We start from the raw sequence: 57,671 nt of genomic DNA, 5'->3' as shown, positions 1-57,671 counted from the left end.
GTGCGCGAGGTCTTGATGCTCTTTCCCCAAACAAAAGTATAGCGATTGGCATTGGCCTCGATCTTGGTGCCATCAACAAAGATGTCCTTTAAGCTCAGGTAGCCCTGTTCTGCCAGCAGAATGACAACTTGGTTAAAGATCTTTTTGAACTTTCCCTTGAGTTTTCCCGATCGAAAATTACTGATGGTATTATGGTCAGGCTGGATACAGCCGCCGAGCCACATAAAATGGACGTTCTCACCCAAGGCCTGTTCGATCTTACGGGATGAATATAAGTTGCGAAGATAAGCATAGACCAAAATTTTGAGCAGATCCCTGGGATGATAGCTCGAGGTGCCACCGCCTTTATAGGTCCTTTCTATGGAACTGATATCTATTTGATCAAGAATGCTGTTGACGATACGCACGGGATGATGCTCTGGAACAAAATCATTATAACTGGGTGGGAGAAGACTCAATTGTGACTGGCTATTGGTCTTCCATATAACGTTGCTTTTCATAACATTAAGATACGAAAATCAAAGCTTTTTTCTAAATCTAAAGCATAAAAAAAGAGACTGCCTTTTTAGACAGCCTCTTGTTTGCTCCTCTTCTTGGGCTCGAACCAAGGAGTAGTACCCATTGATTTACAACCAATTAAGCCGTTAACTTTTCTATTGGTACCCGAATTGTATGCCTTTTAATATAATAATTTTTATTTCTACAGTAAATATAATGGACTTATTTGCAATATCTAAAAGTTCAAAATTTAATTTAACTGGTCTTAATGAAACAGTCATTTTTCCTAACCTATAAATCTAATAAATTTTAGTTTTAAGTCACCCTAATACACTACACGCCATTTTTTAAATATAATTCCTATATTGTCCTGTCCTTATATAAATATAATATTTGGACACAATATATAATTGCTATGGCTGTTGACAAGTTAGAATATAAGAATCATCAGAATGAAGATCCTCTCACTGAAATTTCTGAAAGCACACTTACTAATAGTAATGTGGCAAATGGCGGTTCATTATCATATAGTAAAAAAACAATAGATCAACCATTTGAATTTAGGAAATCCTTTAATGCTTTGGAATTGTTCGACCTTAAAACCTTAGACCTTCCAAGACTACTAAATCCATTTTTACAAAAAAGTGGACTTGCTTCATTAGTTGGAACTTCTGACACTGGGAAGTCAACTTTTCTAAGACAATTAGGACTTTCAATAGTTTTGAAAAGAAAAGATTTTTTAGGGTTCACGTTGAATTCTGAGCATCACAAAGTCATTTATGTTACTACTGAAGATGATTATAATTCAGTAAGCTTTTCTCTAAGGAAGCAGATTAAAGAATTACAGAAAGACAATGATGGTATTGAACTTGATAATTTAAAAAATCTTGAATTCATTTTTGATAGTGAAAATTTACTGGAAACTCTAACTGAAAAAATTGAAGAGAATCCTGTAGACTTAATTATTATAGATGCATTTGCCGATGTATTCTCCAAAGAAATTAATGCCAATACACAGGTAAGAACATTTTTAAACTCTTATAGTACCTTAGCAAGTAAAAACAATTGCCTAATTTTATTTTTGCACCATATTGGGAAAAGGACTCAAACAAAATCCCCGAGTAAAGACAGTATCATAGGTAGCCAAGCTTTTGAAGCTAAAATGAGGGTAGTTCTTGAATTAAGACCTAATCTCCACAAACCCAATTTGATAGATTTATGGATATTGAAAGCCAATTTTTTAGAATCTAAATACAAGCAAAGCAGCTATGTATTAGAACTAAATGAAAACATGTATTTCAAAAACTCTGGAATGACCAACACAAGAGCTTCAGATTCTAAAATTAATAATCCCGCAATAATAGAGCGAGTATTATCTTTACACCGTGAAGGTTTATCACTAAGAAAAATTGAATCTGCGTTAAAGAACACGGAGCATGTAGTGGGCAAATCTACCGTAGATACCATTATAAAAAATAATACTGACCAGCTAAAAGGCTCCTAATGACCAAGAAATATGTTTGTTAATTCTAAAAACTATCTTAACTTTTGAATAGCAGGCTGTAACGCCAATTCAAATTTTGGCAAGTGTTTAATTAAAAATTCATTCATTTTCTCCCAATCTGACTTATCAAATAAGTTAACATCTGTAAGCTCATATTTGATGCGGCTCATCTTGTTATCAGGTAGCTCTTCCCATTCTAACGGATTTCCAAAAAGAGTCTCTATGGCATCTCTTTGATTGTATAGAGTTCTAAAGTACTTTTTGTTGGTCTCTTTACTGGAAGTGGTAATACTTAATTCAATTCTTGCATAATTGCCGGTTATAGAAAACGTATAGTTAACTCCTGAAACACCTGCCCCAGCACTTAACCAAGAATCCTTTGAAGGGTTTACATTACTAAACAACTCAGTATTCTTTAATAGTGGTAGAAGTTGTTTCCAAAATTCCTTACGCACACTAAAACGAGGTGCAGATCCACCAACGTTATGACTATCCCCATATTTAATGATTAATTCATCTTCAAGTTCGAATAATGTGAGTAGTTTTTTAAGTATACTAAATTTGGCATCACTTCCAATATTAGATTCTACAAAATAACCATTTTGCAATCCTTGAGCAACTCTAAAGTCGGAGACATCTCTTGTGATTTTTAAGACATCCTTTGCTTCTAATAATAATTGAGGGTTTTTTTCATATAATTTTTCAATAACATAAAAATACATTCGTGCTATAATCTCTTCATCTATCCTTGTATTCTCAAATATAAAATATTCTAATTTTTTGAATGTGGGAGCTTCGGCACTAAACAAGGTCTCTTCTGTATTTTCTGAAACTGGTGCAACAACATCAGGATATTTCCATATGCTTAAAAACCGATTATAAATTAAATCAAACCTTTCATTATAGGTCTCAATTGTCCATTTGTCTATAGATCTCAGGTAATCATTTAACCACAGACGGCTAAAGTTATATCCTTGTTCTTCACCTTGCCTGTTCATATATTTCTTCTCTACGAAACTTCTATTGCCCAGCGCTCCATTATTGCCAGAAAGAGTCAGATTAGCTATGGTATTTAAATACTTCTCCTTGAACATGAAAAAATCATCTGGTTGTAAGTCATTATTCCAATCCTGATGAGGAGTTTGAGGAAAAATGTGCTCTATTGTAATATGTTCATTTGAAGTATCCACATGTTCTCTATTATTGAAATTCTCCAACATCTCAAACATGTAGTTCCTATTTTTAGACTGAATATTATACAAGTCTTTATCCTTTAGAGCACTCTTTAAGTCCTCATCTGTTGGAAACTTAGCACTTCCACGCTTTGTAACTAAGGCTAAGGCAATAGAATTGTAATAATCTTCCGTATCCACTTCCGAATAGAGGGTCATGAAGATCTTATTCAGTGCATTAGTAGGCAAGCCCACCACAAATCTTCTCCATGTGTAAGTCTGGATTAATTTTAATATTTTTATGAGATCATCATTAGCTATTATGCCATTTTCTGCATCTTCAAAAACCTGTAGTAGAAAAGGAAATGCCACGTTGATTTCCAGGCGTGAAATATACTCTAACTCTCTGCGAAGATTATGATCCTGAACTGATGATGGATTTATAAACTTCTTATAATGCACCGACAAAGATTTAATATTCTCTAACTCCTGCATGTAGTTTTCATCCTTATCAGCATAAAGCTTTTTAAACTCCAGATACACTTTATTTTTATTAGGAATCTTTTTGTTGCGTAGGGTGAGATAATCTCTAATGTATTCTGACACCAATGACTTTTGCTTAATAAGGTCTCTTGCATTTTCTTCAATAGGATTCCAGATTTGCTCAAAAATCTTATTTTGACTCTTAGGATCTAAATCCATTAGAATAAAATTTCTAATTAAATCTGATTGTGATAAATCTAAACCTGTGGAATTTAAACTTTCAAAAATTCTCTGCGGATCATCCTTGCCTCTTTCCAATGAAATCTCAACAAAAATCAATCGTTTTAATCCATTTAAAATGGTGTGAAAAGTCTCCTTTGTAATAATACTTTTAAAGAAATTGAAGTTTTCAATAACATTAGAGTAATGATTAAATTCATTTTCTGTACCATTCATAATAGCTTTAAAGGCTAAAGAATTGGTATCAGTTTGTTTTAATTTAAGCTTATTGGATTCTTGCTGAACATATTGATTGGTTAAGAACATGTTTAACAACATCTCTGCATCATTCTGCATGTCATTTACTTTAGCAAAACGGTAGAGAGCTACATAGATAATATTGATGGTGGTAAGGCGCTGTTGACCGTCTATAATCACTAATTCCTTTACTTCATTGGTGCTGTAGGTTCCTTCATGGATGAATACAATACTTCCAATAAAATGTGTACCTCTATCATGTTGTTCAACTGCAATAATATCATTTATTAATTCCTTACATTCATTATTAGTCCAGTCGTAATTACGTTGATATACAGGTATTACAAACTGTACATTAGGGGCTTGTAAAAAATTAGTAATGGGCAGTTCGTTGGCTTTCATTGGTGATATAGATTAATTCTGTATTTTAAATATTCCTTATATTTCTCAGATAGATTCAGATAGATATTGGTTATAAACATCCAAGGATTTCTAATTCCCTATCTCTATTCCTTATTAATGTTTTTCGCTGCTCATGGTCATCTGCAGCCAATTCTATTAATTTATTAGATTTATCTCTTACTTCCTGGCATTTTTTTTCATTTGCGTCATCACTTGAGCATGACATCATCAACAAGGTTGTTATTACTATCAATTTAATTGTTTTCATATTTAATTCTGCGTTTTGATTATTTGTTCACTTCAGCTATTCTCTACAATGGCTATTTCTTCTTGGGTTAAACCATAAAGTTCGTATACCATTTGATCGACTTCACGTTCTAAGGATTCGGTTTCAGCTTGTGGGTCTTCATTTTTAAGAGAAATAATTTCAACAACTTTTTCTTTAAACCTCACTTGATGATTTTCAGGTAAAACTATTATAGGTAAACTCTTTAATTCATTAACCTTGATTTTTGGAAATAAAGCATCGTCCTCTGAGAAGTAATTTCTGAAATAAAACCCATATAAACGACTATTTAATATTGATAAATAGTATTCTAATGAACCGATAGTCTCTTCTTTTTTAATTAAAATATATAAGGATTGATCCGCATACTGCTTATCATAATCTATGGACGAAATTAATGTCTTTCCAATAATTTGTCTCATTAAGATTTTATCATTTTCAAAATACCTAATACCTTTTGGAGACATTAACCATTTACCCCATTTAATATACATATCACCTTTTAGAGTTTGAAAGTTTTTAATGTGCTTACCTTTTATCTCCCGCTTATATACTTCATTTAGTTTCGTCTTTGAATGGTAAATTTTGTTTTTCACATCTTCATCATTTAGTTTTTCACCATTCAAATTAAGTCCATATCCTTTTTGATACGGCTTTATTCCATTAGACACATCTAAAACATCATCTATTTTATAAGGTGCATTATTAACTTTATCAATTAAAGTATTAATGATTGGATTTTCAGCGAAAAAAATTAAATTATTATTCCCACTCCATCTATCAACGTCAAATTCATATTGTGATTCTTCGGTTACATCTGTCCCAACTTTAACTAAATAATTATCTACAACGAAGGATTTTTTGATAGATATAATACAAGTTTCCACAGAAGCTTCTTCAAAAACATTTTTATTGTTCAGGTTTATAAGGTTTAAGATTTTATAGTTATCTAAAATTGACTGACGATATTTTCTTGCGTATTTATTAGAAAACCATGCATTTGGTATGATGTAAGTAAGTTCTCTATCCTTGAATAAAATACGCTTTAATGCTAATTCAGTAAATAAATAATAAATCTCTACATGACCAATTATAAAGTCGTATGAATTACGGTAGTAATCTATTTCCTTTAAATCTAATTTTACACCATACGGTGGATTCCCAATAACAGCATCAAATCCAATATAACTTCCATCTTCAGCCAATACCTCTGGAAATTCAAAACGCCATTCAAAGGCATTGTGGTAAATTGCATTATTAACAATTTCTTCTTTTTCTAAATAGGTCGCTTCCGCCTTTTCCTTTAACCTTTTCAGTTCGTCCTTTTCAGATTTTTTAATTTTCTCTCCAAAAGCCTTAAGATTTTTCAACCGTTCTTCTTCATTTATATAAGCACCCTGAGCTTTTTGGAATTTACTGATAAAGGTATTATCTAAGCTACTTGTGAAATTATGTTTTACCTCATTGATAATTTCTAACACTTCACGTTTCCTCTCTTTATTATTGGTCTCTTTATATTCAGCAACGGCATTCCTGTAATCTTTAAAAGAGTAGTTGACTTCTTTACCCTTGAATGCATCCTTAAGATCATCATCTAAATTAAAACGGCTTATTAAAGAGTTTCCAGTTTTAATGTTAATATCTATGTTAGGCAAGGTTTGAAGTCTGTTCTCATTGGTATAATAAGCGTTTTTAAGTAGCTCAATCCATAAGCGAAGGCGGCATATTTTTACTGAATTTGGATTGATGTCCACACCAAATAAACAGTTTTCAATAAGGGTCTGCTTTTCGTGGAATAAAGTGTGCTGTGTACGTGTACTTTCCTTATCAGTTGGTATATATTCAAATAGTAATCCATTATCATCTATAACATAAAGCTCATCATTTACGATTTCAATATCACAACGTAATGGCAAACCTTTGGCGTCTACCAAAATACCAAGTTCATTTTTTATGACTATCAACTCATTTAAGGCACTAACCAAGAAGTGACCAGAACCCACTGCGGGATCACAAACTCTCAGACTGTTTACAATGCCATTAAAACGCTTCAAATCATCGGTTTTGAAGTATCTGTGACAATATGATTTAAGGTCGTCAAAGGCCTCTATTTGGTCGTTCTCCTGTTCTTTGAACTTCTGGACTACTGTACGTCTTAAAGTCTCTCTACACATGTACATGGTGATGTAGGCAGGTGTGTAGAATGAACCCTCCTTGTAACCATTTATTTTCTCAAAAATTAAACCTAATACAGAGGCGTTAATTAAGGATTTGGCTTCTTGTGCATCTTCTATACCCTCATTACCATCGGTCGCAAAATCATAAGCATCCAGAAATCTGAATAGATATTCTAAAGTAGGTAGTTTACCTTTCTCACGTTTCCCACTGGCATCCTTTAAAATGGTATTGCTGTAAACCTTACATTGATCATTGCTTAAAGCAGATATTTCAAAAGCTTCAGATTCTAAGGTGTTACGTTCAAAAAGCGAGCTGTTGAGATAGGGAATATCCTTGTACTTATCTTTATATTTCGGATGCCTTTCATCTTCTTGCTTGGCTAATGCTGAAAAGAACAAATCATTTAACTCATCATAATCCTTGACAAATTTTGAATTTAAAAACTTGTACTTGGGGTCGTTTTTATGATAGGCTAAAAGTTGGGATTCCAATAACTTTAAAAATAAGATGCGATTAATCCAACCTAAGCAAAGTTCCAAACCTACATTGAATGCTTTTTCAGGCGAATTCTCAACACTTTTGACTCGTGGTAGATAGTCTCTGTCCTCTAAATGATATATGGCATTTTCTAATAGAGATGCATAGTCTCTCTCCTTTTCAGGTTTCCGACTGATTACTTTTTTGCCTTTATCTTTTACTTCTTCTAATCCGATGATGTGCAACAATTCATTATAGAAGGATTTGTTGAGCTGATTCCCATCATTACCAAAGGAATGCCCTAATAAATGAACATTGGAGAATATTTTATACAAGGTATTAAGGTGTGCATCACTTAATTTTTCAAAATTGGTTTTGGAGAAATCCAAATGCACAAAAGGTAAAACTTCCTCAATCTCTGCAATATATTTTTTAGCTATCTCATTATAAAAAAGTTCGTTTTTAGAAGTGTCTTTTAAACCATCCCTGAACAACTTATATTCTTTTATCAGCTCCTTATTCTTATAGAATATATTATAGAAATCCTCAGCTTTAAATAAAAACCATTCGTAACCATTGGTAGCAATCAGGTGCTTAATATTGTTATTTCCATTATCAACACGCTCCCTCAGATAATAAAGCAACAACTCTTGAAGTGCCTTTCTATTGAGATCATGCTCAGTTAGAAACTCTGATTTATTACTTGGTTTTTTGGCTTCAATGATAACGCCTATATCTGATTTTACGGTACTATCAAGATAAATGGCTAAATCAATTCTATCCTTTGTATTAATATAATTCTCAGAATAAAATGTAGAGGTAAAAAAGTCTTTAAAATGAGATTTAATGTGTTCCTCACTTTCAGCTCTATCATCACTTAGTTTCACGGCATCAATGCACCATTTTAATTGAGTGATAAAATTGGTTACATCTTTACGTAATGGTTTATGTTTTCTGTAAGCGGGATTTAAAGCTTTTCTTGTATTTGTTTTATTCATGGCTGGTTGACCTTTATAGGCTTAAAAATAGAAATCTTTTTATGGAAATGCCTTACATTCAGGAAATAAAAAAAGGACAACATTTCTGTCGTCCTTTCTGTAATCTCTTTAGTTCTTAATTATACCTCCAAATATAGCCACCCGATTGCTCCCGTTCTCCTCTACATACCCTACTAATACAGGTTTTAGAAACTCCAGTTTGCCTTGAAGCTTCTGCAGCTGATTCATATTTTTTTATTAGAACACTATTCAAATCTAATTGACAGACCATCTTTTTGCGATGATCTATTTGCCCTTCAAAGGACTCATCCTTATTGTATGACCAATAAAAACCTTTACAAGTTTTGTTGACTCCTAAACACACATTATTGATACTTTTTCTACTTGCATTTACTGCATTTCCAGCATCCTTAAGTGTTTCAAAAGTATTCATGATTTCTCCAGTATCCACATCATACTGGTACACTGTTTTTTTGAAACCACCACCAGAATCTGAATTATAGCCATTTTGCTGTGCATAGTATTCTATAATAAAATATTTTTCTTTTTGTGCCAATTCGTCCATGGTTGTAGCTGAATCAATCTGCTCCCAAGAAAAAGCCTCGGGACCATAAGTCCCGATTGCTTCATAAAATTTTCCTTGCTCTTGTCTTGTAGCTCTTTCAGTATGGTCAAGCCTTCTTTGATGAAGACTCGTTGTTGTTGCTCCGATATACACTTCATTAGTGAATAAGTTTTGAGCTTTATATATGATGTAATTATTCAATATTTTTATTTTATTATTTTTATAATTCCTTTTAGGAAGATCTTCTTGAACACCAGTGATAACAAGGGTTTCAATGAGTAATGACCACCACAAAAGCGATCATTCATTTTAACACAGGATTGTTTTGGAATTTTCTATAGACTGATTCTCCATATTAAAAAGAAACTTTCCATCAAGCCAATCCACTAACAACTGACGCATCCTGTTAGATGGGATAAACAAATTCATTTCCTTACTTCTTCGAATACATCCTCTCCACACCCATTGTATCAATTCAGATAATGCCCATAAATCTTCATTTAAAATAACATCTCTTTCTCTAAAGAAGTTTATAGTCTGAGGATCAAAATATCGATTAGCCAAATATGCCATTGATTCTTTATAACTATACTCATTTGAAGCTCGAGCATTAACTGGTATAAATCCTTTAGTATATCCTTTACCAGCAAGTTTGGATTTTGAGGATTTAAACGTTGTGTAAGCGTTTTGTTCAGATCCCGTTTTAAATACTCTTTTAAAAATATTTGATGTACTATCGCTAATACTTTTTTGTTTTTCTTTACTCAGATTCTCAATCCAAGTCTTACTAAAGGCATTTGATCGTGAAAAACTATTTGCACTTCCTTGATAAATATTTAATAGTTCTCTAATATTTAATAAATTTTCAAGTGATTCAGTTTTGTAGATGTTGAAGCCAATACCATACATCTTAAAATATGCCCTCAATAAACTACCCTCAAAGAGATATGTTAATATCTGAACTTCCTTAAACTCTGTGAAGATTTCAATAGGAAAAACCCAGACAAAAAAGTACTTATCCATATAAAAAACAGTACTATTATTACAGAGTTTTTTAACATGAGTAAAACCGGGATCATTATAATTATCATTAATAAAATTCACTTCATTGGTCTCATCATTAATGATAATTAACTCCTGATTCCTCAACATATTTATATCTACAGCTCCTATTTTAGTTATCTGTAATGGAGTCACAACTTCATCAAGAATTAAAATATAATCACTAAAAAAACTGAAATCACATTTTTTAAGACTCATAAATAATGAATGGGTAGAAATAATATTCTTTCCATCTGATGCCAATTTTAAAAATTGCGCTCTTTTATTTAGAGGCTTAAAAGATTTTTGAGCATTAAGATCTATTTCTCCATTTTCTTTAATAAGGTTGTAATCACAGTGATACTTTCCTGAACCTTGTTCACTTGAATCTAAGGGAACAAAGACATTATCGCTTCCAATGGCTTTCTGTACTCTTGATATCTCTGATAAAAAAGGAGTTATATAAATGTATTTTTTATCTTCCTTTTGGTATTGTAGCATTCTTTCAATTGCATCATAGGTTTTACCACTTCCCATAATCTGGTCATAAACTTTTACTTTTTTCATAAATTATATTATTAATTGTTTATAGTCATTCCACAATTAATATGATATGTTAATAAAAAAAAAGCAAAGCCAACTATCTCAAAATGTTCCATTGAAAAAACACCTTAATGTAGGGTGTCTCCTAATAAAACAAATGGTGTTGAAAATTTTTGAATCCGTTATTGCAAACGAAGTAAAAATATGCGCAATAACTTATTGTAGGTGGTTTTTGAATTCATCCATCATCATCGTCTCCTTCATCTTTATTCGAATCCTATGCAAAGGTACAACAAATATATGACATTTCCTAATTTTAATTCAATTATTATTACAATAAATGTTAATTTATTGATTTAATTGTAATAATTTGACCCTTTGGATTAAAAACATAGAGAATTCTCTAAAGTCTTCTCTATGTTTAAGAGCTCAATTCCTTTTTCAGGGGTTTTTTGATAAAGCTGAAACCGACTCAAAAGGTTTGATATCCAAAATACAGCATAACAGCTTACTTATTTTCATTCACTTAAAATATCAAAATGGTAATAGTAATACGCGACACCTTTAATGATGTACACCGTTTTCAGATCATTCGTTATCTTGACCTCTTCCACAAGCACGATCTGTCCTTTCTTTAGTTGCCCTACCTTGTTTAGCACAGTAACTTTGAAAGGACAGAAAAGCACTTTTAGAAGGTTGTTCCAAGTAACAATGTAAAGCTCCCTTGGAGAACTATACTTCAGCAAACTTGATAGTTCCTTGTCATTCATTCGCTATTTTTTTATAGATGATTAATGAATGGTTATTACAGCCGTTTTCTCCGAAACAGCTATGTAATAATTATGAGAGGTAAAAATTTGGTATGCCGTTGTGCGTTGAAACACCCAGATTATTCATCAGCTCGTACACATTGACATTACGTTCGTAGTTATTATCAATGTAAGAGGACTTGTTGGCGTGGGTCATCATATTGTAGATGTTCCATAGCGTAATATCCCCATTTGAATCTCTTCCAAAATCTGGACATCCATAATAATCTTTTACTATGCTATTGATTTGTCCATCATTTAAGGTCAATGGAAACACGTGTTTTTGCTCCGACTTGTCCATGTGCTGATACATCCTGAATTTCCCAATTAAGTGTGCAAACTGCCGTTCAGATAGCTTAAATCTACCCATCAGCTCCATCATATTTATATGCTCCTTTCTATTGTAACTCGAAAAGAGCTGTTCCATCTGTAACTCTAAATCCAGAATTGACCCAATACGAATATCATTTGAAAAACCATCTGTACTAATACACAGATTGGTACACACCTTATTCTGAAAACCTATAAAAACTTTGAATTTCTCCAATGATTTTCTGCTATATAAATTCTCTTGATTATAGGCACGTACACCTCCAATACATAATGCCAATTCACTTCCATGAACAAACTGCTTAACACTTGGAATTTCAATTATAAATGCACAGCGCTCATAATAAATGGTTTTTTCATGGTCCAGTAATTCTTTTGCTGGCTTACCAATGGCGCTCGGAATTCTTCCTTTTACCACATGGCTTACCCTTACTTCGGGATCTTGAACATGTAGGTCAGGAAATAGGTTTCTTGTAACTTCATATGCTTTATTGATAAATTCATAATGCGATATGGTAGATTCATTGTCCTTTGAAAATACAGGAATGATACAATCTTCTTTTAGATGATTCAACGTGACACTTTCTGTATTTCCCACAATAAAACTTGTAGATGGATTTGATTTTACTTCCACAGGATCATGGATCATATGTTGTGGATTAGGATTTGCTATTAGTTGCATTGCTTTGTGATTTAAATGGTTCTACGATTTGAGATTTATCAATAACTTGGTTCATATTGCTTTCAATCTCTTCTTTTCTTTTTATGATGATGGGTTGGATTTGTTTCTGCATTCCAGAATATTTAGAATACAACTGACGCAAACCTTCAATAGTAGTACACTCTTCTACCTCCTGTATTGCCTGATCTATTGACAAACCCATGTTACACCACTGCATAAGTTTTCTGCCTGTAGATTGATTAATTATGAATTCTGGTTTATCCATGAAAAGACCTGTTCTATCTTTAGATGCTTTTGCTAAATGCTTGTCATTAATCATTTCAAAATTTACCGTTAATTCATATTCATAGCCCTCACGAGTCACTTCTTTTAGACCATGTTTAGTGACCTTAGTTTTACCACTACTATCTTTATCCAACGCATAATCAATTTTACTCCTGACTGTAGTGATGACATGACATTTTGATTGGAGAATAGCGTCAATAAAAGCTTGATGTCTTGGTGAAACTTTTGCCCAGTCCTGGAATCTTCCTCCCAACTGTTCATGGATTTGAAGACAACCCCCCTTACCCTGCCATTCATGGGTTATAGAGTCCACAATAATGACTTCCATAGATGCGTTTTCACAGGTTTTAAGAGCCTCAATATAGCGCTCTGGTGTATATGGCTCATTCAATGACAGTACGTTAAAATCCCCCAAATGGGCGTATAGGTTCGCACTATTATTTTCAGTATCAATGATGGCTATTCTTGACCAGTCATTAGTAATACCATGGGCTAACAATAATGCGGAATAGGTCTTACCAAAACCAGATGCACCACTTAACCCTAACCTAAGCTTTACTTGGTGTCTTTTTGCTTGATGTAATTTCATAATATGATTTATTAGTTGATATAATTAAATTTGTTATAGATGCTATTCACAGAAAAATTGACAAAAAAATGACATAAAAAAAGGGTCTCCATTTCTGAAAACCCTTAATCTATTATCTTTTATATGATTAATTTACTTCCTCACTTATTACGTAGTGGTCTTGAATTACAGCTTCTTCCTCACTAACAAAACAGTAGTTGTGGGATAATGAAACAATCTCTCCTGTTTCAGGAATTGCATATTCATAAGGAGCAACTGCCACTTTTTTGATTGCACCTGGAAGTTGACTTCCAATTAGTGACTTACAGGTGGCTTCATTAAAAGTACAGGATACTCTCGCAGTTCGCGCAGTTAAATAAGTATTGTTAGTTTGTCTGCTCTTAACAGCTTCTAATCCACCTTGTACAATAAGTACGTGGAAATCTGACCCATCCTCTTCTCTTTGATAGGTTTTGTAATCTACAATTGTTACCATAGTTTTTTAATTTTTAAGATTATACAATATGCACGGGGGTATCCCGCAAACCTAAATAAGAGTGGGGGTTGATATTAGATTAACGCGCTCTCACGTTTTTAAAAGTGATTTAAAATTTGGTTCAAAAAAAATTTTTTAGTCCCAGAATATACTGCCATGAAAAAACTGAAGTGTCATCCTTTGGCATTTTGGGCATTTGTAATATCCTTTGGTGAGATCGTCTTTGAAGTATTTAATGAAGGTGTTTTTCCAAGTTTTAGCCCTGAGCTTTGGATTTGTGTAGGGAATTATCTCATCTGATTTACAGGTGGGGCATTTAGGAGAGGTGTCTTTTAAATTAGCTTGCACTACTTCACGACAATGACCACAGTAGCATGGAAAGAAATCCACAGTTAAATGATTGGCCATATTACCACCAGTTAAAATTTCAGCCCTTAAACCGCATTGACATTTTACCTTTACCTGTGCACCCATATTTGATTAGATTTATTAGAATGGCATTCCGCTCTCTACTTTAGGAAGAGGTAGATTACGGCATTCTTGAACTCGAAAGCTACGCTGACTTACTTGATCAATTACATATCTTATTATTAACAGATTTGTCACGGGATGATGGAAGCTATAAGTATTTGCATTAGGGTAGCAGAATTTACAGGTTGAAGTTTGTACAAGCAAAGCATTTATACCGTTTGATTTTATTTGATTGAAAACCTTATTGAGTTCTTCAATAAATTCGTCTTTATTATTATGTGAATAATCTGAGAATTCATCCACATGACTGAGTGGTGCGGTACTTAAACTGCAAAAAGCTTCAATCACTACTTCTTCCAATACTTTTAATTTCATTAGCAAACTAACAATACTCGTTAGTAACCATATTCTATGCTATCAAAACCTGACTCGTCCAGACCATAGCCGTTGATAGATTGATATTCCTCTAAAGCTCTATGAGCCATATCAACATAACTACTTGGAATATTAGTTGACTCTGTACTATTAAAAGCATGCCAGGATTTCTTGAAAAAACCCGCGGCATCATTTCTTTTTCTGTTGTTTAAGCATTCAACCCCTTTTTCGTAGTAGAATGCAATTAGTGCTACATCGCTCATATGTTATAATTTAAATTTGTTAATATCATCGTTGAAATACTCGTTTTTTTTATATCGAAGCTATCAATTTAAAAATCAAACTTCATCAATACCCCTAAACTTTTCTATTGTTTGTATTGAAGCTTTTAAAAAAATTGATCTTACTTCATAATCACTAATTCCATTGTCAAAAAAACTCTTAATATCCACATTAGCAATTTCCTCATACCCATTAATTGTATCCATTAAAAGAATATATCCAAATGGACTGTTTTTTAAACTTGAGGTGTTTTCAATATTAATTAACACATGGTTATTTATATTATTAGAAATTATACTGATAATTTTTTCGTTTATTAGTTCAAATGGCGAATCCTCTTGAATTAGGTCTTTATTTTGTACTCCAGAATCTTTTAATTTTGTGTTTACTCTATTTACAAAGGATTTTTTCATTTCTGCAATCAATTTATTAGTCGGACAATCAGCATCCTGTAAAATCTCATCTACACGCTTACTGAAAGAATTTTCGGAAGCTCTCATTAAAAGATTAGTGTCATAATTTACTTCGTTATTACCAGAACTAAATATGAATTTAAGAAGAAAATACAGAAACAATACACTACCTGCTACAACAATAAAATACATAAAAGTGTCCATATCTTCAACCTGCTATTTTTATATAACTGACTGTAAATAGTAAAATCCCGAAGAAAAAAGTTAAAAGAACTGTACTAAAACATCCACCTCCCTTTTTAACATATCCTCGACTTAAAGCCCTATATTCTTCTCTCAAAAAATGAGTAGTTGTAATTTCCCCTATAACTTGTGCCCATTCCCGCTCTGAAATGTCATTTTGAAACAGTCTTGATTCTGTTGTTAATATAGTTCTAAAACCAATCATGGTAGCCAAACTAAAATACACACCTCCACTCTTGTGAGGTTTTAGCTCATAATAATCAAAGCCTTTCTTAAAATTTGCAAGAGGGATAAAGTAAGCATATAATATAGAATCGTTAGAACACAAAACTGGGTTCTTATCTCTTATATAAAACATCAAGGATGGCGTGTAATTTGGAAACTTGTCTTTTATCTTCATTCAATAGCTTTTTTATTAATTACTGATAATACTTCGATGGCACTAATTGAAGTGAAGCTATAGCTGCTTAGCTCTTGAGCTGTTCGCAAATTATTATAAGTATTCTGAATTAGACTAAACACTATAGACATATTAGGAATTGCCAACTTTATCAAGTCAGGATCATCTTCAATTCCCAATAAATACACACATAAGATTAACATAGGAATATTGTCACAGTACTCATTTACAATCCTTTCTATCTGATCATTACTTATTGCTACACCAGAGTAATGCATGCAGTAAAATTCCTCTATTAATTCTGTAGCGCCATATTCTAAATCGTAGGATGTATAATAATCATCAAAATAGGCTCGGGTCATTATGTTTGTTAGCAACACGGGATTATTATCAACACTTGAGAATAATCTAATTAAGTCGTGGTTATTCATTTTTTTGGTTAGTTTAAATTGCAAAGCTTACTTAATATATTATCCTCTTGGTTATTCATTTGACCATCTGAAAGTCCAACTATCATATGAAAATTGACAATAGATTTCCGTTGATTTTTGGTTAATTTTTGAAAAAGTGTTGTTTCCATTTTATTATATTTATTATTACTTTATTCAATAAACTGAGTTGTTTATAATCACTTAGAGATAATGTTACGCTTGATAGTTCTATTTAACAAAAAGGTCGTGATCATTCTCAAATTAATATTTGTTTGTCCATTTACGCTCCGATATTATCCAATTCTAAATCTCCTCATAATGGATTCAAGATGTTAAATATAGTAATTATTAGATTAAGTGCAAATTTAATCGATGAAATGCATATTGGAGTTTGAAAGTAACTTTAAACTTAAATCACGATATTATTATAGAAGAATAAGCACTGCAAAACTATCGCAATACCTATTCTTCATCTTAATCCTATTTTAACTTTTTACTCACTTTCATCATTTCAAGGCTTATCTTTTTCTGCACAACTTTACCATAGCTCTCCTGAGTAATTTTCATGTTGGAATGCCCCAAAAGCTCACTCACAATCTCCATTGGCACATCATTATAAAGCAAGACTGTTGATGCAAAAGTTCTACGAGCTGTGTGGGTTGTGAGATTCTTGTCAATCCCCGTGAGGGCTGAAATCTCCTTAAGAAAGGTGTTATAACGCTGATTACTGATATTAGGAAACACCCTTCCTCTATCTTTCTGGTACACCCTAAGCACCTCTAAAGCCTTTGGTAAAAGTGGTACAGAGAATGGTTTTGAGGTCTTTTCTCTATTCATTTGAATCCATAACTCACCATCGAAGCCCTTAATAATGTGTTTACTTTCAAGATTAGAGATTTCATAATATGCCAGACCTGTATAGCATGAGAAAACAAAGAGATCCTTGACCAGTCTTAATTTTGGATGATCTAATTGTGCTTCTTCAAGAGTTTTTAATTCATCAGTATCTAAAAACACAACAACGGGCTTTACTGTTTTTGTCTTGTATAATAAAAAGGGATCTACATCCAAATATCCTTCAGCCACAGCTGATTTAATAGATTTCCTAAACCGCTGTATGGATTTATTAATAGTGATCTGTTTTTGATTTTTAACAGTTTTTAAATAGTATTCAAAATCATGTAACCATTGTAGATTAAGACTGGTCAATCCAACGTCATTAACCTTGAATTTATGCTTAATAAAAGCTTTGACATCATTTCCTACATAATTGAACTTATTGTAGGTAGATTGCTTTATATCCTTTCCTATAAGCCCTTTTACTCCCGTTAAAAAAGAACAATAATAACTGTAAACATTCTCCTCATTCTTAACCATTCTACCAGAATAGATATTCATAATGTCAGCAACATTAAAGTTTGAACCTTTTAGTTGCAGTTTTAAATGAACAGTCTTTAATTTTTGAGATATTATAGATAACTCAGCATTGATGACTATAGCATTTTGATCGTGTAGTTCTACAAGTTGTTTTTTAGGATTCCAAGCTGTGGGATTTACAAATTGACCCGTTGAAAACTCTCTACGCTTTTTCAGATAGGTTATTCTGCAATAAATAGGGCAAACTCCTTTTTGATTTGTTTTAGCCTTGTTCAGATAGAACAAAACTGACATGATTTGATGTTTCATTACCAATTGATTTTAAGTTAGACAATTGGCATACAATTCAGGTTCTTTATATAGGGACACCCAGCTTTTAAAATGGGACACCTAATAGGACACCTAATTTTCAGAAATTCAACAGATAAGTGGACAAGGTCTCGTTTTATTAAAAACCTTGAATACTGCTGTATCCGCTATGAAACCCATAAAACAAAAAAGCCATTACTTTCGTAACAGCTTTGTTTGCTCCTCTTCTTGGGCTCGAACCAAGGACCCTCTGATTAACAGTCAGATGCTCTAACCAACTGAGCTAAAGAGGAAGGTTAATTATATATTTATTAGTACATTCTGATATTTCAGAATTTTGCTATTTTTTAAGAACGATAACCGAAACGCTTATGGTGCGTTAAGGGGTAAGGTATCATACCTTATTTTGAGGATGCAAATATATTGCAATTTTTAACTTCAGCAAAACAATTTTGAAATATTTTTAATTCGTTATCGCTTTAAATATATCATTGCCATTGGCAAACAATACTAACAAGATGATAATCATGAATCCAACAACTTGAGCGCCCTCCATAAACTTTTCGGATGGCTTGCGTCCTGAAATCATTTCATATAACAAAAACATGACATGGCCACCATCCAACGCAGGGATAGGCAATAAATTCAACACGCCCAACATGATGGATAGAAACGCTGTAATACCCCAAAAATACTCCCAGCTCCACACACTTGGGAAAACATCAAAAATGGCTTTAAATCCGCCCACACCCTTATAAGCGCCTGTACTCGGACTAAATATTAATTTTAACTGGGTAAAGTACCCGGATATCTGACTCGTAAACCGATTATATCCTACAACAAAACTCTCACCAAGTGCATATTCCTTTTTTACAATCTTAAAATATCCCAATTCAGCAAACTTATTAGGAGAGCCTCCAGTTTGAATGCCCAATTTACCTTGATCATCAACTTTAAGACTGACCGTTTTTAATTCGCCATCTCTTAAAATCTCAGCACTAACAGTTTGTCCTTTTAAAGACATTAGAACATCCTGAGCTTGGTCAAAATACTCTACAGAGCGTCCTTCAATGGTTTTTATCACATCCTCCTTCTTGAGATCTGCCGATTTATTTAATGATGAGTCGCTGACTTTCCCTACCATAAATGGCAATCGAAGTTCAAAAAGACTGCGGTTCTTACTGGTAGAAAGTTGCCCCAGAAAGTCTTCGGGCAAGGTAATGGTCTCCGTCACGCCGTCACGCTCTATGGTAATCTTTTCAGCACCAATTAAATTGGCTCTAATATCTGATTCGTTGACCACTTTAGTATCTCCAACCTGTACAATATGATCGCCGGTTTTAAATCCTAAATCATTCAACAAGGGATTATCAATGAGATAGCCTCCTTTTATGCTCTGTGAGTCAATGTCCGTGTCGCCATATCCAAAGGCCATAAAGACGTAAATAAAATAAGCTAAAAGAAAGTTGACCGTTACCCCACCCAGCATAATTATAAGGCGCTGCCACGTAGGCTTAGAGCGAAACTCCCACGGCTGGGGAGGTTGTGCCATTTGCTCCTTGTCCATACTTTCATCAATCATTCCTGCTATTTTAACATAGCCTCCAAGGGGCAACCAGCCGATGCCATAAACGGTATCGCCAATCTTTTTCTTAAACAAACTGTATTTGATATCAAAAAACAAATAGAATTTTTCTACACGTGTTTTGAATAGTCTTGCTGGGATAAAGTGACCCAACTCATGCAATACGATAAGTAAGGATAAACTCAGTAAAAATTGAGAAATTTTAATTACAAACTCCATTGATCTCTTTTCAAAAAAATTATAAGGCACAAAAGTAGTCTTTTCAGCCCATTTAGAAAACTAATACGTTTCTATTAGCTAGTTTTTTAACAGCGATTTATTAATCCGCCCCCTATTGGTATGGAGTTCCACAAAAAACAGACCTGTAGAAAGTGCGGACAGATCAATAGCGCCATTCCAACCTGATGTCAGAATGAGCTGACCCATCGCATTGTATAGGCGGACTTCATCAACGGTCAGTCCATCGGGTTTATTAATACTAAAGCTGTCTGAAGCGGGGTTGGGATAGAGCTTGATTTCCGTGTTTAGAAACCGTTCATCGGTACTCAAAACAACACTATTGTTGTTAGAAATAATATCAAATTCAGGATCGATGACAATTTCCGCCACCATAAAGTCAATGGTTTTTGTAAAATTCTCTTGATTGGTCGTATGATCCAAAACCAGATCCATAGTTTCTCCCGAAGTACCGATCAATCGTATGGGCAATTGCAGCTCAAAAAAGGATACGGAAGCGTGAGTTGGTATTTGCTCTAAATAGATGTTTAGCTCTGTAGAAATGGTTTGCGACCATTCTAATGTAAACCTGGGATAGCCTTCTCCATAGAGCCAATCTTCAAAAAATTCGGTCAAATCCTGACCGCTGGAATGCTCCATGATTCGGATAAAATCAGTTGTTTTAGCATAGCCGTAGGCATGATCAGGATGGTTTAAATAATTCCGCAAGCCTTGAAAAAAATCCGTATCACCCAATTGCTTTCTGAGCATGTGCAAAACCATGCCGCCCTTATTATAAGACAGCCGCTGATTAAAGATGCGACCAACACTTAAAGTATCGGCATCTGTTAAAAACACCGATCCGCCAGGTGCAGCAGTAATTGAGCCAACCATTTGTTGTTTCCAATTTTTAAAAGAGACATCGTCATCTAAGTTTTCAACCACAAGCCCAGACAGATAGGTAGCAAATCCTTCGTTGAGCCAAATATCTTTCCAACTGCCGCAGGTTACTTTATTTCCAAACCACTGATGTCCTAATTCGTGCGCAATTAAATTCCGTCCAAAACTTCCCATAAAGGACACGGTGGTATGCTCCATACCGCCACCCCATCCAAATTGGGCATGTCCGTATTTTTCATCGGCATAAGGATATTCACCAAAAAGCGTACTGAACAGATTCATGATATCAACCGTTACAGGGGTTTGCAATTGTACAGTGGCTAAGTTTTCCGGATAAACGTAATTAACAATTTCAAAGGGGTTGCCATTATTGGTCACCGTATCAGAATACACGGTATAATTGGTCACTGCAATGGCTACCAAATAGGCCGGAATGGGGTAATTATGTCTAAAATGGGTGGTCTTGTTGCTACCACTGACAACCTGCGATTGTTCCAAACCATTGGAAACAGCCACATAGGTATCGCCGTCAGGATTGCTTATTGGGGTTTTAATATAAACGTCAATACTATCAATTTTATCAATTAGATCTTGCTTACATGGCCACCAACCTTTAGCACCGTAGGGTTCAGAAAGTGTCCATAGCACTGGTTTTCCAGCGTGTGTATTCACCTCAAAAGACCCAAAGCCAGAGCTCACGGGATTACCTGAATACCTGATGGTCAAAGAGTCTAACACGCCAACAGCCTGCTCTTCAGGAAGCGAAACGACCAATTCGTCATCATTATTTTGAGTAAACACCAGCGGACTGCCACGTTGCAAAACTTCAGATACGGTCATATTATCGGCCAAATCAAATACAATCTGATTTAAATTGGAGGTGGCTTCAAAATGAGTGGTCACAGCGCCACTTATAAAGGCCACTGACGGATCGACCTCAAGTTCCAACCTGTGATATTTCACATCATAATTTCCCGTATTGGCATTGGCGCGCATTTGCATTCGGTTTAATGCAGATGCCATCTCAGCTTTTCGTAAGTCATTAAATGAATCGTTTTGCGCAATTAAAAAAGACGTGAAAATTAAAAAAAGAACTCGAGTAATGATTTTCATGAAACACAATTTTAAGATTAAAAATACCCCTTTTGATCCTTATCTGTTGTATTTTTGCATCATATCTCACACAACATCTTCAAAATAATTAAAAATGCTATCTTTTTTTAGAGAATATAAGTTTTTTGCCATCTTTTTGTTCTTCTTATCGGCCATCATCGTAACCATCATATACAATGTTTTGACGCCCAAAAAGGTGCTTCCCGTTTACCAACCTACCATGGTAAATTTTGAAATGGTAGACAGTACTTTGCAATACCAGAGTAAATATCACAAAATTGCCGATTTCAGTCTCATCAATCAAAATGGCGATACGGTGACCCAAAAAAATTACGAAGACAAGATTTATGTGGCCGATTTCTTCTTTACAACCTGTCAGACCATTTGCCCAATCATGACTGATCATATGGCCCAGATCCAAAAGGCAACCTTAACGGATGAAGACATTATGCTTCTCTCTTATTCCGTGACACCAGAAATTGATGATGTGGACCAATTAAAACGTTATGCGATTGAAAAAGGGGTCATTGACGAAAAATGGAATTTAGTTACAGGCGATAAAAAACAAATTTATGAATTGGCAAGGAAAAGCTATTTGGCAGTAAAGACAGACGGTAACGGTGATGAATATGATATGATCCACACCGAAAACTTTATGCTTATTGATAAAAAACGTCAAATCCGTGGTTATTATGATGGCACGCAACCGGAGGATATTGAAAAATTGCTCGAGGACATTAAAATCCTGAAGAACGAAGGGTAGAAGGATTGGGGATTGGAGATTGTTGATTGAGGATTGTTGATTGGGGATTGTTGATTTTTGATTTTTGATTGGAGATATTTGATTGTTGATTTTTTGATTGTGATTTAAATATCAGAAACCTTTATTTTAAATCTTAAAAACTTGAGTACCGAATAATGGATTTCGAAGTCTAGTTTCTGTTTGAATAGCGATGAGTTTTTTTTCAGACACGTACCTGCCCGAATAAAGGTTTTTGCAGCAACTACCCATTTACCAACCAATACCTTCCGAGTGCTATAAGTTATGACCGGGAGGTTCACTGAGAACTCGGAGCTTCAAATAGCAAAAGGTCATAATTACTGCATTGCTGACTAAAAGTTAATTGTTATCGGTAAACATCAAACTTTACGGCCTACACTCTAAATTTTGAACTTTGATCTCCAAAATTTTAACCTCTTTTTTATATCTTTGCCGAACTTTAACCTTAAAAAATTAGTATAGCATGCAACTGTACAATAACTTAAGCGCTAAAGAAAGAGCTGAACTCATTGCGCAGGCGGGCAAAGACCGTTTGACCATCTCTTTCTATGCCTACGCCAAAATTGGCAATCCAAAAACACTTAGAAATCAGTTATTTTTAGCGTGGAACGCACTTGATGTCCTTGGGCGCATTTACGTAGCTCATGAAGGCATCAATGCCCAATTGTCTATTCCCGCGGATAATTTTGAGGCCTTCAAATCTCATTTGGACAGTATCCCATTTTTAGAAAATGTACGACTCAATATTGCCATCGAGCATGATAATTTTGCGTTTTTAAAGCTTAAGATTAAGGTACGCGATAAGATAGTGGCCGACGGATTGAACGATGCTACTTTTGACGTGACCGACATTGGCGTACATGTCAATGCCGAACGATTCAATGAGCTCATTGAAGATGAAAACACGGTGTTGGTGGACATGCGAAACCATTATGAAAGTGAGATTGGCCATTTTAAAAATGCTGTTACTCCTGATGTGGATACGTTTAGGGAATCTTTAGATATTATTGAAGAAGATTTGAAAGATCATAAAGAAGATAAAAATCTGGTTATGTATTGTACAGGAGGTATCCGTTGCGAGAAAGCAAGTGCCTACTACAAACATAAAGGTTTTAAAAATGTATTTCAGCTGGAAGGTGGCATCATCAATTACGTGAGGCAAATTAATGATAAAGGTCTTGAAAACAAGTTCATAGGAAAGAATTTTGTGTTTGATCAACGGCGCTCAGAACGTATTTCTGACGATGTGATTGCGCAGTGCCACCAATGTGGGGCTCCTGCTGATCTGCATACCAATTGTGCCAATGATGCGTGTCATCTGCTATTTATACAATGTGAAGCTTGTAAGGAAAAGATGGATAATTGTTGTTCAACAAATTGTATGGAAGTGCATCATTTACCTTACGAAGAACAAAAAGAACTCCGAAAAGGCCAAGGAAACAGTAATGACATCTTTAAAAAAGGACGTGCAGACCATTTGCCTTACAAACAAGACTTGCGGAATATTTTTGAAATTCTAAACAAATAAACCTCACGAATGTAATTCCAAGTGGTGGGATTTAATACTTTGAGACTTGCTTTAATTGAGAAGATAATTCCCTATTCAAACCTCGGGGCTTGCCCGCCCCTGTTTTGAACTTCTTGATTTTATACGACTCCATTGGAATACGGTCGAGCAGGCTAACCACATCCCGACCGTAATTGATTGAATTAGACTTTTTACTCTTTAACCAACTTAATGGTTTTTTGCTCATTGTTAATGCCTTCCAATTTTAAAAAGTATAAGCCTTTTGACAACGATTCCAGATTGATTTCTTTGATGCTTTCCACGCTATTTGTTTTAGCCATGACTGTTTTCCCTAGAATATCGACTACGGATGCTTTTTTGACAGGACTGTTGGATTGGATATTGACCACATCATTAAACGGATTTGGATATACGGTGATGGCCTCAAAATCAGAATCTCCCACACTCAAGGTGCCTACCGTAAATTTATGATCTACTATTTTGCCTTGGTAGGTGGCACGCCAGGTCCATTCGCCAGGGAGAGACGGCGCACTAATAATCCAATACCAATAAGAACTGTCGTAATTATCCGCTAAATTGAAGTCCCAATTGTTATATATAGTGCCGTTTGGTCTTAAAACTCTTAAATTAATCTTTGTTCCCGCAATTTGGTCTCTTAAATACACCGCAAGATGAACTTGTTCACCAGGTTCAAAAGTATTTTTCTCATTCGTGGTTTCCTGATTCGGGCAATCAGGAAATACTGGAGGTGCTGAGTGTGTTAGCACAGCATTTATATTCGGATTGACATAAGGCTTTTGATCCTCCCACCAAGAGTCGGTATTCAAATCGTTACAGTCGCCCGCATAAGGATCAACCAACACATCCTGTCCTTGACCATTCCATTCTATCTCTGAATACACTTCAAAGTGCAAATGTGGTCCTGTTGAATTGCCGGAACTTCCCACAATTCCAAGATATTCACCACGCTCTACAATATCCCCAACATTTTTTGAGGTAGGAGAATCTTTTTTCATGTGACCATAAAGTGCCACACTCCCATCGGCATGTTGCACATATACAGCATTCCATTGATTAATATTAAACGAACAGCTTCTATCAGATTGGGTTCTCGCTATGGCAATAATTTGTCCTGGGGCCGCAGCTACAATTTCTGCCTCATCATTATCCATCATTTTCCAAGCAAAAGGCCAGGTAAAAATATCTACACCCAGGTGGTTATAACCGTCATTGGTGTCATAGGTTTTCGTTCCGCAATTATAGTCTAAGAGCTTATTCGGAAATTCGGCGTTATGATCAACATAATTGGAAATGGCCCAAACATCATTGTAAGGAGCACCATCTTTCATTTTCACCGGCCAACTAAATAGCGTTGTAGGCGCACGTTTTTGAATCTCATTATGAGCCAGTCTGTTTTGGGTTTTTAATAGCGAAATGTTCGACCTAATATCATTAAGGACTTCCATACGCTGTTCGTCGGTCAAACATTGTGTCTTGCTTTCATTAAATTTATATTCGCCTCCGCCAACGGTTGAAGAAATAGCCTGCGAAAAAGACTGAATTGAGCCTAATAAAAAACTAAATATAATCAGTAGTGTAGTGTTAATTTTCATAATGGTTGGTGTTTATTGGTTATTTAGATAACAACGCAATTAAATTAAATTGTAAGCATAAAATGATCTAAATTTTAAGAAGTGAGTTTATAAAAATATAAAATAATCTGTAATATGCTGCTATAAAGCTTCTTATAATTTATTGTAAGTTTTCAATCAGTTACATGATTTTCAATTATATAACTGAAATAAATAATCTTATCTTTACGTTTTGAAATAAGATGGCTTTGTAAGTTCACCAAATAATGTATTTGTGGTGTCCAAAGGCATGATTTATTAATCCTCATTCGTTAGTAAACGAATTATATATATAACATAACATGAGTTGTAACAGTTGCTCAACCGGTAAGGACGGACAACCAAAAGGATGCAAGAACAATGGTACCTGCGGCACGGATAGCTGCAATAAATTAACAGTTTTTGATTGGTTGGCCAACATGTCTCTCCCGCAAGGAGAAGAGCCTTTTATCGGTGTCGAAGTACGTTTTAAAAATGGGCGTAAAGAATATTACAAAAACACTGAAAATTTAACGCTAAGCATTGGTGATGTTGTGGCCACACAAGCACAATCTGGTCATGATATAGGTATGGTAACCCTAACCGGAGAATTGGTCAGGATCCAAATGAAGCGTAAACATATTAAGCTTGATAATGAAGAAAAAGTCTTAAAAATTTACCGCAAAGCATCACAGCGCGATATTGACGTGTGGTCTGCCGCACGTGACAAGGAAGAGCCGATGAAGGTCAAGGCGCGACAATTTGCCATCGACTTGAATTTGAAAATGAAAATTTCTGATATTGAATATCAAGGTGATGCTAGTAAAGCAACCTTCTATTATACTGCTGAAGAGCGTGTTGATTTTAGAGAATTGATTAAGTTGTTTGCGAGAGAATTTCGCACTCGGATTGAAATGAAACAAGTTGGTTTCCGTCAAGAAGCTGCCCGTTTAGGTGGGATCGGGTCTTGCGGACGCGAATTGTGTTGTTCTACTTGGTTGACCGATTTTAGATCGGTCAGTACCTCGGCGGCACGCTATCAACAATTGTCTCTGAATCCGTTAAAATTGGCAGGACAATGCGGCAAGTTAAAATGTTGCTTAAATTATGAGTTGGATTCCTATTTGGACGCCTTAAAAGACTTTCCTAAAATGGACGTCAAACTCTATACTGAAAAAGGAACTGCAATATGCCAAAAAACCGATATTTTTAGAGGGTTCATGTGGTTTGCCTACGAAGGAGAATGGATGAATTGGCACAAACTGACCACAGATCAAGCTAATGAGATTATCGCCTTAAACAAGAAAAAAGAGAAGGTAGTCAGCCTTGAAGATTATGCGTCCGAATTGATTGAAGATGTGAAATCTGATTTTGAAAATGTTGTTGGTCAGGATAGTCTAACCCGGTTTGATGCTCCCAAACGTAAAAGCAAACGTCGAAATACGAAAAGCCGAAACACGAAAGGCAGAACGAAAAGATCAGATCCAAAGAAACAAGCTGGCGATACTAAAAAGCCGCAGCATAAACCGGCTCAAAAATCAGGTCAAAAGAAACGCAGAAAACCAAACCCGAATAAATCCAATTCTAACGATGCCAAATAAATTTTCTTGGATTCTTTTAACCACTGCACTTTTGCTTTACAATTGTGATTCCAATCAAATTTTTGACGAATATAAATCTGTCCCTAACCAATGGCACAAAGACCGTTTGATTACGTTCAGTGTGACACCTCCAGATTCAACAAAGCTTTATAATTTATTCATCAACATTAGGAACACCAACGATTATAAATTCAGCAATTTATTTTTAATCGCAGAAATAAACTTTCCACACGGCAAAACCTTTAAGGATACCTTGGAATACCAAATGGCTAAACCTGACGGAACCCTGCTGGGCCAAGGATTCACAGATATTAAAGAAAACAAATTATGGTTTAGGGAAGCCGTGAGATTTGACGAGCTAGGAGAATATACTATCACCATTCAGCACGCCATGCGTAATAATGGGGAGGTTAACGGCGTTGATAACTTAGAAGGTATTACAGATGTTGGTTTCAGAATAGAACCCGCAACGAATTAATTTAGATTATGGCAAAAAAGAAAGCAGCTACCAAAGATTTTTCCAAATATATCCGATGGTTTTGGTTAACCATTTTAGGAGGTATATTATTAGTTGTTCTGGTATTCTTCTTAGCATCGTGGGGCGTTTTTGGTGAAATGCCAGACCATACGCGATTGGAAAACCCAACGACCAATTTGGCTACTGAAATTATTTCTTCAGATGGCGAATTGATTGCAAAAATATATCATAATGATAACCGTACTCCTGTGGAGTATTCTGACTTACCCCAAGATTTAGTTGATGCATTAATTGCTACGGAAGATGTGCGCTATAGACAACATTCCGGAATTGACGCCAGAGGCACGTTAAGGGCCATATTTACCTTAGGAAAGGGCGGTGGTGCCAGTACGATTTCACAGCAATTGGCAAAACAATTATTTCATGGAGAGGGTTCCAAAGATATTTTGGGCAGAATTACCCAAAAAGTAAAGGAATGGATTATTGCCATCCGTTTGGAACGCCAGTACACCAAAGAAGAAATTATTGCCATGTACTTCAATATCTACGATTTTGGGAATAATGCAGCCGGTATTCGTAGTGCGGCAAGGATATACTTTGGTAAAGAGCCTGCGAATTTGGATATTAAGGAATCGGCAATGTTGGTTGGGATGTTCAAAAACTCATCACTCTACAATCCGAGACCTACACGTAATCCTGAAGGCACCAAAAACAGAAGAAATGTGGTCTTGAACCAGCTCGAAAAATACGATTATATCACCGAGCATGTGAATGACTCCCTTAAGAAACTCGATTTAGGATTGCGTTACACACCTGAATCACACCGCGAAGGCCTGGCAACGTATTTCAGGGCTTACCTTACCGAATTTATGAAAGATTGGATTAAAAACAATCCAAAACCAGACGGAACCGGACTATATAGCTTGTATGATGACGGTTTAAAAATTTATACAACCCTTGATTCCCGTATGCAACAGTATGCGGAAGATGCGGTACATGAGCACATGGCAAGATTACAAGCGGAGTTTTTTCATCAAAACACCCCTGATCGGAATAAAACTGCTCCATTTTTAGATTTAAAGCCTGATGAAATCTCTAGTCTTCTTAACCGAAGTATGCGTCAGTCTGAACGTTGGCGAAAAATGAAAGCCAACGGCAAAAGTGAAAAGGAGATTTTGGCATCCTTTGATGTACCCACACCAATGACCGTATTTTCATGGAAAGGTGAAATCGATACCATCATGAAGCCGGCAGATTCCATGCGCTATTACAAATCATTCCTACATGCTGGTATGATGTCTATGGAGCCCCAAACAGGTCACGTAAAAGCTTGGGTTGGCGGTATTAATTACAGACATTTTCAATATGACCACGTCAAACAAGGAAAACGTCAGGTAGGATCTACATTTAAGCCTTTTGTTTATGCTACGGCCATTGACCAATTGCATTTATCGCCTTGTGATACGTTTCCAAATACAAAAATCACGATTGAGGCAGGAAAATTTGGCAATCCGCTACCATGGAGTCCCGATAATGCCAATAGAGAATATGGCGGATTTAGAACCTTAAAAAGTGCTCTGGCAAACTCCATTAATACCGTCACCGCAAGATTGATGGACAAGGTGGGGCCACAACCGGTTATTGATATGGCCAAAAATTTAGGTATTGAATCTGATATCCCTCCAGTTCCAGCCATCGGGTTGGGAACACCAGATTTGAGTGTTTATGAAATGGTGGCAGCTTACGCCACATTTGCCAATAAAGGCGTTTATACCAAACCCGTAATGGTAATGCGAATTGAAGATAAAAACGGAACTGTACTTTATCAATTTACTCCTGAAACAAGAGATGTATTGAGTGAAGAGGTGGCTTATGTAACTACGAATTTGATGGAAGGGGTCACGCAATCTGGCTCGGGCGCTCGTTTAAGAACGGTTGGCGCTGAAAAATGGAATCCTGTATACAAGGAAATCATGACCGGCTATCCTTATGCATTAACAAACCCAATTGCAGGTAAAACCGGAACCACACAAAACCAAAGTGATGGATGGTTTATGGGCATGGTGCCCAACTTGGTCACAGGCGTTTGGGTTGGTGGCGAGGAGCGTGCCACCCGATTTAGAAGTCTTGCCTACGGCCAAGGTGCTTCGATGGCCTTACCAATTTGGGGACTCTATATGAAAAAATGCTACGCCGATAAAGATCTTGACGTGTCCACAGGTGAATTTGAACGTCCCGAAAATCTTTCCATAAATGTAGATTGCAGTAAACATAATGAAGAAACCGCATCCGATGCTGATAGTATCGATGATCGTCTCGATTTTTAATCGCTTTTTGACATTAAAATCTATAATTAAAAACGGTAAACTAGCATTACCGTTTTTTTATTTAAAATCATAAAAATTGATTTAATCAATTAGGCCCGCCATTACTTCTAAATAAAAACAGCCTAAATTCCGAATAGTCACACCATCTACCCTTTTAATTCATTTTAGATTGATTATTTAATTTCGTAAATTTAAACTCCTAAAATTAATATTCATGATTAATAAAAAAGTAGCAAACGTTTCGGAAGCCATGGAAGGTGTCAAAGATGATATGACCCTGATGGTGGGTGGTTTTGGACTTTGCGGAATACCTGAAAACGCCATTAATAATCTCGTAAAAATGAATGTGAAAGGCCTCACCTGCATTTCCAATAATGCTGGGGTGGATGATTTTGGATTGGGATTGTTATTGCACAAACGTCAGATCAAAAAAATGATTTCATCCTATGTGGGCGAAAATGACGAATTTGAACGGCAAATGCTTAGCGGCGAACTGGAAGTTGAATTGGTACCACAAGGTACGCTTGTAGAGCGCTGTCGTGCTGCACAATCAGGCTTTCCCGCCATTTTCACTCCTGCAGGATACGGTACGGAGGTAGCCGAAGGAAAGGAAATTAGGGAGTTTAACGGAAAAATGTATGTCTTGGAAAGAGCTTTTGAAGCAGATTTTGCTTTTGTTAAAGCATGGAAAGGTGACGCCGCTGGAAACTTGATTTTTAAAGGAACCGCCAGAAATTTTAATCCGGCCATGTGTGGCTCAGCTAAAATCACCGTTGCCGAAGTTGAAGAATTAGTGCCTGTTGGAAGCTTGGACCCGAATCAAATCCATATTCCGGGCATCTTTGTTCAGCGTATTTTCCAAGGTGAGAAGTACGAAAAAAGAATAGAGCAGTTAACGGTGAGGAAAAAGGCGTAAGCCCACGAAATTTTATCGTTGTCAATTTAACTCTCCTTGAGATAATGTGCAACCTTCAGATTTCGCTCAAGATAAACTAATCGAGATATAATTATAAATAGAGAAGATCCCCGCCTTTGCGAGGATGAAATAACTTAAACAAATGTTAGACAAAATAGGAATCGCAAAACGTATTGCCAAGGAAGTCAAAGATGGTTATTACGTCAACTTAGGCATAGGCATCCCAACTTTAGTTGCCAATTATGTTAGAGACGATATTGAAGTGGAGTTCCAAAGTGAAAATGGCGTTTTAGGAATGGGACCTTTTCCTTATGAAGGTGAAGAGGACGCAGACTTGATTAACGCAGGAAAACAAACTATTACCACGCTTCCTGGGGCCAGCTTCTTTGACTCGTCCTTGAGTTTCTCCATGATCAGGGGGCAACATGTCGATCTGACCATTTTGGGTGCCATGGAAGTTTCAGAAGAAGGTGATATTGCCAATTGGAAAATCCCAGGTAAAATGGTGAAAGGTATGGGTGGAGCCATGGATTTGGTAGCCAGTGCTCAAAATATTATTGTCGCCATGATGCATACCAACAAGGCAGGCGAATCCAAATTACTTAAAAAATGTAGTTTACCCCTTACAGGCGTCGGTTGTGTTAAAAAAATAGTAACTAATTTGGCTGTTTTAGAGGTCACTGAAGACGGATTTAAACTGTTGGAACGCGCTCCGGGCATCTCGGTTGAAGACATCAAAAAAGCCACAGAAGGCCAATTGATTGTGGATGGTGAAATTCCTGAAATGGTCCTATAATTAAGCCATACGATTTTAGATGTGAGCCATTAATATGCAAGTTCAATCAGCAGTTGAATTTGTGGATTAGTGGTTTTTTTATAAAAAACTTTGGTCAATTGAACTTTTACTTCTTCTATAAAATACGCATACAAATTGGCTAATGTGGTTTTAAGCGTATAAATCTAAGACCTAAAATTGTATTTAGGACTCCAAAATCTTCTCAGGCTTCCTAAAAAAGCAACAAACAACCTAGTTCTCACGCCTTCAATAAGTTAAATAAAATTTACGCAATATTTTAAATGTCTCGGCCGACGGCAGTTTATACGCCAACTCTTGGAAACGCTGGTCTAATTTCTTGATTAAATTCTTATTTAACTTGTAGGATTATTCCTAATAATGAGTGTTAAATGTTAAAAAACATTGTATTTCATCGAATATTTATGTTTTTGGACTGATTTATTTAAAAAAAGTTACATCTTTACAAAACCTAATTAAACCTAACTAATTAACCAGATTTACCATAAACCTAACTTATGATTAGCCCCAAATCTACCATAAATTTTGACTTATGAATACCGCTCCAAATCTACCAAAACCTACATTATCTGAAAGCAAACTATTTGAGACCTTTCAAAAAACATTAAAATTACTTAAAGGTATTTTAATGCTCACAAAAAAGATATTCATGCTTTAACCCAAGCCCCAGGGAGAAAGCATGAATTTTTTGTGAGGAATTTCACGCAGATCTATGCGTAAGGAGATATCCAATACTTCACCACGCTTCGCGAAAGAAATTTTTTTGGCCTGTTAAGATGTTAGCAAAGGCCCAAAAAGAATTGCCATAATCAATTGGTAATTATTACATAACGCGTTGCAAGAATCACCAAAATCTGAGGAGATTATTTAAATATGCTTAATCTCACTATCTTCTAATATTGAATCCCCGCGCAACCTTAAAAAAATCTGCGCTACGGCAATCGTATCTTTTTCACAATAAATAACGATCCGATCAATATCGTTGTCCTCATAATACACACGGCAGACTTCACTTCCGTCAATATCATCTTTAGGTGAAGGGATTCCGAGCACATTGGTCAATAGTTTTAGAGACGTATAATTTTTATAATCACCAAATTTCCATAAATCCATAGTGTCCAAATGCGGAACTTCCCACGGTTTTTTACCGAAGAGATTCAATTTATAGGGCAATTCAATATTATGGATAATCATGCGTCTTGCGAGATACGGAAAATCAAACTCCTTTCCATTATGGGCGCACAATAAATGCTTGGCTTGGCTGAAATGCGTTATGACTAAGTTTCTAAAGTCACTGAGAATTTTAAACTCCTCACCATAAAAAGAGGTCACTCGGAATGTTCTGATATCGCCTTGAAATTTAAAGTACCCTACTGAAATGCACACAATTTTTCCAAACTCAGCCCAGATTCCAGCACGTTCATAAAAATCCTCTGCAGAAATATCTGCTCTCTGATATTTAGATTTGAGCTCCCATAGCTCTTGTTTGGTCTTGTCTAAATCAGAGAAATAGCGTGTTTCTGGAACCGTTTCAATATCCAGGAATAAGATGTCTTCAAGATTAAGTTTGCTGATCATCGCTAATTCACCCGATCCCGATAGCTATTAGGAGAGTGTCTTTTAATTAATATGCTTTTTATATGCTTAGGTCAAAACTAATCTTGACCCATCATCTCATAGGCCTCATCAATATACGCATAAATATCGTCCGTAAAGGGCGGGCCGTCATAATCAACTTTCAGCGATTCATGGCCTAAACGCACAATAATCACGTTATCTTCAGGCTGCACAATAACGTACTGGCCAAGATGCCCACGCATCATAAAAAAGTCTCTTCCGTTATGGTTTTGGATGAGCCACCACCCGTAGCCATATTCTGGACCATCTGAGAAACGAGGCACGATGGATTTTGCAACAAAAGCCGAATCTATAATTTGTTTGCCATTCCATTTACCATGATCTTTAAACAATTTTCCATAGCGCGCAAAATCTTTGGCATTGCTGGCAATACAGCAATAGGCTTTGACCAAATCATTATCTTCACTATCCACTTGCCATAGTGTCGAATTCTCAGAGCCCAATGGTTTCCAAAAAGATTCAGATAAATAATCGTACAATTTCTTGCCTGTTGCTTTTTCAATGACCATGGCCAATAATTGGGTGTCGCCACTAGCGTATTTGAATCTTTGCCCTGGCTCATCCTCCATTTTTAACCCTAAGATCACCTTTGCTAAATCGTCGTCAAAATAGGCACGTGTGGTAATGGATAATGGTGAATAGTAAGCTTCATCCCAATTGGTGCCTGAACTCATGGTAGACAAGTCGCCTACGGTCATTCTTGCTGCCATCCCTTCGCTGAATTCCGGAAAGAAATCCCCAACAGGCTGATCTAAGCTTTTGATATGACCTTGTTCAATGGCTTTTTGCATCAATCCAGAAACATAACTTTTTGCCATAGAAAAAGAATTGGATTTGGAGTTTTCGTCAAATCCGCCATAATAGTTTTCAAACCAAATACTATCATTCTTGATAATGACATAAGCAATGGTACCTAAATCAGTATTGATGTTTTGAAGCACTTCCGTTTCTTTGGCAGAATTATATTCAGGGTGGATTGGCCAAGGTTGTGGTGTACCGTTGGCCACTTCTTCATTATCAAATTCTTTATAGTCTTCTAAATACGCCGTCGTGTGACCTTTGAGATAAATGGTCCGTACCGCTTTTAATAAATAATCAGTATCTGTAATGTATAAAATGGCTAATATGAGCACAAGTAAAATGAGGATCCATTTAAGGAACTTTGTAAGGAATTTCATAGGTTGGTGTTTAGAGGACTAAATATAGGGAATTTGTTTATGATAATTAGACCGGTTGTCAATTCTCATTTTATAAAGTAAAAAAAAGCAGCCCCTCATCAAGATGCTCATTAGGCTCAGCAAAACCTCTGCACTTATAGTATAAAGAACGCAACGTTTGATGACAGGATTCAGCATTTAAAATAACCTCAACTCACATTCTTTAGAGGCCTTACTTGATAGTTATAAGGCTAATCCTTGGTCTTTCCACCAACCACAATCACAATTTCACCTTTTGGCGGTTTTGCAGTATAATGTTGCAAGACTTCTTTTGCCGTGCCTCTGATTGTTTCCTCATATAACTTGGTCATTTCTCGAGAAACTGATACGGGTCGGTCTTCACCAAAATACTCGCAAAAATGTGTTAAGGTTTTAATGAGTTTGTGCGGACTCTCATAAAAAATAATCGTTCGTGTTTCTTCGGCCAAAAGCAATAATCGGGTCTGTCTTCCCTTTTTTACGGGTAAAAACCCTTCAAACACAAATTTATCATTGGGCATGCCGCTATTTACTAAAGCTGGAACAAACGCTGTGGCCCCAGGAAGACAATCCACTTCAATCTGATGTTCAATACAGGCACGTGTCAATAAAAATCCAGGATCAGAAATAGCTGGTGTTCCTGCATCACTAATTAATGCCACAGTGGTTCCTGATTTTATTTTTTGAACCAATAGCTCCACCGTTCTATGTTCATTGTGCATGTGATGGGATTGGGACGGCGTATTGATTTCAAAATGCTTTAAGAGTTTGCCGGAGGTACGTGTGTCTTCAGCCAAAATCAAATCGACTTGTTTTAAAACATCAACCGCTCTAAAAGTCATATCTTTTAAATTACCAATGGGCGTAGGAACAATAAATAACTTACTCATTAATTAATCAAACTTAGCCTCTATAATCTTCATAAAGCGCTCTTCAACGTCTTCTTTTCCGGACCAATTATTATAATCAGGTTTGACAATATTTTCTATTAAATTTCTAGCTTCGTCCATAGAGCTCGACGTATTGATCTGAGAAAGTACACGATCATAATCTTCCCGATGACCATCAAAAAGGTGTTTTATAAATGCAATCTTGTCGTTCAAACCAATATTGAGTCTGTTTTTAAGTTTGTCGTTTAACGATTTCTTTACCTGATCTTTGGAGTTTGGAACAGGGTCAAATACAGGCATGTTCTTGAAACCTTCAGTCAACTCTTCAAAATCGTCTTTATCTTCTTTAGGAAGTGGTTGGTCAAGAAAATTATCAATTTGTTGCGTTTCTTGAGGCATTTGAGCCACCATATCTTTAATTTTCTCCATGACAGGCTCCATAATATCATCGTCTTCGACCTCATCAAGATTGACGTAAATTTTATCGTCACGTTCAATATTGTCGCTTATTTTATTGTTAAAGGCAACATCCAACATCTCAAAAAACGAAGAATCAACACCTATGGTTGGTAACGGCTGCTCTAAATTTTCGTTGGCAAATTTCAAAACACTTAATTTCTCATATAACAATCCCACCTCGTGGTGCATCTCCTTAACGTTCTCTCTGCCTTTTAATTTTAGAATACGATGGGCAATACTCATTAATTCAGACTCCAACTTCTTCTTCATAACTTTTAACTTTAATTCTAATTTATGCTTTTGATTTTTAATAAATTTGCGCCACCTTTATAACAAACGAAGGCAAGCTTTGTTTTAGTGTTAAAATTACGAAATGTTTCTTGAAAATACAGTAAATCCTAAAGAACAATTTGGGTGGATTGAGGTTATTTGTGGCTCTATGTTCTCTGGTAAGACTGAAGAATTGATCAGGCGCCTTAAACGCGCACAGTTTGCAAAACAAAAAGTTGAAATCTTCAAACCAATCGTTGATGTGCGCTATGATCTTGATATGGTCGTATCTCATGATGCCAATGAAATTCGCTCAACTCCAGTGCCTGCCGCAGCCAATATTCCGATTTTGGCTGACGGCTGCGATGTTGTTGGTATTGACGAAGCTCAGTTTTTTGATGACGAAATCGTACGGGTTTGCAATGATTTAGCCAATAAAGGGGTTCGTGTGATCGTAGCCGGATTGGATATGGATTTCAAGGGGAATCCTTTTGGTCCCATGCCGTATTTAATGGCTACTGCCGAATATGTTACAAAAGTGCACGCTATATGCACACGCACCGGAAATCTGGCACAATACAGTTATAGAAAAGCGCAAAGCGAAGCCCTTGTACTTTTGGGTGAAGTGGATGAATATGAACCTCTAAGCAGAGCGGCATTTTATAAAGCCATGTTGAACGATAAAATAAGGGGTATGAAAGTCAAAGATGCTGTAGAATTCAACGTAAACCCAAAAGACTCCAATGCCTAAAACGCAAGAAACTGTGCTTGAAATAGACCTATCGGCCTTAAAGCATAATTATGATTACCTTAAATCCAAACTCCAAAAGAACACGAAATTTTTAGCTGTGGTCAAGGCATTTGCCTACGGGAATGATGCTGATGAAATTGCTCTTTATTTACAAAATCTGGACATTGACTATTTTGCGGTGGCCTACACTGGAGAAGGCGTGGCGTTGCGCGACGCTGGTGTAACCAAGCCTATTTTGGTGTTACACCCTCTGCCAATTGGCTTTAGCGCCATCATAGACCGTTGCTTGGAGCCGAGTATCTATAATGAAAAGGTTCTCAACAGGTTTATGCAGATGGCTTCTGATAAAAATCAGAAAAACTATCCCATACATTTAAAATTTAATACCGGACTCAACCGATTGGGTTTTTCTGAAAACGCCGTTGACGAGATTTATTCAAAATTAAACACATCGGACGTTGTTAGAGTTGAATCCATTTTTTCACATTTGGCTGCAAGTGAAGATCTATCCGAAAAAGAATTCATGCGGCATCAAATCAATACATTTAAAAATATATCAGAAAAGTTTAAAAATCTTTTTGGCTACCAACCTATGCTGCATATGTGCAATACTTCCGGTATATTAAACTATCCAGAGGCTCATTTTGATATGGTTAGAAGTGGGATAGGTTTATATGGTTTTGGAAATTCTGAAAAGGAAAACAAAAATTTCAGACCCATTGCAGCGCTGAAATCGGTTATTTCTCAGATTCATGATATTGAAAAAGGCGAAACCGTAGGCTATAACCGGGCATATAAAAGCATAGCATCCATGAAAACGGCCACCATCCCAATTGGACATGCCGATGGTATTGGCAGACCTTATGGCAAAGGCAAAGGCTATGTGATTATTGCCGGAAAAAAAGCAGCCATAATAGGAAATGTTTGCATGGATATGATTATGGTTGATGTTACGGGAATTGATTGTGAAGAGGGTGATGAAGTTATTGTATTTGATGCCACAAATACCGCCGACGAATTAGCACATTCAGCAAATACAATTTCTTACGAATTAATTACGGACATTTCGCAACGGGTGAAACGGATTATCAAAAAATAAATTCATCGTAAAAATTAACAGTTCCATATTTTTCTTATTTTAGTGACTTATTAACTAACTTAATACAATAATTATGTTAAAAGAATTCAAAGATTTTATAATGACGGGCAACGTCATTGACTTGGCCGTTGCGGTTATTCTAGCAGGTGCGGTTGGTATGGTAGTTAACGGATTTGTAAACGATATCATGATGCCTATTGTTGGTAATTTTGCTGGTGGTGTCGATTTTTCGGATTTGAAGTACGTTTTATCTCCTGCTGATGTGGATGCTGATGGTACGGTTGTTAAACCTGAAAACGCCATTATGTACGGCAACTGGGTCAACTCCATAATTAATTTGATCATAGTTGGTTTTGTATTATTCATCATTGTAAAAGCATACAATAAAACCAAAAAGCCTGCGGAGCCAGCTGCGCCATCTGGTCCATCTGAAATTGACTTATTAAAAGAAATCAGAGACGCTCTTAAAAAATAATCACGCTACACCCATATTCTAATTTAACCCGATTCAGTCAATGAATCGGGTTCTTTTTTTGTATAATCTTCTTTTAATGAGAACAAATAAATGGTTACTTTTACATCTTAATTTTTTTAATTTTTTTATTATGAAAGTAGCTGTTGTTGGCGCCACAGGTATGGTTGGCGAAGTGATGTTAAATATCCTAGAGGAGCGTAATTTCCCATTTACAGAGTTGATGCTGGTAGCTTCAGAAAGATCTGTTGGAAAAGAAATTACCTTTAAAAATAAAACACACAAAATTATTGGTCTCGCAGAAGCGGTCTCAAAAAAGCCGAATATTGCTTTCTTTTCTGCCGGAGGTGCTACCTCATTGGAATGGGCACCAAAATTTGAAGCAGTTGGCACTACGGTTATTGATAATTCATCGGCATATCGTATGGATGCTTCAAAAAAATTGATTGTTCCTGAAATCAATGCCGGACAGCTTACTAAAGACGATAAAATCATTGCAAACCCTAACTGTTCCACCACTCAGATGGTGATGGTCTTGGCACCTTTGCATAAGAAATATAAAATTAAAAGAATTGTTGTTTCCACCTATCAATCCATTACGGGAACTGGTGTAAAAGCCGTTAAACAATTGGAAAATGAATTAGCTGGGGTAAAAGGTGAAATGGCCTACCCGTATCCAATCAATAAAAACGTCATCCCACATTGCGATGTGTTTGAGGAAAACGGATACACAAAAGAAGAAATGAAATTGGTCAGGGAAACCCAGAAGATATTAGATGACCGTTCCATTGCCGTTACTGCTACTGCGGTAAGAGTTCCCACTCAAGGCGGACATAGTGAAGCCGTAAATATTGAGTTTGAAAATGATTTTGACCTTACCGAAGTTCGGAAACTATTAAGTCAAACGCCAGGTGTTGTGGTACAGGATAATCTGGATGTCAATACCTATCCAATGCCTATTTACGCCAACGGAAAAGATGATGTTTTTGTTGGACGCATCAGACGTGACGAGTCGCAACCAAACACGCTAAATTTATGGATTGTGAGTGACAATCTTAGAAAAGGGGCTGCTACCAATACCATTCAGATTGCTGAACACTTGATTAAGAATAATTTGGTATAATAGCTGAAGTCTATCTAAAATCGATTGTTATTAAACAATTTTAAAACTCTTAACATAATATTAAAAAGCCTCTTACACCTTAATGTAGGGGCTTTTTTGTTTATTTTTGAAACATAACTTTTAACACGTTTAACTTTTATGAAAAATTTAGTGCTTGCCCTGGTAGTTCTAATAACAATTACCGCCTGTAAAAACGAGAGTGAACTTAAAAAAACCAATGCTATTGCTGTGACCTATCCTGAAACCAAAACGGTAGATACCGTTGACACTTATTTTGGAGAACAAGTAAAGGATCCATACCGCTGGCTTGAAGACGACCGTAGCGAGGAAACTGGCGCATGGGTTAAAGCCCAAAATGAAGTAACTGCAGATTATTTATCCCAAATTCCATATCGGGAAGAGCTTAAAGAACGCTTAGAAGAAATTTGGAACTATGAAAAAGTTGGTGCTCCTTTCATTGAGGGAGAGTATACCTATTATTATAAAAACGACGGACTGCAAAACCAATCGGTTATTTACAGAAAGAAAACTGGCGAAGACAACGAGGAAGTCTTTTTAGATCCTAATACCTTCAGTAAAGACGGTACTATTTCTTTAGGTGGTCTTAATTTCTCCAAAAACGGAAAACTTGCCGCATATCAAATTTCTGAAGGTGGAAGCGATTGGCGTAAAGTGATCATTATGGATGTCGAATCCAAAGAGCAAATTGAAGACACCATTGTAGATGTAAAATTTAGTGGTATCTCATGGAAAAACAATGATGGCTTCTACTATTCTAGTTATGACAAGCCTACTGGCAGTGAGCTTTCTGCTAAAACAGACCAGCATAAGCTCTTTTATCATAAATTAGGAACCTCGCAGCGTCAAGACCAATTGATTTATGGTGGCACCGAAGCAGAGAAACATCGTTATGTTAGTGGCAGCGTAACTGAAGACGGCAACTATCTCTTCATCTATCCGAGAAACTCCACATCTGGAACAAAAGTTTTAATGCAGAATTTATCGCAACCAAACAGTAAAATGGTTACTATTTTGGACAACTCTGATAGCGATACTCGTATAATTGAAAATGTTGGCAGTAAACTTTATTTAATTACCAATAGAAATGCTCCCAACCAAAAGGTGGTTACTGTTGACGCCTCAAATCCAAGTCCTGAAAACTGGAAGGATTTAATTCCTGAAACAGAAAACGTATTACGCGTCTCTACCGGTAGCGGGTACCTTTTTGCGAGCTATATGGTGGATGCAGTGTCTAAAGTAAAGCAATACGACTATGATGGCAAATTGGTAAGAGAGATTGAATTACCAGGGGTTGGAAGTGCCGGCGGCTTTGGTGGTAAAAAAGAAGATGAGGTTATTTATTATTCATTTTCCAATTATATCACGCCAAGCACCATCTATACTTTAGACCCTAAAACAGGAGCTTCTGAAGTTTATATAAAACCAGGAATCAATTTTAATGCGGACGATTATACAAGCGAACAAGTGTTTTACACCTCAAAGGACGGTACTAAAGTACCGATGATTATCTCTTATAAAAAGGGCATCGAGCTTAACGGTAAAAACCCTACTATTCTTTATAGTTACGGTGGATTCAATATTTCGCTGACCCCATCATTCAGTATTGCAAATGCCGTGTGGATGGAACAAGGTGGTATTTATGCTGTTCCAAATATCCGTGGTGGTGGAGAGTATGGTAAAAAATGGCATGATGCGGGAACTAAACTGGAAAAACAAAATGTGTTTGACGACTTCATCGCTGCCGCGGAATACTTGATAGATAATAACTATACGTCTTCAGATTATTTAGCCATAAGAGGTGGTTCCAACGGTGGTCTTTTAGTTGGTGCTACTATGACCCAACGTCCAGATTTAGTCAAAGTAGCTATTCCTGCTGTTGGGGTTTTGGATATGTTGCGCTACCACACCTTTACATCTGGAGCTGGCTGGGCTTATGATTATGGGACCTCCGAGGACAATAAAGAGATGTTTGATTACTTAAAAGGCTATTCGCCTATCCATAACGTTAAAGAGGGCGTAGAATACCCTGCAACAATGATTACAACAGGAGACCATGATGACCGTGTGGTACCTGCGCACAGTTTTAAATTTGCTGCAGAACTGCAAAGCAAGCAGACAGGAACCAATCCAACCTTAATCAGAATTGAAACTGATGCCGGACATGGTGCTGGAACTCCGGTGAGCAAAACTATAGAGCAATACGCTGATATTTTTGGATTTGCCCTTTATAATATGGGCTTTAAAGTACTTCCAAACACAACTAAATCAAAAGTTAAAGGATAATCACTCTAAATTTGATATTCAGACCTGTCAGCTTTTTATTCCCGATACATCGGAACTGACAGGTCTCTTTACAACCTATAAATGCTAAAAGTCCAAAATATTACCTTCAGTTACACTAAAAAAGGTGCAGCTAATCCTGTGCTCAATAAGCTCAACTTTTCTGTCAATAGAGGTGAGCATATATCTATTATTGGTGAAAGTGGTTCTGGAAAATCAACACTTTTAAAAGTGATTTATGGTGAATATGACTTAAATGAAGGACAAATTTTCTGGAATGATACTGAAATTTTAGGCCCAAAATATAATCTTGTGGTAGGCTATGATTTCATGAAGTATGTTGCTCAAGAATTTGACTTAATGCCATTTATAACAGTTGAAGAAAATATTGGCAAACACCTCTCCAATTTCTTTCCGAAAGAAAAAAAAGAACGCGTTCAGGAGCTTTTGGAAGTGGTCGAGTTAGAAGATTTTGCTAAAACCAAAGTGAAGACTTTAAGCGGTGGGCAAAAGCAACGTGTAGCCTTAGCAAGAGCTCTTGCAAAACAACCCGAAATCATCTTATTAGACGAACCGTTTAGCCACATTGACAACTTTCATAAACAATCCTTGCGAAGAAGTGTCTTTAACTATTTAAAAGAAAAAAATATCGCTTGTATCGTAGCTACTCATGATAGTGAAGATGTATTGGCTTTTGCAGACAGGATGATGGTCTTGCACGATTCGGAAGTTATCGCCAACAAATCGCCTCAAGCACTTTATAAAGACCCAGAAATGCCCTTAACGGCATCATTTTTCGGCGAATTTAATCTCATTAACGATCGAATCATCTATGCCCATCAACTTCAAATTGTTGAGACATCAGATTTAAAAGTTAGAGTCCACCGCAATTACTTTAAGGGTCACTATTATTTGATTGAAGGATATACCGATGAAGATATTATTTTTTTCGAAAATAAGTCTAAGCTTGAAATCGATCAAGAAGTTTATTTAACGAGTGTTCCATAACACTTTAATTTGAATACATTTTTATAAAAAAATACTTCAACCTTAATCGATATATTCAGACCTCAGAGGCTCTTAGAACCTGCCGGATATTTTATAGAACACTTATCCAACCGATTCAATCACAAACTTGCTATCCCGAAAAACGATGGCATCTCTAAATGTTTTCCCCATCAGAAGCAATCCAATTGGTGTATTTGGAGAAATTGCAAAAAACAGTTGTGAATTAACTGTTATTTGGCCTGCACTTATCGCCATAAAATAATTGGCTTTTGTTGTAAACACAACGCTTCCCAAACCTATTATTTCAGAAGACTTTGTCACATCAATTTTGGACAAGGTGGCTTTTAGTTTTTCTACTTCTGCCAATTGCTGCCCTGCTTTTTCCCGTTCCAATTGCAACATTGCTCTTCCGGTTTCGTATTTGTCTCCAGCACTACTTTTGGTCTCCGAGCTCAAGGACTCTTGGATATCATATATCTGATTCTGAATTTTAGCATACCGATCTTCAACAAAATCGACACATTTTGCATAAAGTTCATGCTTCAGTTGGAGATCATTTTTCATCTTTCTTCTCATAATTTAAAGCACCATAAAAACGCATCTGTTTCATGATCCACAATTTCCGACCAGCAATATAGTTTGTGGGCGGATTGGCACGATACATTAATGGTCGGGGTAAGATAGCCGCAATGGCAGAAGCCTCACTTTTACTCAATTTAGAGGCCGATTTCTGAAACCAAAATTGAGAAGCCGCTTCAGCACCATAAATGCCATTTCCCATCTCAATACTGTTTAAATAAACCTCCATAATACGTTTCTTGGACCAAATTAATTCGATCCAAAACGTGACATAGGTTTCCATTCCCTTTCTGAGCCAACTCCGTTGTGGCCATAAAAACACGTTTTTTGCAGTCTGCTGGCTAATGGTACTGCCGCCCCTCACCTTTCCACTTTTCTGGTTGCTTTCAAATGCCTTTTCGATGGCTTTCAGGTCAAAACCATTGTGCTTTAAAAAATTCTGATCTTCACTACAAATCACCGCCAATTGTAAGTTTTCGGATATCTCATCAATAGACACCCAATTGTGTTTCCAAACGGTTTCTTTTTTTGCCTCCTTCTGTTCAAAATACCTGATGACCATCAGAGGCGTTACTGGGACAGGCACCCATTTAAAAACAACCACCCCAAATATTGGAAGGACCAAGAGCCATAAAAGAATTTTGAATAGAAATCTGAATATTTTTTTCATGGATTTTTCAATTTACATCTTCATTCAAATTGATGTCAATGCAACTTATTAGTTCACCAAATTAGCTAATTCTCTACCCACATGGCTGCCAATGGCAATGCCCATACCACCTAATCTAACGCCACAAAACACCTTATTGCTTAACTGTTTTACAATCGGCTTTTTAGTGCTACCAACGCCCATAATACCACTCCATCTGTGTTCGATTTCAAAAGGCGTGTTTGGTAAAATTGTTGTGTTCAAAAGCTCTTCCAGCTTATTTTGAATAATTACAGTCTGTCCCATTTCTGTAGTTTCTTCGGTTTTGAAATCGAGATTTCGTCCACCACCCAACAAAATTCGCGAATCAATATTACGAAAATAATAGAACCCTTTATCGAGATGAAAAGTCCCCTTAATTTTTAAGGCGGTGATAGGCTTTGTGACTACAACTTGTGCTCTTGCTGGTTTCACCTCCGCATGAATCAATTGTGATGCAAAGCCATTGGTACAGAAAAGCAATTGATTTGTTTTAAAATCAAATGTATCAGTTTTGACATACACATTATTACCTGATTCTTCAAAATGATTTACAGCAACTGAATTAAGGATTGAAATATTTTTTTTCATAACCAAATCAGTGAGTGATCGCATCATTTTCCCGGGATCAATTTGTCCTTCAAAAGGTGTAAAACTTAGTTGTTTTCGAATGTTTTGAAAATTGAAGACATTCTCTTTAATCTGAAAAAAATCGGTCTTAAACTGTTGCTTTAAGAGTGCATTCACTTTGGCCATTTGCGACATGCAATGCTCATAACCTTCATGGTCGTGATGATCAAACAGTTCGTAACCGCCATACTGTTGATAGTCGATTGCTTTATCAGATAAAGTTTTCCGTAATAATGAAAGACCTTTGCGCCATTTCTCGATCAATTTTATAACTTCATCCTCAGAATGTGTATTCAGATCATCCAAAATCTCACTGAGGCTTCCAAAACATGCAAAACCAGCATTTTTAGTACTCGCTCCTTGTGGTAAAAACCCTCGTTTAAGAATAACAATAGTAGCTTTCGGGAAACGTTCCCTCAACCGTAATTCACAATTGAGCCCAACAATTCCGCTGCCAACAATGGTATAATCAATATTGGAGAGGTAGTTTTTTATTTCCCAATAGGAGAGGTTCATGGGTTGGCTCGTTTGTATCTTCTTGTTTCCAAGAGATATAAGCTTAACTAGTTTAGAATTAGAGAATAAAATAAAACTCCGAAATTTCTTTCGGAGTCTGTATTGTTAGTCTTCAACTGGAGCTTCCATTTTGAAGCTTTCCATAAATTTGGTGGTATAATTACCAGCTAAATAATCTGGATGATCCATTAATTGCCTATGAAAAGGGATGGTTGTTTTGATCCCTTCAATAACGAATTCGTCCAAAGCACGTTTCATCTTACTAATGGCCTCATCACGTGTTTGCGCAGTAGTAATCAACTTTGCAATCATGGAGTCATAGTTTGGAGGAATTGTATAGCCTGAATACACGTGCGTATCCAAACGGACGCCGTGGCCACCTGGCGCATGAAGCGTTGTTATCTTCCCTGGCGATGGTCTGAAATCGTTATACGGATCTTCCGCATTGATGCGACATTCGATCGAATGTAATTTTGGTGTATAATTCTTTCCCGAAATTGGCACGCCTGCTGCAACAAGAATCTGCTCTCTAATTAAGTCAAAATCAATAACCTGCTCAGTGATAGGATGCTCTACCTGAATACGGGTGTTCATCTCCATAAAATAGAATTTTCGATGTTTATCTACCAAAAATTCAATAGTTCCTGCACCTTCATATTTAATATATTCTGCCGCTCTCACAGCTGCAAGTCCCATTTCATTTCGAAGTTCATCAGTCATAAATGGTGATGGGGTTTCTTCAGTCAGTTTTTGATGGCGACGTTGAATGGAGCAATCACGTTCTGATAAATGACAAGCTTTTCCAGCAGAATCACCTACAATCTGTATTTCGATATGGCGTGGCTCTTCAATAAGTTTTTCCAGATACATGGCATCATTACCGAAAGCTGCTCTGGCCTCATGACGTGCAGAATCCCAAGCATCCTTAAGTTTTTCCAATTTCCAAACGGCACGCATCCCTTTTCCACCTCCACCTGCTGTAGCCTTTAACATGACTGGAAAGCCCATTTCAATGGATAGCTTTTCAGTCTGCTCATAAGACTCTAATATACCATCACTTCCAGGAACACATGGGACATTTGCTTTCTTCATGGTCGCTTTGGCCGAAGCCTTATCTCCCATTCTTTCAATCATCTCTGCGGAAGCACCAATAAACTTAATATTATGCTCTTCACATATTTTTGAAAACTTCGAATTTTCAGATAAAAATCCGTAACCAGGATGTATGGCATCAGCGTTGGTAATCTCAGCTGCTGCAATAATATTGGACATTTTCAAATAAGACTCATTACTTGGCGGCGGTCCAATGCAGACCGCTTCATCTGCAAATTTAACATGCAGACTTTCGGCATCAGCAGTAGAATAGACAGCTACAGTCTTGATGCCCATCTCCTTACAGGTTCTGATAATGCGCAGCGCAATTTCGCCTCTATTGGCTATTAATATTTTTTTAAACATATTTTTCGGTTTAAGAGTTTATGGTTTATTGTTTACGAGTCAGCGTTTAAACCGCTACACTTTTAACTTCTAAACTTCTAAACTTCGAATTATGATGGATCAACTAAAAATAATGGCTGATCAAATTCAACCGGAGAAGAATCGTCAACTAAAATTTTAACTATCTTTCCTGAAACCTCTGATTCAATTTCATTGAATAATTTCATCGCCTCGATCACACATAAAACATCACCTTCCTTTATGGTTTTCCCCACTTCAACAAACACTGGCTTGTCTGGTGAAGGCTTACGATAAAACGTTCCAATAATTGGCGACTTGATAGTGATATACTTTGAATTCTCATCTGCGGCAGGCGCTGCAATTGGTTCTGCTGCTACTGCGGGTGCCGGAGCCTGTGCTACCGGAGCAGAGCCCATCGGAATTTGTTGTACATACGTTGTGGACTCTCCTTTTTTATCTTCTTTACCCGTTTTAATGGTAATTTTGACATCTTCCATCTCCAATTTAACCTCACTTGCGCCAGATTTTGCAACAAACTTGATTAAGTTTTGAATTTCTTTTATATCCATAATAATTAGAATTTAAATATTTAAAGATTAGTTAGTTTATGCATTATAAGCCCAAGTAAGGTAGACTGAGCCCCAAGTAAAACCACCTCCAAAAGCTACAAATATCAATTTGTCTCCTTTTTTAAGTTGTTTTTCGTAGTCAAATAATAGCAAAGGCAATGTTGCCGAAGTTGTGTTTCCATATTTATGGATGTTCATCATGACTTTGCTATCTTCTAAATCAATTCTGCTTGCTGTAGCATCAATGATTCGTTTATTAGCTTGATGCGGTACCAACCAAGATACATCATCTTTTTGAAGATTATTTCTGTCCAGTATTTTTTCGGTAACGTCGGCCATATTAAAGACAGCATTCTTAAAAACCATCTTTCCTTCCTGAAAAATATAATGTTTTCCTTCAGCTACAGCTTCTGGTGTTGATGGATATGACGAACCTCCATAAGTAGCTTGAAGAAATTCTCTGCCCGATCCGTCACTTCGCAACAACTCATCCTGAAGCCCGTAACCCTCAGTATTGGGTTCAAACAGAACAGCACCGGCACCATCTCCAAAGATGATACACGTGGCTCGGTCTTCATAATTAATCATTGATGAGTTCTTATCTGCACCAATTAATAATACTTTTTTATATTTTCCCGATTCAATATAACGGGCAGCGACGGACATTCCATATAAAAAGCTGGAACATGCAGCTTCCAAGTCGAATGAAAATGCATTTACTGCACCAATTTGCGTAGCTGTATAAGCAGCTGTAGCAGCAGCTTTCATGTCTGGTGTAGCAGTGGCCACAATAACCAATTCTATTTCTTTTGGATCTAAGCCTTTTTTATCAATCAGATCTTGAGCGGCTTTGATGGCTAAATAAGAAGTGCCTTTACCGTCTTCTTTGAGAATTCTTCGTTCTTTTATTCCGGTTCTACTGGTTATCCATTCGTCATTGGTATCGACTAAGGTTTCCAAAATTTGGTTGGTCAACACATATTCAGGCACATATCCTCCTATGGCAGTGATTGCAGCAGTGATTTTACTCATTGTTTTGTTTTAGAAATGACCTAAAATTTGACCAAAATAAGCCAAAAGCAGTAAATTATAGTTGAATTTACTAATTTTTCAGTCAAATATGATGCAAATTAAGTTGTTTTTAAGACTTTCAAAAATTAAACACAAAAAAAACGCCCAGGTGTGAGCGTTTTTTAGTATGCGTGCATAATAGTTATGCTAAATTTTCCTCGTTTTCAGAGTTGTCTATAAGCACTTGACCTCTGTAGTAAAGTTTTCCTTCGTGCCAATGAGCTCTATGGAATAGGTGCGCTTCTCCTGTAGTAGGACACGTTGCAATTGTAGGAACAACTGCTTTATAATGTGTTCTTCTTTTATCTCTTCTAGTTTTAGAAATTTTTCTTTTAGGATGTGCCATTTTATATCGTTATTATTTGTCCGTTAATAGTTGTTTTAATGTATTCCAACGAGGATCTATTTCCTCTGTTTCTTCTTTTTCTTCTGAGTCTTTAGGACTTAGTTCTTTTAATTTCTCAAGTATTTCTGATTTCAAGGTACCATCTTCAATTCCAGGATGAATACGTTTTATTGGCAAAGCCAAGATAATCAATTCGTAAATGTACTGAGCCACATTTAACTCAAACTCACCGTGGGGAATGATTAATATATTCTCATTTTCGTCGTTGTACTCATCTCCAAACTTTACAACTAAATTAAAATCGTCTTCAATCTCCTGGTTATAAGGTTCATTAGAGGTGTCACAATTGACATTTACTGTACCTGAAACCTCGAAATCCAATTCTAAAAGTGTCGCTTTCTTTTCAAAAAGCAAATTCAATGTTACATCGACGTCATTAAAATCATCATACTCAAAATGCTCAAAGAACTTTTTATCAATTTGATAATCAAAATGGTGCTTTCCTAATTTTAATCCTACAAATTGTATGTCATACTCTTTTAAGGGCTTCATGGTCACATTCATTTTGAGCCTGCAAATATAGAAAATTTTTCTTATTAGAAAAAAGCTATTAACAAAAAATGTTTACATCTTTTTAGACGCTTTTTTTAGTGGATTTTTGGTCAGTTTTTTATACTCCTTTCTGTTCTTATAAACCTCAATTGCCGTAAAAACAGCTGCTTTGAAAGAGCTTTCATCCGCAATTCCTTTTCCCGCAATTTCAAAGGCTGTTCCGTGATCTGGCGATGTTCTTACTTTGCTCAATCCCGCAGTATAGTTGACACCTTCCCCAAAAGTAATGGTTTTAAAAGGAATCAACCCTTGATCGTGATAAGAGGCGATGATCGCATCAAAATTTTGATAGTTTTTAGATCCAAAAAAACTATCTGCAGAATAAGGCCCGTAGACTAATTTTCCTCGGTCTCTAATTTTTTGAAGTGCAGGTTTTAAGATATCTTCGTCCTCTTTACCGATAACGCCATGATCTCCGGCATGGGGATTAATGCCTAAAACGGCAATTTTTGGTCCATTCACTCGAAAATCCTTAACTAACGAATCATAAACAGTTTGCACTTTCTCTTCAATAAGCTTTGCATTAATATGCTGTGGCACGTCCTTAACTGGCACATGGTCTGTCAGTAATCCAATCTTAAGATTTTCAGTGACCATAAACATGAGACTGTTACCTCCAAGTTCCTGAGCCAGATAATTGGTATGTCCAGGAAAATTAAACCGCTCTGACTGAATGGTGAGTTTATTAATAGGTGCTGTTACCAAAACGTCTATCTCATCGTTTTTTAAGGCCTCTGTAGCCTTTTCCAACGATTTAATTGCATATTCACCAGCTTTTAAATCCTCTTCTCCAAAGGCAATCTCAACAGTTTCCTTCCAGACATTTAGAACGTTCACTTTGGCTTCAACCACTTGATTCAAATTATTAATGCCATGAAAATTGATGCCGCTGTCAAAATGTTTCTTAAAAAAGGACAAGGTTTTTATAGAAGCAAAAATTATAGGGGTACAGAACTCAAGCATTCTGGAGTCTTCAAACGTTTTTAAAATGATTTCTGCTCCAATACCGTTTAAGTCACCTATTGAAATGCCCACTCTAATTTGCTCTTCTTTTTTCATTCTGATTTAAATTATCCTAGTATTACGACAGCTAAAATGGAACCCCTTTCTAATTGAAGATTAGTTCTATTTTCTCATTAAAGTCTTATCTTTGTAAGCCATTGCACCAATGCAAATTTAACTAATTATTCGACAATATGTTTACTGGAATCATTGAAGATTTAGGCGTCATTACAAATTTGGAAGCTGACAACGATAATCTTCACATCACCTTAAGGAGCAATTTCACTTCTGAATTAAAAGTTGATCAAAGTGTAGCCCATAATGGCGTGTGCTTAACAGTAACTTCCCTCAATGGTTCACTTTATACGGTTACAGCGATTAAGGAAACATTATCAAAAACGAATTTAGGTGAATTAAAAATTGACGATCGAGTCAATTTAGAACGCGCCATGAAGCTTGGCGATAGGTTGGACGGCCATATCGTACAAGGTCATGTGGACCAAACGGCTACCTGTAAATCTATCGAGTTTCAAAACGGAAGTTGGTTGTTCACTTTTGAATACGATCCCGCCCTAAATAACATGACCATTGAAAAAGGCTCAATTACTGTAAATGGTGTGAGCTTAACGGTAGTGAATAGTTTAAAAAATGAATTTAGCGTCGCCATTATTCCTTATACCTACGAACATACGACCTTTAAATTTTTGGAAGAAAACAGTGTTGTGAACTTAGAGTTTGATGTTCTTGGAAAATATATCAAACGTCTCTATGAGCTTAAAATCTAAGCTTCCGTTTGCTTTTTTGAGTGCTTTAAAATAATATATATACCATATATAAGAGCCACAGCCAATAAAATGATCAACCCATCGTCTATTGGCAAGCCTGGCGGTGGCGTGCCTCCTTGTGGAGTCGGAGGACCCGAGCCCCCACCCGCACTATCTTGAGCAAATCCCGTGATACTGATTAACATCAATAGAATGGTAGCGGTAGTTTTCTGGTTAGGTTTAAACATTATAGTGTAAATGTATAAAAAAAAGCGAATTAACAAAATAGTAAACGGCATAAATCATCTACGAAATGCAAATTTTTTCGGTAAAATGGATTTTGTGTCGTTGTTAAACTGCTATTAATTCACTATCTCAAATATATGTATTTTTAGCATACGTCATTAAATGCATTAAAATTTATTTAAAAATACTTACAATTTATATCGCAAACAATTATCAGTTAGTATTTTAGTCAGAATGCAGAAAACATCCGACAAAAGTAATTGAAGTTTTTTTGGAAATCTTTTCGATAACTAACTTTGAAATTCCTCTACAGCCGAACATCAGATCCATGAGTTAATAAACAGCCGTTATGATTAACTGTTTATTTCCCCTGATCCATTCGGATAATATTGGCCAATGTTTTGATCAATCTATCGTGATTCTTTACAAACGGATTGGTTTCATCCCAAACATAACCCGCCAAAACCGCACAGATTTGTTTTTTAATATCAGGATTGTCTGTTCCTTCAAAAAAGATGGTCTGTAAATTCCCCGTGTACCACTCCTTAACATAGGAAGCAAACACAGAAACCCCCTTTTTCATATACTCAGCATACTCTTTTTCCCAGTCGACAGATTCATTTTGCAACTCTTTGGTGATTAGTTTCGCAGCTTTTAATCCCGATTCCGTGGCAAAAGTAACTCCTGATGAAAAAACCGGATCCAAAAATTCGGCGCTATTTCCTGTTAAGGCATATCCTTTCCCATAAAGTTGGGTGACGGATTTAGAATAATTCTGAATGATTTTAGGTTCAAACAGAAAATCAACATCTTTAAATCGCTCATAATAATAGGACGACTCTTTGAGCATTTCAGAAAGTCGGTCTGTGGGTGTGCCTTTAAAACTGTCAATAAACTCCGTTTTGCCAACAAACCCGAGACTGGTATTACCGTTGCTGAATGGTATGACCCAAAACCAAGTATCCGTATCAAGCACATCAAAAGTAATAAACGTACCTTCAGTTCCTGCTGGGCGTTCAAGCTCTTTAACATGACTGAATATAGAGGAATGTTCAGGAATCGCTGAAGGTTTGTCAAGGTTTAATAGTCTCGGCAAAACCCGCCCATAACCACTGGAGTCAATAATAAACTTAGCCTGAACTTGAAATGTTTCATCATTTTCAGTTTTTACCGTGGTTTGCGATGATCCATCTTTATTGAAGGCCACTGAAATGACTTCTTGTTTAAAGGCAATGTCTACCCCTTTTTTCTTCAATTCTTCTGTAAGTGCATAATCGAAATCGGCTCTTGGGGCTTGCCAAGTCCAGTCATATCCTTGCGTATACTTTTCACTAAAATCAAACTCGCAAATGGTATCGCCTTTTATAAATCTTGCACCGCTTTTAACTTCAAAGTTTTGGGCAATCAAACAGTCCAATAAATCTACTTCTTCAAAATGATCCATACATCTTGGCAATAGACTTTCACCAATTACAAAGCGAGGAAAAACACTCTTTTCAATGACTTTAACATTGACACCTTGCTTGTTTAAATAAGCGGCGGCAACGCAACCCGAAGGTCCTGCGCCAATTATCAAAACATCAACCTGAACATCCTTCATAAAGCAAATGGATTTAAACGATTTATTATTTTACATTTGTAGCACAAAAATAACCACTTTACTTCTGGTTATGGAACTATTTAAAAACATTGTGAACCCAATCTGAATGTTAGTACTTAATGGAACCTTAGGAATCGACGATTTTCAACAAATTTTATTTGGCAATCAATCCATTCAAATCGAAGAACATGTTCTTGAAAAGGTCGAAGTGAGCTTCGAGTTTTTAAAGACATTTTCAGAAAATAAGATCATATACGGCGTTAATACAGGCTTCGGTCCCATGGCGCAGTATAAAATTGAAGATTCAGAGCGAAAACAGCTTCAGTATAACCTGATCAGAAGCCATGCTTCGGGAACTGGGAATTTAATCCCGCCGCTATACGTCAAGGCAGCCATGTTGGCGCGGCTCAACACGCTGTGTTTAGGGAATTCTGGAGTACACAAATCAGTTATAGAACTGATGGTCCAATTGATCAATAAAAATATCACTCCGGTTGTTTATGAACATGGCGGCGTTGGTGCCAGCGGCGATTTGGTACAATTGGCACATTTGGCCTTGGTGATGATCGGTGAAGGCGAAGTCCATTATAAAGGTGAAAAAAGTCCGACAGAAATTGTGTTCAAAGAAGAAAATTTAAAGCCTATTTCTGTCGAACTTCGTGAAGGCATTGCTCTTATGAATGGCACCTCCGTGATGACTGGTGTTGGCATAGTCAATGCGATATATACTCGCAAGCTTTTAAACTGGATGATTAAAGCATCATCGGCCATCAATGAAATTGTTAGTGCCTATGATGATCACCTTTCGTTTGAATTGAATCAATCAAAAAAACATGAAGGACAACGCAAGATTGCAGAACTTATGCGCAACCATCTTAAGGACAGCACATTAATTAAAAAACGCGAACACCATTTATATAATGAAGTCAAAAATGTAGCGTTCTTTGAAGACAAGGTCCAGGAATATTATTCATTACGTTGCGTACCACAAATCTTAGGTCCTGTTTTGGACACCCTAAATACGGTAGAAGCGATTTTAATTGAGGAAGTCAATTCTGCAAATGACAACCCAATAATAGACGTAAAAAATCGAAATGTATACCACGGCGGGAATTTTCACGGCGATTATGTGTCCTTAGAAATGGACAAGCTAAAATTGGTCGTGACCAAAACGTCTATGTTAGCAGAGCGCCAATTAAATTACCTGCTCAATCCAAATCTCAATAGAATTTTACCACCATTTGTCAATCTCGGAAAACTTGGCTTAAACTTCGGGATGCAAGGGGTCCAGTTTACGGCCACCTCAACAACGGCGGAGAATCAAATGCTATCCAATCCAATGTATGTGCACAGTATCCCTAACAATAATGACAACCAGGACATTGTAAGCATGGGTACCAATGCCGCTTTGATCACAAAAAAAGTGATTGAAAACACCTTCGAAGTACTCGCTATTGAGTTGATTACCATCACACAAGCCATTGAATATTTGAACCTAAAAGATAAAGTCTCCACCAAAACAAAACAGATGTATGGTGATATTCGTGCGATCGTGCCAGTATTTAAGGAGGATGTGGTGATGTATCCTTATGTGAATGCGGTGAAGAATTATCTTATTAACGAGCATAAATAAATTTGACATGTCAAAGAAATACGCACTAATCACCGGAGGTTCCCGAGGCATCGGAAAAGCCATTTGCATCCAACTTGCCAAAGATTCAGAATACCAAATTCTCATCAATTATAACACTAATAAAGAAGCCGCACTTCAAACCTTAACTGAAGTGGAAGCTGTTGGAGGTTCTGGTCAAATCATACAATTTGATGTGTCCAATATTGAAAATGTTCAGAAGGCATTAAATACTTGGCAAGAACAACAATCTGATGCGATTATCGAGGTTTTGGTCAATAATGCCGGGATTACCAAAGACGGACTTTTTATGTGGATGAAACCTCAGGAATGGAATGACGTCATCAATATCAGTCTCAACGGATTTTTCAATGTAACCAACCATTTAATAGAAAAAATGCTATTAAACCGCTATGGTCGTATCATTAATATGGTGTCTATTTCTGGACTGAAAGGTGTTTCAGGGCAGACCAATTATTCGGCTGCAAAAGGTGCTGTTATTGCCGCCACAAAATCATTGGCTCAAGAAGTTGCCAAACGCAATGTCACCGTAAATGCTGTAGCTCCTGGTTTTATCAAAACAGACATGACAGAAGATCTGGATGAAACGAGCCTTAAAAAGATGATTCCTGCGAACCGATTTGGAAAACCTGAAGAAGTTGCACATTTGGTCACGTTCTTGGCATCCAAAAACGCATCCTATATTACTGGTGAAATTATCGGTATAACTGGAGGCATCCACTAAAGCACTTTACAATGTCTTAACCGAAAAATTCGTGTAAATTTGTGGCTTTAATAATGCGCTTAAATCAAAAGCCTAAACTTCGGAATTGCAATGGCAGAATGGGATGGTAAATCGAGGGGAACTGTTTTCGGTTTTAAGGTCTTTGTGTTTTTTATAAAGAACTTCGGAATTAACGCCGCCTACGCATTAATGCATCTTCCCGTGCCCTACTTCTGTTTGTTTTCGGGTAAAAACGTGAGGGGTTTACGACTGTATTTTAGAAAGAGATTGGGCTATTCGCGTTTTAAAACCATGATCAGCATCTACAAAACCTACTATACATTTGGTCAGACCTTGGTTGATAAAATCGCCATCTCATCCGGCTTAAGAAGTGACTACACCTACGAATTCACTGGTGAAGTCAAAATTTCAGAAGTGTTGGAAATGAACAAAGGTGGTATCCTGATCAGCGCGCATATTGGAAATTTTGAATTGGCACAATACTTTTTTAAAGAACGATTAGCTAAAGATTCTATTAGCATTGTCATCACAGATCAAGACCATGAAGATATTAAGGAGTATTTAGAGCAATTCGTTAAAAAAGAGATCCATTTTATAGTGGTCAAAGACGATTTATCTCATATTTTTGAGATCAATGCGGCATTGGCACAAAACAGAATCATTTGTATTGCCGGAGATCGCTATATGGATAATACGAAATATCTGGAAGAAACGCTTTTGGGCAAGAAAGCAAAATTTCCGTTGGGACCTTTTTATTTGGCAAACCGTTTAAATGTGCCTGTATTGTTTGTTTATGTGATGCGCGAGCCGAAACGCCACTATCATTTATATGCAGAGTGGATAGATTATAAACAAGGTGACATTAACGATCTTTTAAAAAGATATACCGAAAGCGTGGAACAAAAGGTCAAAAAATATCCGTTGCAATGGTTCAATTTTTATGATTTTTGGGAGGATAAAAAATGAAAACACTAAAAATTCCAATTACCGACCTTGATGGTATTAAAAAATTGATTCCACATCGTGAACCGATGATTATGGTCGATTCATTATTGGAATTTAGTGATGGAGAAGCACGCGTTGGCTTCACCATTTTAAAAGATAATCTTTTTGTGAATAATGATGAATTTTCAGAAACAGGCTTGATTGAACACATGGCGCAAGCCGCCGCCTTATATATCGGATTTAAAAATCACGCAAAAGAGCAAAGCGCAAAAGAAGGATTCATCGCTTCCATAAAAAAACTGAACATCCAAAAGTTGCCAAAAGCAGATGAAGTTATAACGACCAACGTTACCATAATTCACGAAATTATGCATATGTCCACGGTTGAACTTTCTACCATTAGCAACGGTATTATAATTGCCAACGCCCAAATGAATACGGTTCTTAAAGTAGACGAATGAAAAAGTCAAAACAAAAAAACTCCACATTGAAATTCGCGCATCAAATCAGAGTACGATTTAATGAAGTTGATTCAATGCACGTTGTTTGGCATGGGAATTATGTGAAATATTTTGAAGATGGACGTGAAGCCTTCGGAAGGGCATTTGATCTGACCTATCTCGATGCCAAAAAACACGGTTTTGCAATTCCGATTGTAAAAATGTCCTTAGAATACAAATTACCTTTGCGCTACGGCGAAGTAGCCACCATTGAAACTACCTATTTAAATTCGCGAGCTGCCAAAATCGTGTTCTCCTATTGTATTAAAAACGAAAATGGACAAACCGTTTGCACTGGCGAAACCACTCAAGTTTTCACCAATTTTAAAGTGGGAAACATGTCCTTAAATCTGCCTGAATTTTATAAGGCCTGGAAACAAAAACACGGATTGCTACATGACTAAGTGTTATTTGTCATATAATAATATCACGACGTCAATGGGATTTGATACGCATACCGTTTTTGATTATCTCAAAAATGGGGATAGTGCCATCCAACTCGTGAAGGATTCCACACGATTTTATAAACCGTTTTTTGGAGCTGTAATTCCCACCGAAACATTAGAATCAAAATTTAAAACCTTAGAGTCAAAGAATAA

57 protein-coding genes and 1 tRNA gene (2 of these 58 cut by a window edge) are annotated in these 57,671 nt (G+C 36.3%); 21 read left to right on the top strand and 37 right to left on the bottom strand.

The genetic code is table 11. The features are described from left to right. On the bottom strand, positions 1–500 hold the start of the coding sequence (locus tag H3Z82_RS14550; RefSeq protein ID WP_182203050.1) for an IS1182 family transposase. Its footprint begins 1,045 nt before the window's first position; only the first 500 of its 1,545 coding nucleotides appear in the window; the start codon lies at positions 498–500; the stop codon falls past the left edge of the window. Between the two features lie 413 nt (positions 501–913). Here H3Z82_RS14550 and H3Z82_RS14545 point away from each other — a divergent pair, with 413 nt between their 5' ends. After that, positions 914–2,002 carry an AAA family ATPase gene (locus H3Z82_RS14545; protein WP_182206236.1) on the top strand — a complete coding sequence of 363 codons (1,089 nt, stop codon included), beginning with the start codon at positions 914–916 and terminating at the stop codon, positions 2,000–2,002. A 32-nt stretch (positions 2,003–2,034) separates the two neighbouring features. Here H3Z82_RS14545 and H3Z82_RS14540 read toward each other — a convergent pair whose 3' ends face one another. The 20 genes from H3Z82_RS14540 to H3Z82_RS14445 all read right to left on the bottom strand — a co-directional run bounded on the left by H3Z82_RS14540 (position 2,035) and on the right by H3Z82_RS14445 (position 21,909). Further along, positions 2,035–4,536, bottom strand: coding sequence for a DUF4268 domain-containing protein (locus tag H3Z82_RS14540; RefSeq protein WP_182206235.1), 2,502 nt, complete (start codon positions 4,534–4,536; stop codon positions 2,035–2,037). A gap of 70 nt (positions 4,537–4,606) precedes the next feature. Further along, positions 4,607–4,804 (bottom strand): hypothetical protein, encoded by a 198-nt coding sequence (locus H3Z82_RS14535; RefSeq protein ID WP_182206234.1) that lies wholly within the window; start codon positions 4,802–4,804, stop codon positions 4,607–4,609. A 32-nt stretch (positions 4,805–4,836) separates the two neighbouring features. After that, the gene (locus H3Z82_RS14530) at positions 4,837–8,475 is read right to left on the bottom strand and encodes a type IIG restriction enzyme/methyltransferase (RefSeq protein ID WP_182206233.1); all 3,639 of its coding nucleotides are present in this window, start codon (positions 8,473–8,475) and stop codon (positions 4,837–4,839) included. 115 nt (positions 8,476–8,590) lie between these two features. Beyond that, the gene (locus H3Z82_RS14525) at positions 8,591–9,334 is read right to left on the bottom strand and encodes an NUMOD1 domain-containing DNA-binding protein (RefSeq protein WP_235982455.1); all 744 of its coding nucleotides are present in this window, start codon (positions 9,332–9,334) and stop codon (positions 8,591–8,593) included. A gap of 15 nt (positions 9,335–9,349) precedes the next feature. Continuing rightward, complete coding sequence (locus H3Z82_RS14520) at positions 9,350–10,648, bottom strand: hypothetical protein (protein WP_182206232.1); 1,299 nt, start codon at positions 10,646–10,648, stop codon at positions 9,350–9,352. Between the two features lie 494 nt (positions 10,649–11,142). Next, positions 11,143–11,394 carry a hypothetical protein gene (locus H3Z82_RS14515; protein ID WP_182206231.1) on the bottom strand — a complete coding sequence of 84 codons (252 nt, stop codon included), beginning with the start codon at positions 11,392–11,394 and terminating at the stop codon, positions 11,143–11,145. A 70-nt stretch (positions 11,395–11,464) separates the two neighbouring features. Beyond that, the gene (locus tag H3Z82_RS14510; protein WP_182206230.1) at positions 11,465–12,445 is read right to left on the bottom strand and encodes a DUF3871 family protein; all 981 of its coding nucleotides are present in this window, start codon (positions 12,443–12,445) and stop codon (positions 11,465–11,467) included. Further along, positions 12,423–13,319: an AAA family ATPase gene (locus H3Z82_RS14505; protein WP_182206229.1), complete on the bottom strand. Its 897-nt coding sequence runs from the start codon at positions 13,317–13,319 to the stop codon at positions 12,423–12,425. Before H3Z82_RS14505 ends, H3Z82_RS14510 begins: the two co-directional genes overlap by 23 nt. Positions 13,320–13,446: 127 nt before the next feature. Then, entirely contained in the window at positions 13,447–13,794 is a 348-nt protein-coding gene (locus tag H3Z82_RS14500) for a hypothetical protein (protein WP_182206228.1), read from the bottom strand. A gap of 135 nt (positions 13,795–13,929) precedes the next feature. Further along, entirely contained in the window at positions 13,930–14,268 is a 339-nt protein-coding gene (locus H3Z82_RS14495) for a hypothetical protein (RefSeq protein WP_182206227.1), read from the bottom strand. A gap of 15 nt (positions 14,269–14,283) precedes the next feature. Next, positions 14,284–14,640, bottom strand: a complete 357-nt coding sequence (locus H3Z82_RS14490) for a hypothetical protein (protein WP_182206226.1) — start codon at positions 14,638–14,640, stop codon at positions 14,284–14,286. Between the two features lie 20 nt (positions 14,641–14,660). Further along, on the bottom strand, positions 14,661–14,903 hold the full coding sequence (locus H3Z82_RS14485) for a hypothetical protein (RefSeq protein WP_182206225.1): 243 nt from the start codon (positions 14,901–14,903) through the stop codon (positions 14,661–14,663). A gap of 75 nt (positions 14,904–14,978) precedes the next feature. Beyond that, positions 14,979–15,539 (bottom strand): hypothetical protein, encoded by a 561-nt coding sequence (locus H3Z82_RS14480; RefSeq protein WP_182206224.1) that lies wholly within the window; start codon positions 15,537–15,539, stop codon positions 14,979–14,981. Positions 15,540–15,543: 4 nt separating this feature from the next. Next, positions 15,544–15,978 (bottom strand): hypothetical protein, encoded by a 435-nt coding sequence (locus H3Z82_RS14475; protein ID WP_182206223.1) that lies wholly within the window; start codon positions 15,976–15,978, stop codon positions 15,544–15,546. Next, positions 15,975–16,355: a hypothetical protein gene (locus H3Z82_RS14470; protein WP_182206222.1), complete on the bottom strand. Its 381-nt coding sequence runs from the start codon at positions 16,353–16,355 to the stop codon at positions 15,975–15,977. The genes H3Z82_RS14475 and H3Z82_RS14470 overlap by 4 nt, the downstream gene beginning before the upstream one ends. 62 nt (positions 16,356–16,417) lie before the next feature. Then, positions 16,418–16,558, bottom strand: a complete 141-nt coding sequence (locus H3Z82_RS14465) for a hypothetical protein (RefSeq protein WP_182206221.1) — start codon at positions 16,556–16,558, stop codon at positions 16,418–16,420. Positions 16,559–16,889: 331 nt separating this feature from the next. Continuing rightward, a complete protein-coding gene (locus H3Z82_RS14460) occupies positions 16,890–18,095 on the bottom strand; it encodes a site-specific integrase (RefSeq protein ID WP_182206220.1) in 1,206 nt (401 codons plus the stop codon). Between the two features lie 219 nt (positions 18,096–18,314). Next, positions 18,315–18,388 (bottom strand) — tRNA-Asn (locus tag H3Z82_RS14455). 170 nt (positions 18,389–18,558) lie between these two features. Further along, on the bottom strand, positions 18,559–19,899 hold the full coding sequence (gene rseP, locus H3Z82_RS14450; RefSeq protein WP_182206219.1) for an RIP metalloprotease RseP: 1,341 nt from the start codon (positions 19,897–19,899) through the stop codon (positions 18,559–18,561). 78 nt (positions 19,900–19,977) lie between these two features. Continuing rightward, positions 19,978–21,909 (bottom strand): M1 family aminopeptidase, encoded by a 1,932-nt coding sequence (locus tag H3Z82_RS14445; RefSeq protein WP_182206218.1) that lies wholly within the window; start codon positions 21,907–21,909, stop codon positions 19,978–19,980. Between the two features lie 94 nt (positions 21,910–22,003). Between H3Z82_RS14445 and H3Z82_RS14440 the strand changes: the two genes are divergently transcribed. Together H3Z82_RS14440 and trhO are read left to right on the top strand one after the other, a co-directional pair. Then, positions 22,004–22,672 carry an SCO family protein gene (locus tag H3Z82_RS14440; protein WP_182206217.1) on the top strand — a complete coding sequence of 223 codons (669 nt, stop codon included), beginning with the start codon at positions 22,004–22,006 and terminating at the stop codon, positions 22,670–22,672. A gap of 481 nt (positions 22,673–23,153) precedes the next feature. After that, entirely contained in the window at positions 23,154–24,218 is a 1,065-nt protein-coding gene (gene trhO / locus H3Z82_RS14435) for an oxygen-dependent tRNA uridine(34) hydroxylase TrhO (protein WP_182206216.1), read from the top strand. A gap of 191 nt (positions 24,219–24,409) precedes the next feature. On the opposite strand, the gene H3Z82_RS14430 is transcribed toward trhO, so the two are convergent. Beyond that, the gene (locus H3Z82_RS14430) at positions 24,410–25,831 is read right to left on the bottom strand and encodes a peptidoglycan DD-metalloendopeptidase family protein (protein WP_182206215.1); all 1,422 of its coding nucleotides are present in this window, start codon (positions 25,829–25,831) and stop codon (positions 24,410–24,412) included. A 320-nt stretch (positions 25,832–26,151) separates the two neighbouring features. Between H3Z82_RS14430 and H3Z82_RS14425 the strand changes: the two genes are divergently transcribed. The 5 genes from H3Z82_RS14425 to H3Z82_RS14405 all read left to right on the top strand — a co-directional run bounded on the left by H3Z82_RS14425 (position 26,152) and on the right by H3Z82_RS14405 (position 31,946). Then, positions 26,152–27,429 carry a PSP1 domain-containing protein gene (locus H3Z82_RS14425; RefSeq protein WP_182206214.1) on the top strand — a complete coding sequence of 426 codons (1,278 nt, stop codon included), beginning with the start codon at positions 26,152–26,154 and terminating at the stop codon, positions 27,427–27,429. Then, positions 27,419–27,907, top strand: a complete 489-nt coding sequence (locus H3Z82_RS14420; protein WP_182206213.1) for a gliding motility lipoprotein GldH — start codon at positions 27,419–27,421, stop codon at positions 27,905–27,907. Before H3Z82_RS14425 ends, H3Z82_RS14420 begins: the two co-directional genes overlap by 11 nt. An 8-nt stretch (positions 27,908–27,915) precedes the next feature. Then, positions 27,916–30,234 (top strand): penicillin-binding protein 1A, encoded by a 2,319-nt coding sequence (locus tag H3Z82_RS14415; RefSeq protein ID WP_182206212.1) that lies wholly within the window; start codon positions 27,916–27,918, stop codon positions 30,232–30,234. A 214-nt stretch (positions 30,235–30,448) separates the two neighbouring features. Then, positions 30,449–31,150 carry a CoA transferase subunit A gene (locus H3Z82_RS14410; protein ID WP_182206211.1) on the top strand — a complete coding sequence of 234 codons (702 nt, stop codon included), beginning with the start codon at positions 30,449–30,451 and terminating at the stop codon, positions 31,148–31,150. A gap of 142 nt (positions 31,151–31,292) precedes the next feature. Continuing rightward, positions 31,293–31,946: a 3-oxoacid CoA-transferase subunit B gene (locus tag H3Z82_RS14405; RefSeq protein WP_182206210.1), complete on the top strand. Its 654-nt coding sequence runs from the start codon at positions 31,293–31,295 to the stop codon at positions 31,944–31,946. A gap of 885 nt (positions 31,947–32,831) precedes the next feature. Here the strand turns inward: H3Z82_RS14405 and H3Z82_RS14400 are convergent. The 4 genes from H3Z82_RS14400 to H3Z82_RS14385 form a co-directional block, all read right to left on the bottom strand. Beyond that, a complete protein-coding gene (locus tag H3Z82_RS14400) occupies positions 32,832–33,542 on the bottom strand; it encodes a 3'-5' exonuclease (protein WP_182206209.1) in 711 nt (236 codons plus the stop codon). A 77-nt stretch (positions 33,543–33,619) separates the two neighbouring features. After that, positions 33,620–34,780 (bottom strand): serine hydrolase domain-containing protein, encoded by a 1,161-nt coding sequence (locus H3Z82_RS14395; RefSeq protein ID WP_182206208.1) that lies wholly within the window; start codon positions 34,778–34,780, stop codon positions 33,620–33,622. A 230-nt stretch (positions 34,781–35,010) separates the two neighbouring features. After that, the gene (gene rsmI / locus H3Z82_RS14390) at positions 35,011–35,688 is read right to left on the bottom strand and encodes a 16S rRNA (cytidine(1402)-2'-O)-methyltransferase (protein ID WP_182206207.1); all 678 of its coding nucleotides are present in this window, start codon (positions 35,686–35,688) and stop codon (positions 35,011–35,013) included. Between the two features lie 3 nt (positions 35,689–35,691). Then, positions 35,692–36,417: a hypothetical protein gene (locus H3Z82_RS14385; RefSeq protein WP_182206206.1), complete on the bottom strand. Its 726-nt coding sequence runs from the start codon at positions 36,415–36,417 to the stop codon at positions 35,692–35,694. Positions 36,418–36,520: 103 nt separating this feature from the next. On the opposite strand from H3Z82_RS14385, the gene H3Z82_RS14380 reads away from it, so the two are divergent. The 6 genes from H3Z82_RS14380 to H3Z82_RS14355 all read left to right on the top strand — a co-directional run bounded on the left by H3Z82_RS14380 (position 36,521) and on the right by H3Z82_RS14355 (position 43,171). Beyond that, a complete protein-coding gene (locus H3Z82_RS14380) occupies positions 36,521–37,168 on the top strand; it encodes a thymidine kinase (protein WP_182206205.1) in 648 nt (215 codons plus the stop codon). Further along, complete coding sequence (alr, locus tag H3Z82_RS14375; protein ID WP_182206204.1) at positions 37,161–38,267, top strand: alanine racemase; 1,107 nt, start codon at positions 37,161–37,163, stop codon at positions 38,265–38,267. Before H3Z82_RS14380 ends, alr begins: the two co-directional genes overlap by 8 nt. A gap of 73 nt (positions 38,268–38,340) precedes the next feature. Further along, the gene (mscL, locus tag H3Z82_RS14370; RefSeq protein ID WP_182206203.1) at positions 38,341–38,742 is read left to right on the top strand and encodes a large conductance mechanosensitive channel protein MscL; all 402 of its coding nucleotides are present in this window, start codon (positions 38,341–38,343) and stop codon (positions 38,740–38,742) included. Positions 38,743–38,872: 130 nt separating this feature from the next. Next, positions 38,873–39,862 (top strand): aspartate-semialdehyde dehydrogenase, encoded by a 990-nt coding sequence (locus tag H3Z82_RS14365; protein WP_182206202.1) that lies wholly within the window; start codon positions 38,873–38,875, stop codon positions 39,860–39,862. A 138-nt stretch (positions 39,863–40,000) separates the two neighbouring features. Further along, positions 40,001–42,166: a prolyl oligopeptidase family serine peptidase gene (locus H3Z82_RS14360; protein ID WP_182206201.1), complete on the top strand. Its 2,166-nt coding sequence runs from the start codon at positions 40,001–40,003 to the stop codon at positions 42,164–42,166. A gap of 81 nt (positions 42,167–42,247) precedes the next feature. Next, positions 42,248–43,171, top strand: a complete 924-nt coding sequence (locus tag H3Z82_RS14355) for an ABC transporter ATP-binding protein (protein WP_182206200.1) — start codon at positions 42,248–42,250, stop codon at positions 43,169–43,171. Between the two features lie 102 nt (positions 43,172–43,273). Here H3Z82_RS14355 and H3Z82_RS14350 read toward each other — a convergent pair whose 3' ends face one another. The 9 genes from H3Z82_RS14350 to pdxA all read right to left on the bottom strand — a co-directional run bounded on the left by H3Z82_RS14350 (position 43,274) and on the right by pdxA (position 50,699). Beyond that, positions 43,274–43,735: a 3-oxoacyl-ACP synthase gene (locus H3Z82_RS14350; RefSeq protein ID WP_182206199.1), complete on the bottom strand. Its 462-nt coding sequence runs from the start codon at positions 43,733–43,735 to the stop codon at positions 43,274–43,276. After that, a complete protein-coding gene (mtgA, locus tag H3Z82_RS14345) occupies positions 43,725–44,420 on the bottom strand; it encodes a monofunctional biosynthetic peptidoglycan transglycosylase (RefSeq protein WP_182206198.1) in 696 nt (231 codons plus the stop codon). Before mtgA ends, H3Z82_RS14350 begins: the two co-directional genes overlap by 11 nt. A gap of 48 nt (positions 44,421–44,468) precedes the next feature. Further along, on the bottom strand, positions 44,469–45,584 hold the full coding sequence (locus tag H3Z82_RS14340) for an NAD(P)/FAD-dependent oxidoreductase (protein WP_182206197.1): 1,116 nt from the start codon (positions 45,582–45,584) through the stop codon (positions 44,469–44,471). 105 nt (positions 45,585–45,689) lie between these two features. After that, a complete protein-coding gene (gene accC, locus H3Z82_RS14335) occupies positions 45,690–47,042 on the bottom strand; it encodes an acetyl-CoA carboxylase biotin carboxylase subunit (protein WP_182206196.1) in 1,353 nt (450 codons plus the stop codon). An 89-nt stretch (positions 47,043–47,131) separates the two neighbouring features. After that, positions 47,132–47,611 (bottom strand): acetyl-CoA carboxylase biotin carboxyl carrier protein, encoded by a 480-nt coding sequence (accB, locus tag H3Z82_RS14330; RefSeq protein ID WP_182206195.1) that lies wholly within the window; start codon positions 47,609–47,611, stop codon positions 47,132–47,134. A 36-nt stretch (positions 47,612–47,647) separates the two neighbouring features. Beyond that, a complete protein-coding gene (locus H3Z82_RS14325; protein WP_182206194.1) occupies positions 47,648–48,643 on the bottom strand; it encodes a beta-ketoacyl-ACP synthase III in 996 nt (331 codons plus the stop codon). Positions 48,644–48,824: 181 nt separating this feature from the next. After that, a complete protein-coding gene (gene rpmF, locus H3Z82_RS14320; protein ID WP_182206193.1) occupies positions 48,825–49,028 on the bottom strand; it encodes a 50S ribosomal protein L32 in 204 nt (67 codons plus the stop codon). A gap of 12 nt (positions 49,029–49,040) precedes the next feature. Further along, the gene (locus H3Z82_RS14315) at positions 49,041–49,580 is read right to left on the bottom strand and encodes a YceD family protein (RefSeq protein WP_182206192.1); all 540 of its coding nucleotides are present in this window, start codon (positions 49,578–49,580) and stop codon (positions 49,041–49,043) included. 72 nt (positions 49,581–49,652) lie between these two features. Further along, complete coding sequence (gene pdxA / locus H3Z82_RS14310) at positions 49,653–50,699, bottom strand: 4-hydroxythreonine-4-phosphate dehydrogenase PdxA (protein ID WP_182206191.1); 1,047 nt, start codon at positions 50,697–50,699, stop codon at positions 49,653–49,655. A gap of 137 nt (positions 50,700–50,836) precedes the next feature. Here pdxA and H3Z82_RS14305 point away from each other — a divergent pair, with 137 nt between their 5' ends. Next, positions 50,837–51,427 (top strand): riboflavin synthase, encoded by a 591-nt coding sequence (locus tag H3Z82_RS14305; protein WP_182206190.1) that lies wholly within the window; start codon positions 50,837–50,839, stop codon positions 51,425–51,427. Here H3Z82_RS14305 and H3Z82_RS14300 read toward each other — a convergent pair. Both H3Z82_RS14300 and H3Z82_RS14295 read right to left on the bottom strand, forming a co-directional pair. Further along, positions 51,424–51,654 (bottom strand): PID-CTERM protein-sorting domain-containing protein, encoded by a 231-nt coding sequence (locus H3Z82_RS14300; protein WP_235982454.1) that lies wholly within the window; start codon positions 51,652–51,654, stop codon positions 51,424–51,426. The genes H3Z82_RS14305 and H3Z82_RS14300 overlap by 4 nt on opposite strands. Before the next feature lie 359 nt (positions 51,655–52,013). After that, a complete protein-coding gene (locus H3Z82_RS14295; protein ID WP_182206189.1) occupies positions 52,014–53,252 on the bottom strand; it encodes an NAD(P)/FAD-dependent oxidoreductase in 1,239 nt (412 codons plus the stop codon). A 106-nt stretch (positions 53,253–53,358) separates the two neighbouring features. Between H3Z82_RS14295 and H3Z82_RS14290 the strand changes: the two genes are divergently transcribed. The 6 genes from H3Z82_RS14290 to H3Z82_RS14265 all read left to right on the top strand — a co-directional run. Then, the gene (locus tag H3Z82_RS14290) at positions 53,359–54,885 is read left to right on the top strand and encodes an HAL/PAL/TAL family ammonia-lyase (protein ID WP_182206188.1); all 1,527 of its coding nucleotides are present in this window, start codon (positions 53,359–53,361) and stop codon (positions 54,883–54,885) included. Between the two features lie 7 nt (positions 54,886–54,892). Beyond that, complete coding sequence (fabG, locus tag H3Z82_RS14285; protein ID WP_182206187.1) at positions 54,893–55,627, top strand: 3-oxoacyl-ACP reductase FabG; 735 nt, start codon at positions 54,893–54,895, stop codon at positions 55,625–55,627. A gap of 90 nt (positions 55,628–55,717) precedes the next feature. Further along, the gene (locus tag H3Z82_RS14280) at positions 55,718–56,593 is read left to right on the top strand and encodes an LpxL/LpxP family acyltransferase (RefSeq protein WP_182206186.1); all 876 of its coding nucleotides are present in this window, start codon (positions 55,718–55,720) and stop codon (positions 56,591–56,593) included. Next, complete coding sequence (locus H3Z82_RS14275; RefSeq protein WP_182206185.1) at positions 56,590–57,033, top strand: hypothetical protein; 444 nt, start codon at positions 56,590–56,592, stop codon at positions 57,031–57,033. The genes H3Z82_RS14280 and H3Z82_RS14275 overlap by 4 nt, the downstream gene beginning before the upstream one ends. Further along, the gene (locus H3Z82_RS14270) at positions 57,030–57,476 is read left to right on the top strand and encodes an acyl-CoA thioesterase (RefSeq protein ID WP_182206184.1); all 447 of its coding nucleotides are present in this window, start codon (positions 57,030–57,032) and stop codon (positions 57,474–57,476) included. The genes H3Z82_RS14275 and H3Z82_RS14270 overlap by 4 nt, the downstream gene beginning before the upstream one ends. Further along, positions 57,469–57,671: the beginning of a beta-ketoacyl synthase N-terminal-like domain-containing protein gene (locus tag H3Z82_RS14265; protein WP_182206183.1), read on the top strand. It continues 943 nt past the right edge of the window; the window shows 203 of its 1,146 coding nt (coding positions 1–203); the start codon lies at positions 57,469–57,471; its stop codon lies off the right edge, out of view. The genes H3Z82_RS14270 and H3Z82_RS14265 overlap by 8 nt, the downstream gene beginning before the upstream one ends.

This window comes from Gelidibacter maritimus, from assembly GCF_014062315.1.
Lineage (GTDB): Bacteria > Bacteroidota > Bacteroidia > Flavobacteriales > Flavobacteriaceae > Gelidibacter > Gelidibacter maritimus.
This window is presented reverse-complemented; position numbering and strand designations above follow the sequence as displayed.

What these genes read in the sequence shown, in the direction of transcription:
- H3Z82_RS14535 (WP_182206234.1), bottom strand. Translation starts at nt 4,804, where the DNA reads ATGAAAACAATTAAATTGATAGTAATAACAACCTTGTTGATGATGTCA.
- H3Z82_RS14400 (WP_182206209.1), bottom strand. Translation starts at nt 33,542, where the DNA reads ATGATCAGCAAACTTAATCTTGAAGACATCTTATTCCTGGATATTGAA.
- H3Z82_RS14415 (WP_182206212.1), top strand. Translation starts at nt 27,916, where the DNA reads ATGGCAAAAAAGAAAGCAGCTACCAAAGATTTTTCCAAATATATCCGA.
- H3Z82_RS14395 (WP_182206208.1), bottom strand. Translation starts at nt 34,780, where the DNA reads ATGAAATTCCTTACAAAGTTCCTTAAATGGATCCTCATTTTACTTGTG.
- H3Z82_RS14275 (WP_182206185.1), top strand. Translation starts at nt 56,590, where the DNA reads ATGAAAACACTAAAAATTCCAATTACCGACCTTGATGGTATTAAAAAA.
- accC (WP_182206196.1), bottom strand. Translation starts at nt 47,042, where the DNA reads ATGTTTAAAAAAATATTAATAGCCAATAGAGGCGAAATTGCGCTGCGC.
- H3Z82_RS14315 (WP_182206192.1), bottom strand. Translation starts at nt 49,580, where the DNA reads ATGAAGCCCTTAAAAGAGTATGACATACAATTTGTAGGATTAAAATTA.
- H3Z82_RS14295 (WP_182206189.1), bottom strand. Translation starts at nt 53,252, where the DNA reads ATGAAGGATGTTCAGGTTGATGTTTTGATAATTGGCGCAGGACCTTCG.
- H3Z82_RS14385 (WP_182206206.1), bottom strand. Translation starts at nt 36,417, where the DNA reads ATGAAGAAGAAGTTGGAGTCTGAATTAATGAGTATTGCCCATCGTATT.
- H3Z82_RS14490 (WP_182206226.1), bottom strand. Translation starts at nt 14,640, where the DNA reads ATGAAATTAAAAGTATTGGAAGAAGTAGTGATTGAAGCTTTTTGCAGT.
- H3Z82_RS14510 (WP_182206230.1), bottom strand. Translation starts at nt 12,445, where the DNA reads ATGCAACTAATAGCAAATCCTAATCCACAACATATGATCCATGATCCT.
- H3Z82_RS14425 (WP_182206214.1), top strand. Translation starts at nt 26,152, where the DNA reads ATGAGTTGTAACAGTTGCTCAACCGGTAAGGACGGACAACCAAAAGGA.
- H3Z82_RS14355 (WP_182206200.1), top strand. Translation starts at nt 42,248, where the DNA reads ATGCTAAAAGTCCAAAATATTACCTTCAGTTACACTAAAAAAGGTGCA.
- H3Z82_RS14500 (WP_182206228.1), bottom strand. Translation starts at nt 13,794, where the DNA reads ATGGTAACAATTGTAGATTACAAAACCTATCAAAGAGAAGAGGATGGG.
- accB (WP_182206195.1), bottom strand. Translation starts at nt 47,611, where the DNA reads ATGGATATAAAAGAAATTCAAAACTTAATCAAGTTTGTTGCAAAATCT.
- H3Z82_RS14405 (WP_182206210.1), top strand. Translation starts at nt 31,293, where the DNA reads ATGTTAGACAAAATAGGAATCGCAAAACGTATTGCCAAGGAAGTCAAA.
- H3Z82_RS14340 (WP_182206197.1), bottom strand. Translation starts at nt 45,584, where the DNA reads ATGAACCTCTCCTATTGGGAAATAAAAAACTACCTCTCCAATATTGAT.
- mtgA (WP_182206198.1), bottom strand. Translation starts at nt 44,420, where the DNA reads ATGAAAAAAATATTCAGATTTCTATTCAAAATTCTTTTATGGCTCTTG.
- H3Z82_RS14465 (WP_182206221.1), bottom strand. Translation starts at nt 16,558, where the DNA reads ATGGAAACAACACTTTTTCAAAAATTAACCAAAAATCAACGGAAATCT.
- H3Z82_RS14530 (WP_182206233.1), bottom strand. Translation starts at nt 8,475, where the DNA reads ATGAATAAAACAAATACAAGAAAAGCTTTAAATCCCGCTTACAGAAAA.
- H3Z82_RS14460 (WP_182206220.1), bottom strand. Translation starts at nt 18,095, where the DNA reads ATGAAACATCAAATCATGTCAGTTTTGTTCTATCTGAACAAGGCTAAA.
- H3Z82_RS14420 (WP_182206213.1), top strand. Translation starts at nt 27,419, where the DNA reads ATGCCAAATAAATTTTCTTGGATTCTTTTAACCACTGCACTTTTGCTT.
- H3Z82_RS14300 (WP_235982454.1), bottom strand. Translation starts at nt 51,654, where the DNA reads ATGTTTAAACCTAACCAGAAAACTACCGCTACCATTCTATTGATGTTA.
- H3Z82_RS14485 (WP_182206225.1), bottom strand. Translation starts at nt 14,903, where the DNA reads ATGAGCGATGTAGCACTAATTGCATTCTACTACGAAAAAGGGGTTGAA.
- H3Z82_RS14365 (WP_182206202.1), top strand. Translation starts at nt 38,873, where the DNA reads ATGAAAGTAGCTGTTGTTGGCGCCACAGGTATGGTTGGCGAAGTGATG.
- fabG (WP_182206187.1), top strand. Translation starts at nt 54,893, where the DNA reads ATGTCAAAGAAATACGCACTAATCACCGGAGGTTCCCGAGGCATCGGA.
- H3Z82_RS14475 (WP_182206223.1), bottom strand. Translation starts at nt 15,978, where the DNA reads ATGAAGATAAAAGACAAGTTTCCAAATTACACGCCATCCTTGATGTTT.
- H3Z82_RS14445 (WP_182206218.1), bottom strand. Translation starts at nt 21,909, where the DNA reads ATGAAAATCATTACTCGAGTTCTTTTTTTAATTTTCACGTCTTTTTTA.
- H3Z82_RS14360 (WP_182206201.1), top strand. Translation starts at nt 40,001, where the DNA reads ATGAAAAATTTAGTGCTTGCCCTGGTAGTTCTAATAACAATTACCGCC.
- mscL (WP_182206203.1), top strand. Translation starts at nt 38,341, where the DNA reads ATGTTAAAAGAATTCAAAGATTTTATAATGACGGGCAACGTCATTGAC.
- H3Z82_RS14480 (WP_182206224.1), bottom strand. Translation starts at nt 15,539, where the DNA reads ATGGACACTTTTATGTATTTTATTGTTGTAGCAGGTAGTGTATTGTTT.
- H3Z82_RS14410 (WP_182206211.1), top strand. Translation starts at nt 30,449, where the DNA reads ATGATTAATAAAAAAGTAGCAAACGTTTCGGAAGCCATGGAAGGTGTC.
- alr (WP_182206204.1), top strand. Translation starts at nt 37,161, where the DNA reads ATGCCTAAAACGCAAGAAACTGTGCTTGAAATAGACCTATCGGCCTTA.
- H3Z82_RS14325 (WP_182206194.1), bottom strand. Translation starts at nt 48,643, where the DNA reads ATGAGTAAAATCACTGCTGCAATCACTGCCATAGGAGGATATGTGCCT.
- H3Z82_RS14305 (WP_182206190.1), top strand. Translation starts at nt 50,837, where the DNA reads ATGTTTACTGGAATCATTGAAGATTTAGGCGTCATTACAAATTTGGAA.
- H3Z82_RS14270 (WP_182206184.1), top strand. Translation starts at nt 57,030, where the DNA reads ATGAAAAAGTCAAAACAAAAAAACTCCACATTGAAATTCGCGCATCAA.
- trhO (WP_182206216.1), top strand. Translation starts at nt 23,154, where the DNA reads ATGCAACTGTACAATAACTTAAGCGCTAAAGAAAGAGCTGAACTCATT.
- rseP (WP_182206219.1), bottom strand. Translation starts at nt 19,899, where the DNA reads ATGGAGTTTGTAATTAAAATTTCTCAATTTTTACTGAGTTTATCCTTA.
- pdxA (WP_182206191.1), bottom strand. Translation starts at nt 50,699, where the DNA reads ATGAAAAAAGAAGAGCAAATTAGAGTGGGCATTTCAATAGGTGACTTA.
- H3Z82_RS14545 (WP_182206236.1), top strand. Translation starts at nt 914, where the DNA reads ATGGCTGTTGACAAGTTAGAATATAAGAATCATCAGAATGAAGATCCT.
- H3Z82_RS14380 (WP_182206205.1), top strand. Translation starts at nt 36,521, where the DNA reads ATGTTTCTTGAAAATACAGTAAATCCTAAAGAACAATTTGGGTGGATT.
- H3Z82_RS14280 (WP_182206186.1), top strand. Translation starts at nt 55,718, where the DNA reads ATGGCAGAATGGGATGGTAAATCGAGGGGAACTGTTTTCGGTTTTAAG.
- H3Z82_RS14430 (WP_182206215.1), bottom strand. Translation starts at nt 25,831, where the DNA reads ATGAAAATTAACACTACACTACTGATTATATTTAGTTTTTTATTAGGC.
- H3Z82_RS14505 (WP_182206229.1), bottom strand. Translation starts at nt 13,319, where the DNA reads ATGAAATTACATCAAGCAAAAAGACACCAAGTAAAGCTTAGGTTAGGG.
- H3Z82_RS14515 (WP_182206231.1), bottom strand. Translation starts at nt 11,394, where the DNA reads ATGAATGACAAGGAACTATCAAGTTTGCTGAAGTATAGTTCTCCAAGG.
- rpmF (WP_182206193.1), bottom strand. Translation starts at nt 49,028, where the DNA reads ATGGCACATCCTAAAAGAAAAATTTCTAAAACTAGAAGAGATAAAAGA.
- H3Z82_RS14350 (WP_182206199.1), bottom strand. Translation starts at nt 43,735, where the DNA reads ATGAAAAATGATCTCCAACTGAAGCATGAACTTTATGCAAAATGTGTC.
- rsmI (WP_182206207.1), bottom strand. Translation starts at nt 35,688, where the DNA reads ATGAGTAAGTTATTTATTGTTCCTACGCCCATTGGTAATTTAAAAGAT.
- H3Z82_RS14440 (WP_182206217.1), top strand. Translation starts at nt 22,004, where the DNA reads ATGCTATCTTTTTTTAGAGAATATAAGTTTTTTGCCATCTTTTTGTTC.
- H3Z82_RS14495 (WP_182206227.1), bottom strand. Translation starts at nt 14,268, where the DNA reads ATGGGTGCACAGGTAAAGGTAAAATGTCAATGCGGTTTAAGGGCTGAA.
- H3Z82_RS14290 (WP_182206188.1), top strand. Translation starts at nt 53,359, where the DNA reads ATGTTAGTACTTAATGGAACCTTAGGAATCGACGATTTTCAACAAATT.
- H3Z82_RS14540 (WP_182206235.1), bottom strand. Translation starts at nt 4,536, where the DNA reads ATGAAAGCCAACGAACTGCCCATTACTAATTTTTTACAAGCCCCTAAT.
- H3Z82_RS14520 (WP_182206232.1), bottom strand. Translation starts at nt 10,648, where the DNA reads ATGAAAAAAGTAAAAGTTTATGACCAGATTATGGGAAGTGGTAAAACC.